This window comes from Candidatus Defluviilinea gracilis (assembly GCF_057138825.1).
This window is the reverse complement of record NZ_DBNHEF010000072.1, coordinates 1-56010: the sequence shown is the minus strand read 5'-3', so window position 1 is coordinate 56010 and position 56010 is coordinate 1. Positions and strand designations below refer to the sequence as shown.

Here is a 56010-nt window from a genome sequence, read left to right as displayed (position 1 = left end):
CAACGCTTCGATTGGGTGTTTCAGTTGCTGACTGCCCAGCACCTTTATCTCCTCCGACGCGCTGGGGTAACCCATGCGGATGCGGAGCAGAAAACGGTCGAGTTGCGCCTCGGGGAGCGGAAATGTCCCTTCGTATTCGATGGGGTTTTGCGTAGCAAGCACCATGAAGGGTTTTGGAAGCGCATGCGTCACTCCATCCACGGTGACCTGCTTTTCCTCCATGGCTTCGAGTAGCGCGGCTTGGGTCTTTGGCGTGGCGCGATTGACCTCATCTGCCAGAATGATCTGCCCAACAATCGGACCCGCGCGGAACTCGAACTTTTGCTTTTGCTGGTTGTAGATCGAAACGCCTGTCACATCGCTGGGAAGCATATCCGGCGTGAACTGGATACGGTTGAACGTGCAGTCGAGCGATTTGGCGAGACTGCGCGCCAGCATGGTCTTCCCCACTCCCGGCACATCTTCTATCAACAAATGCCCCTGGCAAAGCAAGCCGATCACAACCAACTCCAACGCCTGCGATTTTCCCACGATCACTTGCTCCAAATTTTGAACGATATGCTCGCTGAATTGTTTGAGGTCTTCCATGAAGAAGCGCCCTTTCCTGTTATTGGGTTGCTTTACCGCCCCGATTGTACGGGTATTCGATGGCATGGGCAAGTGAAATTCACCCCTCTGTGGAGGGGTGTTGGTTTAATTAACCGCGAAGTTTCATGGGACTTTCCTGGCGTCCTTCGCGCGCTTTGCGGCTACTTTCTTGAGGGCGAGATTTCGCCATGAACTTTCGTGTATAATCTGCGTCGCCCGTCCCCGTAGCTCAATGGACAGAGTAACAGACTTCGAATCTGGTGGTTGCGCGTTCGACCCGCGCCGGGGACGCCATCTTTAATTTTTTAGACGCAGAAAAACGCCGACCTACGCTAATATAAAAACCAGGACTTACGCAGTTGGCGGGCAGTTGGACTGCCGCCGCCGCAGTGCAACTACGGCGCAACAGGTTCAACTGCGTAAGCCCTAAAAACTCTGCGTTCGTCGGCGCAAATCAGCGTCCTAAACATCCCAGTTCATGCGCGATCTTCCCTCCGAAGCAAAATTGATTCAGATGCTCCTTAACCGCCTCGAGCGGATCTCAGTCGATTCGGTGTGGGCGCATCGCGCCAGCGGATTGCGCGGAAGCCTGCTCGGCATGCTGGAGCAATTCGAAGAGGGAAAGCCCCCAGAGCCAGCCGAGTTCAAGTCTGTGATGCGAATCGCCTTTCAAATCCTCCGGGAGGCGGCGAGAGAGATGAGGTAAGTAGACCTTGCCACGCCATGTCTGGTGTGCGGAGCGTCCTTCGACTACGCTCATCCTTCGACTACGCTCAGGACAAAATAAACATCACAGAAAAGCAGGAACATGCCAGACCTTTACACGCTCAACCCAAGCCAGATTATTATGTACGTCACCGAACATTGCTCCGATTGTGTCCGCGTGAAGAAATATTTTGAAGCGAAAGGTATCCCCTATGTTCGCGTGGGGCTTGAAGGGGACGCGAAAGCCGCCGAATTTGTGACCCAGATCAACCGTGGATTCCGAAGCGTGCCGACCATCGTGTTTCCCGACGGCTCGGTGCTCGTCGAACCGAGTTGGGAGGAGTTAAACAAGAAATTCATGAATTGACATGATACATAGGGGACTATTCTCAGCAGGTCAACAGCGATACAATGAGGGCGAGGAGTAAAAATGAAACGAGTCACGACTTTCATTCTAATTGCGTTCCTGCTGGCATCGTGCAATGGCTGGATCATCCAACCCCTGCCGGGCAACCCGCCTACGCCATTTCTGCCGTTCACACAGACGCCCTCGGTGTTCAGCCCCACGCCGTTAATTATCGGTGTGGCAAGCCTTACGCCCGCGCCTTCGGTTGCCACGCTCACCCCAAGCACAACACCCTTCCCCACATTGACCGGCTCAGCCGCGCCTGCTACTTTGACATCCACAAACACTTCTACGCCGCTCCCCACGACGCTTGGGTTGGCGATCAAGCCGCTTCGCTGTAATACCAGCGCCGACTTTTCGCATGGCATGGGAGAAGTGACCAACGCTTTCATCCTACTGAAAAACACCGGCGGTATTGAGTTGACAAATATCAAGACGACCCTCAACGTGCTCGACCCCGGCTTGCAGATCCACCCTGACCAGTCGATCATGACTGCTGTGCTTCCGGTTGGGTATCAGGTTACGATAAAACTCACCGCAGATACCACCACCAATTCTCCCACGCCGATTCAAGTCAAAGTGACAAGCGATCAGGGCGAGTTTCCGATCGAAGGACTTCCTTCGTGCACCGACATTGGATTTGGCGCCCCCGACCCCACGGGACTCAACACCCCGATTCCTTCAACCCCATAATCGAGGCAAATCCGCAGAGCGCTCAAATTTCCGAGCATATTCTCAATAAAGTCCACTATAATCAACCCATGGCAAACGAAAACTTAAACACACTCCGCAATAAGATCGCCATCCTCATAGACGGCGATAACGCGCAATCCTCCCTGCTCACGCAAATGCTCGTGGAGGCGGGTCGTCACGGACAAGTCACCGTCCGCCGCATCTACGGCGACTGGACGACGAACAGCATGAATTCGTGGAAAGACACGCTGAACTTCCACGCTTTCCAGCCTATCCAACAATTCCGCTACACCGTCGGCAAGAACGCCACCGACAGCGCGATGATCATCGACGCGATGGACATCATGCACTCCGAAGTCGTGGATGGATTCTGCCTCGTTTCCTCCGATTCGGATTACACGCGGCTGGCAACCCGCATCCGCGAGACGGGCATCTTCGTGATGGGCATCGGCGAAAAGAAAACGCCCAAGGCGTTCGTCAACGCCTGCGATCTGTTTGTCTACACTGAGAACTTGCAAGCGGAAAAGAAAGCCGCGCAACAGAAGCAGGCGCACGCGAAGAAAACGACGAAAAGCAAAGACGGCAAAGAAGAAACAGACCCGATGCCGATGCTCAGTCAAGCCTTCGAAATGGCGGCGGGACAAGACGGCTGGGCTCCCCTCGCAGGGATGGGCAACGCGCTCTACCAACTCGACCCCGGCTTCGACCCGCGCACGTACGGTCACAAACAACTCTCGAAGATGATCGCCAGCCTCAAGGACCGCTTCGAAATGCGCACGAAAGACATGGAAGGTCAGCAGATTTTTTATGTGAAGATGAAGGAATAAGGATTGACATTCGTGAAAACTAGTCCTCTCCTCAAACGAATCTCGCGCATAATGATATGGCTGAGTGTCGGCATCTTGGTTCTGAGCGCTCTGGGCGCAACCTATCAGGCTGTCTCGACAAAATCTGACCAACGAAATTACCTTGCCTTAGGACAACTCGTGGATATTGGAGGCTACAAACTTCATATCTATTGCCTTGGCGAGACCGTAGAGGGTAGCCCTACGGTGATTCTCGAACAGGGTCTTGGCGGAACATCTGCGGCGTGGGCGCGAGTGCAACCAGAAATTGCCAAATCAACGCGCGTGTGCGCATACGATCGCGCGGGTATGGGCTGGAGCGACCCTGGTAGCGAGCCGCGCGATGCTCAACATATTGCGACTGAATTACATACCCTTTTGCATAATGCCAATATTCCTGGACCATACGTATTGGTAGGCTGGTCATTTGGAGGGCTGTATGTCCGTATGTATGCAGGAAAATATCCAACTGATGTTGCCGGCATTGTTTTGCTTGACAGTTCGCATCCTGATCAGTGGACGAGCACGGCGGCAGGTAAGTCCCAGTTTGAATCGAACGCGGGTATCTACAAAATCGCGCCTTGGCTAGCCCGGATAGGTGTAATGCGAGTGATGGGACAGTTTCAACCAGATCCAGGTTTGCCCTCTCCCCAGAACGAGTCGATCAAGGCATTCTTCGCAGCGACAAAGGATTGGGACGCTCAAAGCGCGGAGTTTTTGGCATCGCCTGCCACCAATGATGAAGTGCGCAACCTGGGATCGTTGAACGACATACCTTTATTCGTGTTGACCGCTACGGAACATGGCGCTTCAGCAGAGCAGGAGCAACTGTGGCAAAGTTGGCAGAAAGAACTGGCCTTGCTTTCGACGAACAACGTTCAACAAATCGTAACAGGGGCAAACCACGTCGCTTTCTGGCTTGATCCGGAGACATCGAAAATCAGTGTTGAGAAGATTCTTCGTATCGTGGAAGCGGCACAAACCGGAGAGAGGCTTCAGCCATAGAGTGGTTTCCAGCATTCGTCATCCTTGTCGCTATGGTCGGAAGGATAAACATCTGTAGCCGCGCCCAACACAGCGTCCTAAGAAACCGGCCCGTCACAAGAGCGGTTTCAAGAGTCCTCGAGGAGGCTCATCCAGACAAAGTCAACGAGACGGGCGGGGAAGAACCTCAAAATCACGAAGGCGGTGAAATGCAAAGCAGGCGTGACGCAAGGCGTTGAAACTGTCGAAAAAGTCCCATTTCAAAAACTGTTGATTTGAAAGTGAGAAAAACATCGAAAACAGGACTTACGCAGTTGGCGGGCAGTTGGACTGCCGCCGCCGCAGTGCAACTACGGCGCAACAGGTTCAACTGCGTAAGCCCTAGAAAAGCATCTTGTTTTTATGCCCGGAGCAACATGTTAGCCATTTTTTGATCTGTTGCGGGGGATTTTTTCGACAGTCTCGTTCTGCGGCAAGCCCCATCAGATCGAATCTTATTTCGGAGAAATTACAAAGATGAAAATAGCCATAGCAGGTTCAACAGGAGTTCTCGGACGCGCCGTCATACCCTTGCTTTTACAACAGGGACATGAAGCGCGTGCCTTGGCGCGTTCAGCGGAAAAAGCCAAAAATGTACTCCCTCAACGTGTTGAGATAGTGGAGTGCGATTTGTTATCGCCCCGCATCAGCGAAACGATAGCATCAACTATTCGAGGCTGCGAAGCAATATTGCATCTAGCCACATCCATACCTCAAAACTTTACCCTACCTAACGCATGGGACGCTAATACCCGCTTGCGCACAGAGGTAGTAAGATTGTTACTTAAGGCATCTGCTGAAGTCGGAATAAAAAAATATATTCAACAAAGCATCACAATGGCTTATCCTGATTGCGGCGAAAACTGGATTTCTGAAGATATCTCCCTTGATACCTCGCCAGAACGCGCATCGCCTTGCGCTCCTGTCATCGCAATGGAAGAAATGATACGAAATATCCCGACTCGCCATTTGCATTGGAGCATCCTTCGCGGAGGTTCGTTCGTCGGTCATGGCACTTTTCAAGACAAGGTTATTGAAAACATACGCGCAGGTAAAGAAATTATTCCTTGTGATGGAAGAAACTTTATCTCGCTAATTCATGTTGCAGATATGGCAACCGCAACGGTTGCGGCGCTCAATCACGCCCCTGCTGGCTCGATTTTCAATATTGTTGACGAACCCTTGCGGCAACATGAGTATAGCGATCGTTTGGCTATTTCAATCGGAGCAGACAAACCTCAGCGAGATACGAATTCAGCCTGTCCTCCCTCATGGCGTTGCAGCAATCAACTTGCAAAATCAATTCTAGACTGGCAGCCTACTCATAACATCATTCCAAGATAAGGTGATTGCAAGGTCAAAGCCGCACAACAAAGCGCGCGCTGACGAAAGGCTGGCACGAAGATCGCCGTCCGCGGGCTGATGAGGTTGAGAGCGATGATAAAATTGAACAGTTCTCGAAGATGATCTCCAGCCCGAAAGACCGCTTCGAAATGCGCACGAAAGATATGGAAGGCCAGCAGATTTTTTATGTGAGGATGAAGGAATAGGAATTTTAACCTTCGGCAGCGCAACGCTTGGCTTTTATTAATGCATCTAACGCCATACGCGCCAGATCAATCCGCGGAAATAAAGAATTTGTTCCTAAAGGCATTTTCAAGCTCAGGCGGCGAATCTGAAGGTATTCTCGTCGGAAATTTGGCACACGCTTTTTCAGCCGTTTAATTTTTGAAAGCGATGTCTGCGCCTTCATGAAGGGAATCAATACGCATGCCAAATTTAGAAACGACTTCAGGAGAACCGCCGCTCGGCTATGCGGAAGCGTTGTATTGGAAAATCGCCGAAAAGACCAGCCGCATTCTTATCATAAATTTATTGTCAATCCCGCTCGCCTTTGTCTTCGGAATTGTTTTCTTTACAATCGCGCGCGTCTTCGGTAAATCAACCGGATTCTTTTTTGGGAGCGCTGCGACAACCCTTCTCTTCGCCCTGCTGCTGACGATCATAATACACGAGCTGATACACGGCATGACAATGCAAATCTTTGGTGCGCGCCCGAAATATGGGATCAACTGGAAAGGATTGATGCTCTACGCGACCGCTCCGGGGTATGCATTCCAACGCAACCAATACCTTGTTATCGTTCTGGCGCCCCTCGCGGCTATAAGCCTCGCAGCATGCCTGGGTATTCTTATACAAGCCGGCTCGCCCAGCGTCTGGTTATGGGCAATTTGTGCGACGATCAACGGCGGCGCAGCGATTGGCGATTTATGGATAACCGCCATAGCGCTTCGCTATCCTAAACATGCTTATATTGTTGACGAGCAAGACGGCATGCGAATTTTCCTTCCACGAGGCGAGAATAAAACATAAATAGAAATGCGCGCCGAATAAATGATCCAAGCGAGAAGAGGATAATACGAACGCATCATTTCTTCAATTCCTCGTACACATCCACGATCTGTTTCGCAATTTTCTCCCATGCGTAATCTTGCGCGTACGCGGCGGCTTGGGCGCTCATCTTTGCGTGCAACTCGGCATCGTTCAACAGCCACGATAATTTTTCGCACAGCGTTTCGGGTTCTTCTGCGGGAATCGTGAATCCTGTCTCGCCATCGCGCACGAGATAGGCAAGCCCGCCCACTTCGGAGGCGATGACAGGCGCGCCGCACGCCATCGCCTCGAGCGCCACCATGCCGAACGACTCGTAATGCGACGGCATCACCACCACCTCCGCCGCCGAATAATAATACGGTAGTTTATCCTGATCGCGCACGCCCAGGAACACCACCGACTGGTCCAAGCCAAGAACCTCGCACAAATTTTTTAAGCGCGCCATTTCAGCATTCATCATCTCTGGGCTTGCCGCGGGATCGCCGCCGATGATGGCAAGATGCACCGGGCGCGACTCTTTCATTTGCAAACAAGACATCGCCTCGAGCAGAGTGTCCACGCCTTTGAGCGGCTCGATGCGCCCCACGAACAGGATCATCCGATCTTCAGGCTTCAAGCCAATGTACGACCGCGCCTCATCGGCGGGGATGGGATAGAAGTGGCTGACATCCACGCCGGGCGGGATGACTACAAGTTTCTTCGCGTCTGCCTTGTACAGGAAGCGGAGTTGCGTTAACTCGGCGATTGTGGCGACGATCACCCGGTCAACTCGACGGAGGACCTGCTTCTCACCCTCGATTCGGTACGCCCCTTCGCGCTCCTCGTCCGTGCGCGCGATGCGGTTCTTCATCTCGCCGAGGGTGTGGAACATGTGGACGATGGGCGAACCAGCCCACCCGTCGGAAAGAGACGCGGCGGCAATCCCAGACATCCAGTAATGGCTGTGGATGATGTCGTAGTGAATCTTTTTATCACATGCGAAGGCTCTGATTCCATCCACAAATTGCGGGATGTAATTTGCAAGTTCCTGTTTCGGCATGGGGTGTTCGGGTCCCGCAGGGATGTGGACGACGCGGTTGCCGTAGCCGAGTTCGTGCAAGACGTGCGGCACGTGATCGTCTTGCGAGCGAGTAAAGACATCTACATGGATATCCATTTTGCCGAGTTGGCGCGTGAGCTCGCGGACGTAGACGTTCATCCCGCCCGTGTCTTTGCCGCCCAGCGTGGCAAGCGGACAGGTGTGATAGGAAAGCATTGCGATGCGAAGCATGGGTTTATTTTCTCACGACACAGACGATGCGTGGGGTTGAAAACTTGCGGGTTTATTTGGTTTCCTTTATAATCCCGCCGCTGTAACGCAAAATTAATTTTGCGTTACATTCGCCACCGTAGCTCAGTTGGCAGAGCGAGCGATTCGTAATCGCTAGGTCACGAGTTCGACTCTCGTCGGTGGCTCAATAAAGACCTCCGAGTTCTTGAAGAACTCGGAGGTCTTGTTTTATTCGAAGACGTTTTGTCAACTAGCATAAGACCTTATTAGCAAAATTGGAAGGATGTAATTTCCATAAAGGGGATATGCTCTGCGGTGAGCTGAACTCGCCCCGTTGACGACATACAAGAACCCTTCAATGGAATAGATGAAAGGTTGTTGCTTACGAGATAAAATTGTTCATTCGTTCCAAAATAGAAATTGAAGTAGAAGTTTCCAACCTTCTCTTTGTATTCCTTGATAACACCATGAACACAAACTGTTTGACCCTCCATTGAAGGCGTGACCTTTGACCACAATAAACAAGAAGGGGTTGAAGTTGGAGTAGGTGTGTTGGTTGAAGTTGGGGTAGGTGTGTTGGTTGAAGAGGGAGAAAAGAAACTCACAGCCGCGCTCCACGTGTTTGCGATAATCATGTACGCCGCGAACAGTACGAGGAGAATGAGCGCGCCTTCAAGCCTGGAGGGGAGCCTTACTTTGTTTTGCGAGAGATACCCGATATAGACCACTATCAGGATAGCAAGGAGACCAACGCTCTCTAGGAAGTTCATCGCTCTACCACCTTACCCAATGCCTCATCTAAAAAGAGTTTGGGCTTTGATCCGCGCGTCACTGCATGGAAAAACTCAGAAAGCGATTGCACGCTCAAACAACCAACTGCATTCTGTTGCAGATCAAGCACCAGTTGCATTGCCCGCTCGCGCTTTTCGGGTTCTCCGCGATCAAACGCGTACACCAGCACATTGGTGTCAAGAAGAACGACGGTCATATCGCTTCATTCGGTCTTCATAAAGATCTTCGCGCATCCAGTCACGCTTTTTTCGAGGGACAGGATGTTTTTTGTCCTGATCGCGCATCATTTTGTAAAGACGCTGCATCGCATCGTTGTCGTAAGCCAAACGATAACCAGCGCGTTTCAACTCATTGTCGAGGGCGCGGCGAATGATCTCAGCTTCGCTGACGCCTCTTGTTTCGGCAACTCGTTTTAGCCGTTCTTCTTGACTCTTTTGGATGTAGATCTGCTTGCGAACCATCTTTTTCATTTGGTGCTCCTGTGACTATACATCACATTATACATCACGAAAACAGACTTCGTACCGCATCATGGAATACCTTCGTATGGTAATTTACATCCTCTTCGGTGATTTCGGGCGAGATCAATGCCATGTTGTGAAAGGGAGTCAGCAAGATGCCGCGGTTGAGGGCGAAGAGGTGCATGTAGCGGTCCAGTTCGGGGTCAATGGCGGCGTGAGCCTCTCCCCCGTTGCGGGGAGGCTTGGGGCGGAACCAGTATTCGGAGCGGTTGCCGAGACGTTTGACGATCCATGGCAGTTCGAATTCTTCGATGACCGATTCAACGCCTGCGGTGAATTTCTCTTGCAGGGCAATTGCTTTTGCATAAAAATCTTCTGTTAAAACATTTTGTAACGTCGCTTTCATCGCGGCAATTGATAAAGCATTGCCTGCCAATGTCCCGCCAATTCCGCCGACATCCGCGTCGTCTGTGTTGAGGCGCGCGGAGAATTGTTTACTCACTTCTTCAGTGAAGCCGTAGACTGCGGCGGGCACTCCTCCAGCGAGAGGTTTGCCTAGGGTGAGGAAGTCAGGTTGAAGGGCGAATGAAGCGGTGTATCCGCCTGGACTCGTACAGATGGTGTGAGTCTCGTCAATGATGAGATACGTCCCGTATTTTTTTGTGATCGCGCGCAGGGCATCGTGATAGCCCGCGTCGGGATGGATGATGCCGATGTTGGTCATCACAGGTTCGGCAAGGACGGCGGCAACGTCGCGGGCAGAGAGGGCGGTTTCGAGCGCGGCGATGTCGTTGAACTCGATGACCTTCGTCGTTTCGCGCGGGTCCACTTGCGGACCCATGTTGTTGGGGCGCGAAATCGGCGTGCCTTCTTCGTCGAGCGTGATGAAGGTTTCGTCCACCGAGCCGTGATAGCAATAATTGAAGACGAGAATTTTCGGGCGACCCGTGATGAGACGCGCCATGCGGAGGGCGAATCGATTCGCGTCGGTGGCGGTGAGGGCGAATTGCCAATAGGGAAGTTTGAATCTTCTTTGAAGTTCTTCGCCAACCCAGATCACATCTTCATACGGAAGCATGAGCGTGATGCCATTTTGAATTTGCTCGGTGACGGCATTGACTGTCGCGTCGGGCGAGTGACCCGTCATCGCGCCCGTGTCGCCGAGACAGAAGTCAATGTATTCGTTGCCGTCCACGTCTGTGAAACGCGCGCCCTTTGCCGATTTGACGAAAACAGGAAACGATCCCGCCCAGCGGATCATCCACAACATCGGCACGCCACCATGCAATGACTTGCGCGCGCGTTGGTAGAGTTCGTGTGATTTGGGGTGTTTCTGATGGAAGAGCTGTTCTTCGGTTTGGAGGAGTTGGGCGAGGCGGGAGCGGTTGAGGCTTGGGGGCATGATGCTATTCATCTGTGTTAGGGTAAATCTAATTCTGACAATGTTTTTTCCACCTCATCCAAAAATTCAGACAGTTTGACTGCTCTCTGTCCTTCTTTGCTAAAGTCGTGCTCGTCGGGCGCTGTTGTAATGTGCCTGTGCCATCGCCCGTCCACTTCATCACGCGCATATAACCTGATCCCGTTGTGAATTAAAGCCAGGCTTGTGGTTTGGTAGGGATCGTTGCGATAGACCTGCACGAACAAATCCGCCGAAATGGATAGACGCGCTTTTATCAGGTTTCGCGTTTGTTCTAGGATTTCCAGATCCACAAAATACTTGCGGTGTTTATATTCCCTCAGCAAATCAGACGCGATGCCAGAGACATTCATGCTTTTCCACTCAAGGATTTGAGTTTTTTGATTTCAGCCTGCATGTCTTCGATGGCAGTTACGGCCAATTCCCAATCAAAGTAATCCTGCTCGGCTTTGGAATCCAATTTAGCCGCCAGCGCCTTCTTTCGGAACGCGTCGAACGATACGGCATATTTTTCATGGAACTGCCGCGTCATGCTTTGATATTTGATGAGGTTTTTCTGCGCTTTTTCAAGCAACAATTCCGCCATCGCCTGTTCAGGTTTGCGGTTTGGAAAAAGTCGTTTGGCGCTGGTTTCGAGTGTATGGAGGGTCATGCCTGCCTCATTAATATCTAACCTTCAAATCGTCAAGCGTGTATTCGGATGGCTCGTCTTCCATGCCGCGCATGGCGGAGGCGAGCGAAAATCGCGACCATTCCAGTTCCTCCTGGCGCTCCGCTTTGGAGAGAAGGAACTCGAGAAAATCAACCACCGTTTCCTGATAGGAAGCGGGGAGTTTTTCAATATAGTTTTGGATCGTTTGATTCATTACCATGAGTCACATCCCATCAAGTGTGGTCACATGATTATGTCAACGAAACTTCTGCGCGTTTCCCCGTCGCTTCGTTGACGACGATCAATTCGCCCGCGTCTTCGCGCCCCACTTGTTCGTTGGCGTTGAGCAATTCGATGCCATAAATCGTGCCGTCGGGGGCAATGTCAACAACCAGCTCATCGCTCAGGCGAATTGCTTCCACCTCCGCGACTTTTTCTTGAAAACGGATGTAAGCAATGTTGTAACGAGGGTCATAAGTAAATTTCATCGCAAGACTCCTAGAAAAAACGGGTGATCACGGTAATGATGAGCCAATCTTCGACATTCTCTTCAACAGCAAAAACTTCAACTTGTTTTGTCGAGTATGCGCGGCCTCGCCATTGATCGTTGAAGGGAAAATTTCGACGAAAACCAACACGTCCGAACTTTGCGGGAAATCGCTCGCCCAGTTCGACCGTCGCGCGGGCTTCTTCCTCAGTTGCGCCGCGTTCCGCCAGCCTTTCAAGTGCGTGATGATGAAAGCGGACGTTCATTGCTGAAGGCATTATACATCACTCAAGGATGAACTTCTTTTCCGTAGTGGATTCGCCCGTTTTCCTGTGTACGAGTTTCCGTGTCTACTTAATCACATCCTTCAACGCTTCCCCAAATATCTTCAACCCATCGTTGACCTGCTCGCTCGTCACATTCAACGGCGGGATCCAGCGGAGGGTGTTGTCGTACGTTCCGCACGAGAGGAGCAACATTCCTTTTTCTTCGGCGGCGTGGATGACATCTTTCACCATCTGCTTTTCTTTGGCGCGGTTGCCGTTCGCGGTAAATTCCGTGCCGATCATCAGTCCCTTGCCGCGCACATCGCCGATCTGCGGATATTCCTCCTGCAGTTTGCGGAGTCCCGTCATCAATTGGATTCCTTTATCTGCGGCGTTCTCCAGCATCATTTCATCACGCATCGCGCGGATGGTGGCGACTCCCGCCGCGCAGGCGATGGCGTTTCCGCCGTACGTGCCGCCTATGGAGCCAGTGTCCACTTTTTTCATGATGTCGGTCCGCGTGAAGACGCCTGAGAGCGGCATACCTGAGGCGATTCCCTTGGCGGCGGTGATGATGTCGGGGACAACGTCGAAGTGTTCGAGCGCGAACCACTTCCCTGTTCTGCCGAATCCCGATTGGACTTCGTCGAAGATGAGCATGATGCCGTGCTTGTCGCAGATCTCGCGCAGTCCTTTCATGAAGGATGTCGGCGGGACAACGTATCCGCCCTCTCCCAAAACGGACTCGATGAGAATCGCGGCAGTCTCTTTCGGCGCGGTCTGCGAGGCGAGCAGATATTCGAGTTGTTCAAGGCAATATTGACTCGCCTGTTCTTCGGTCATGTTCATCGCGTACGCGTACGGAAACGGCGCGACGTACACTCCCGCCATCAGCGGAGCGAAACCCGCGCGGTAAATCGTCTTGGAGGTGGTGAGCGACATCGTGGCGTGTGTGCGTCCATGAAACGAGCCGTTGAAGACGATCACGTTCGGTCTGCCCGTGACGACTTTCGCGATCTTGACCGAGTTCTCCAGCGCCTCCGCGCCTGAGTTGGCGAAGTAAAACGAATCAATCGAGGGTGGAGAAATTTTCCGCAGTTCTTCGATGAGTTCTAGCATCGGCTTGTGGATGACGATGTTCGCCTGCGCGTGGATGAAGTTGCCCGCCTGCTCACGAATCGCTTCGACAACTTTCGGGTGGCAGTGACCCGTGTTCGCCACGCCGATGCCGCAGGTGAAGTCGAGCAGTTTGCGCCCGTCGTCGGTGTAGATGTACGATCCCTCAGCGCGGTCGGCGACGAAGTTGAAGATACGACTCCACGCGGGGGTCATGTGATGGAAGTTGTCTTGATAAAGTTGGCTGGTCATAAATAATCCTTTTCTGGGTATTGGCTATCAGGCTGTTTCGGCGGGTCGCGCAGCATCCTGCCTCAGTTCATGAAAGTCCGCTCAAGCGGACTCTTGGCGCCAGCCCCGAAGGGGCTTCCATGCACTGAGCAGGCGGCTTCAGCCCCGCTCATTGCGAATGGCTAGGTAAGTCCATCAGGCTTATAATTGCATCATTCATTCCATCATACTCGTTTGAACACCGAGGAGCAATCCATGGACCGAGAAAAACTTGCATTCATTAACCCTGCCACAGGAAACCAGTTTGGCGAGGTGACGATGTCCACGCCTGAGGAGGTGAAGCAGGCTGTGGACGAGATGCGCGCGTCCTTTCCTGCATGGAGCGGAAAATCTGTCAAAGAGCGAGTGCGCATCCTGAGAAAATTTCAAAACCTGTTGATCGACCAGCGCAACGAAATCTCCAGTGTGGTGAGTCAGGACACGGGCAAAAGCCGCCAGGATAGTTTAATCGAATTATTCGTCACTGTGGACATGCTCGCACAGAATTGCGCCAACGCCGCGAAGTGGTTGAAGAAACGGCGCGTTTCATCGGGCTTGTATTTTATGAAGAAGTGTATTATTGAACATCGTCCGCACGGCGTGGTGGCGGTGATTTCTCCATGGAATTATCCATTGATGATCTCATTAACGCCAATGCTTTCAGCGTTATTGGCAGGAAACACTGTTGTGCTAAAAACTTCGGAAATAACGCCTGCTGTTGGCGTATTACTCGAAACATTGTTCAAAACAATTCCCGAACTCGCTCTTTACGTGCGCGTGGTGCATGGAGACGGGAGAGTCGGCGCGGCTTTGACCAACAGCAGACCAGATTATATTTTTGTAACAGGCTCTACCGCTACTGGAAAAAAGATCATGCAAGCCGCCGCCGATAGTTTCATTCCAGTCACGCTTGAATTGGGCGGTAAAGATGCGATGATCGTCTTAGAGGATGCAGACCTTGACGCCGCCGCTCACTGGGGAACCTGGGGCGCATACTTTAACGCGGGGCAGGCATGTATGTCTGTGGAGCGCGTGTATGTGGTTGAGTCCAAGTATGATGAGTTTGTGAAACGCTCCGTTCAATACACAAAAGAGATCAATAGCGGATTTACCTTAGACGAAAACAGTCCGTATCAATTTGGTCCCATCACTGACCCGCGCCAAATTCAAATCATTGATGAGCATGTAAAAGACGCCGTTGACAAAGGCGCGCGCGTGCTTTGCGGCGGCAAAGAATCTGGCGCTTTTTACAAACCCATGGTGATGGTGGATGTGAACCATTCCATGAAATTGATGCAAGAGGAAACCTTTGGTCCGATCATGCCGATTATGAAGGTGCGGGATGAAGAGGAAGCCATCCGCCTTGCTAATGACAATTCGCTTGGGCTTGCCGCTTCGGTGTATAGCAGAGATCAAGCGCGCGCAACACGAGTAGCAGAAAAACTTGAAGCCTCTTCTATTATTATCAACGACAGTCTTGCTCAATATGGAATACCCATGCTTCCTTTAGGCGGCGTAAAAGATTCTGGGATTGGCACAACGCACGGGCGCGAGGGATTGTTAGAGTTCACTCGTCCGTACAGTTACGCCATCGGCGGCGCTCCTCCCAAATGGGACGTCGCCACCATCATGCGCAAACTCGGCAACTACGATCTCGGCGTGGCGATCATGGGCGTCGTCTACGGCACGACGTTGAAACAAAAATGGGAAACGCTTTCCCAATTTTTACACAGAGGCAAGAAAGACAAAGTTGCTTCGAGCGTAAAACCTGAACCTGTGGGCACAAAGTAAAAACAAACGAGGATTAGAGAATTAGGAGAATTGAGGATGAGACGTTGATCGTCTCATCCTCAATTACTATTTACCAATTACCAAAACCAATTCTCCAATCCTCCAATTCTCTCTTAACTCTGCGCCACCATCACATGTTTCGTGATCTGATAATCGCCGATCGCTTCCGCAGACAAATCCTTGCCGAAGCCCGATTGCTTGAATCCGCCGTGCGGGGTTTCGGAGGTCAAGGGGAGATGATCGTTGACCCAAACTGTACCAAATTCCAGTTGCGAAGAGAGGCGCATCGCGCGTCCGATGTCGCGGGTGAAGATCGAGGCGGCGAGTCCATACAACACATCGTTGCCCTTGCTCAGCGCATCTGCTTCATCCGAAAATTCCTGCACGGTCACAACGGGTCCGAACACTTCCTGTTGCACGATTTCAGAATCCTGTTGCACGTTTGCGATCACCGTCGGCTCGTAGTAATAGCCGTTATCAAATCCCTTCGGCACGCCGCCGCCCGTGAGAATTTTCGCGCCAGCGGATTTCGCGCGATCCACGAATCCAGACACGCGCTCGCGCTGGACTTTGGAGATCAACGGACCCATCTGGACTCCATCTTCAAACGGAAGCCCCACTTTGACATTCTTCATCGCCTCGACAACCGCTTCTTGCATGACCTTCGACTTGCCTCGCTCGACGTAGAGTCTGGTCGCCGCTGTGCAATCCTGCCCCGTGTTGAGCGTCGCCGCCATCGAAGCCTTCGCCGCGACAAGTTCGGGATCGGAATCATCGAACACGATGAACGGAGCCTTGCCGCCAAGTTCGAGATGCACGCGCTTTAATGTATCCGCCGCGGTCTTCATAATTTTCTTGCCCGTGCCAGTGGAGCCAGTGAGACTCACCATGCGCACATCGGGATGCTCGACGATGGCTTGACCCGCGTCGTTGCCGCCAGAGATGATGTTGACGACGCCATCGGGGATGCCCGCCTCTTTGATAATTTCACCAAGCATCAGCGACGTGAGAGGCGTGCCAGGCGCGGGCTTCAACACGATGGTGCATCCCGCCGCGAGCGCGGGACCGATCTTCCACGCCGCCATCATCACGGGATAATTCCACGGCGCGATCTGCCCGACCACGCCGACAGGTTCGCGCCGATAAATGGACGTGTAGCCCGTCATGAATTCGCCCGCGTGCGAGCCGTGCGTATCACGCGCCGCGCTTGCGAAGAAGCGGAGATTATCTACTGCAAACGGAATATCGCCGCCGAGACTCACGAACTCGTACGGCTTGCCCGTGTTCTCCGATTCGACCTTCGCCAATTTTTCCGCGTTGGCTTCCATCAAGTCGGCGAGTTTCCAAATAATTTTTGAACGCTCACTCGGAGTCTTCTTCGACCAGCGACCATCATAGAACGCGGTCTTCGCGGCTTGCACCGCGCGATCCACATCCTCGCGGCTGGCGTCCACCACCTCTGCGATATTCTTCCCCGTCGCAGGGTCTTCAATCGACATCATCTTCCCACCCTTGGAATCCTCCCACTTGCCGTCAATCCAAAGTTTGTAGTTCATGGTTTCTCCTTGTATTCCCTCATCCCCAACCCTTCTCCCAAAGGGAGAAGGGAGTCCCCTCTCCAACGGGAGAGGGTTAGGGTGAGGGTGATTTACGCACCCAACCGTATCGCCACCAATTGAATATTCGTCATATCTTCCATCGCAAACTTCAAGCCCTCGCGCCCGAGTCCGCTTTGGCGGTTGCCGCCGTAGGGCATGTGATCGGCGCGGAAGTTCGGCGTGTCATTGACGATAACACCGCCGAAGTTCAATCGTTTTACCGCTTTGAGCACTCGGTTCACATCGTTGGTGAAAACGCCGACTTGCAAACCAAACTTTGAATCATTGGCTTGCTTCAACGCCGTTTCAAAATCATCGCTCGAAATGACGGATGCCACAGGACCGAACGTTTCCTCCGCCACAACTTTCATATCCGATTCAACGTTCGTGAGCACCGTCGGATAATATACAGCGCCTTCGCGTTTGCCGCCCGTCAACACCTTCGCGCCCGACCCTTGCGCCTCGTTGACCCAACTTTCGATTCGATCCACTTCCTTTGAGTCGATCATCGGTCCCACATCCACGCGCTCATCGAGCGGATCGCCCACCACCATTGCCTCCGTCGCTTTGACGAACTTTTCCGAGAACGGTTCGAACACTTTCTTCTCGCTGTAAATCCGTTGCACCGAAATACAAACCTGCCCCGAGTTGTAATATGCGCCGACCGCGCAGCGTTTGGCGACGAAATCCAGATCCGCATCGGGCGCGACGACCACAGGTGATGTGTTGCCGAGTTCGAGAGTCACTTTTTTGATTCCAGCCACAGCCAAGATATGCCGACCAATTTCAGGCGATCCCGTGAACGTAATCTTGTCCACGCGCTCGTCGGTAATGAGCCACTCGCCCACCGTCCCGCCGCCGCCGACCACGAGATTGATCGCCCCAGCAGGGACTCCCGCCTCATGCAAAATTTGGCACAACTTCACCGCCGCGAGCGGAGTCGTCGTGGCGGGCTTCAACACCACCGTGTTGCCCGCAGCGAGCGCGGGAGCCACTTTATGCGCGACCAGGTTGAGGGGAAAATTGAACGGACTGATCGCCGCGATCACACCAACGGGACGGCGGGTCCAGAATCCGAAGAATCCTTCGCCGCTTGGAACCGCGTCCAGCGGAATCGTTTCGCCGTGCAATCGTTTTGCTTCCTCAGCAGCGATCGTGAACGTGCTTTGAGCGCGATCCACTTCGGCGCGCGCAAACTTGAGCGCCTTGCCCGCCTCCGCGGCAATGGTCTTTGACAAATCCTCGGATCGTTCGCGGATCAGACTCGCCACGCGCAACAGAATATCGGCGCGTTTGTGCGCGGGCATATCTGCCATCACATCTTCGGCGCGTTCGGCGGCATCTATGGCTTTGTTCAAATCCTCTTTAGTGGCGGTTTGAACCACACCGACCGTTTCGCCGCTGTATTTATTCTTCACCTCCAGCGGAGTCCCGCTCCCGCCCCATTGACCGTCAATCAACAATTTGTATTCCATTTCGTTCTCCATGAAATTGATTTGCGTAAAGCATGGTTATTAGTGTACGCGATGATACTTTCAAAAACTTTGCAAACCTTTTAGAGGCTAGAGACTAATCTCTAATCTCCAGTCTCTGCTCTAACCCTGCGCAACCATCACATGCTTCGTGATCTGATAATCGCCAACCGCCTCCGCCGATAGATCCTTGCCGAAACCCGATTGTTTGAACCCGCCGTGCGGAGTTTCGGAGGTGATCGGCAAATGGTCGTTGACCCAGACCGTGCCAAACTCCAGTTGACTCGTGAGCCGCATGGCGCGACCGACATCTTTGGTGAACACAGACGCCGCCAAGCCGTACAACACATCGTTGCCGAAATGCAACGCCTGTTCTTCGTTGTCAAATTCCTGCACGGTGATGACGGGACCAAACACTTCGCTTTGCACGATCTCCCAATCCTGTTGAACATCCGAGATGACCGTCGGCTCGTAGTAATAACCTTTTTGCAAATCTTTCGGCACGCCGCCGCCTGTGAGGATTTTTGCTCCTTGTGATTTTGCACGATCAACAAATCCACTCACGCGCTCGCGTTGAATGCCAGAGATCAACGGACCCATCACCACGCCATCGTCAAACGGCAGACCGACTTTTGTATTCCTCATCGCTTCGACAACCGCTTCGCGCATATCTTTGGCGCGACCTTTTTCCACGTAGATACGCGTCGCGGCGGTGCAATCTTGCCCTGTATTCGCCGTCGCAGCAAAGGACGCTTTCGCCGCGACGAGTTCGGGATCCGAATCGTCGAACACGATGAACGGCGCTTTGCCTCCCAGTTCAAGATGGACGCGCTTCAACGTATCCGCCGCGGTCTTCATCACTTTTTTGCCTGTGCCTGACGAACCCGTCACGCAGATCATGCGCACGTCGGGATGCTCTGTCAACGCCTGACCCGCGTCGTTGCCGCCAGCGATGATGTTGACCACGCCGTCGGGAATCCCCGCTTCTTTTATTAATTCAGCAAGCATCAACGTGGTGAGCGGAGTCCCAGGCGCGGGCTTCAACACGATCGTGCAACCCGCCGCGAGCGCGGGACCGATCTTCCAGCCCGCCATGTTCAACGGATAATTCCACGGCGTGATCTGCCCGATGACTCCCACAGGCTCGCGCCGATAGATGGACGTGTATCCCGCCATGAACTCGCCCGCGTGCGATCCATGCGTATCGCGCGCGGCGGTGGCGAAAAATCTCAGGTTGTCAACAGTAAACGGAACGTCGCTTGCAAGACTCAAAAATTTATACGGCTTGCCCGTGTTCTCACTTTCGACGCGCGCAAATTCCTCCGAATTGGCTTCGAGCAAGTCCGCCAGTTTCCAGATCGCCTTCGAGCGGTCGCTCGGCGTCTTGCGCGACCAACGCCCATCATAAAACGCGGACTTCGCGGCTTGCACAGCCTTGTCCACATCCGCCCGCGACGCGCCCTGCACCTCCGCGATTCTTTCGCCCGTGGCAGGATTCTCGATCTGCATCTTCTCGCCGCCTTGCGAATCCACCCACTTGCCGTCGATCCAAAGTTTATAGTCCATCTTTTCTCCTCGTGAGAATTTTAGGAACATGGCTTACGTGTAGTTGGCGTTCTCTAACGCCAACTATTCACTCGGCGCGTTAGAGAATGCTCCCTACGCATGGTTCCGCATAGGCTCTGATGATGTTGAAATTATACAGAGACGATTAATCGTTGGCAATTCATTTATTCCGAAATGGACGAGGGAGGGTAAACACGTATACACGTAGACAAGTAAACAAGTTTCCCATGTGTACGTGTTTACCTGTGTACTTGTGTACCTGTCTACCGAATCCCATACGGAAACCCATACTCCGCCATCCGCTCCATAAACGGGATCGGATCGAACGCTTCGGGTCCCAGCACGCCCGCGCCCTTCCAGATTCCTTTTTCGAGTAACTCCATCGCGATGACGGGCGTGAACGCGGTCTGCGCGACGACCGCCTGGCAGTTCCACTTGCTCATGCACTCTTGATTATCGGCGACTTGATAAAGGTAAACTTCTTTTTGCTTTCCATCTTTTGTGCCTTTCACCCACGTCCCTGCGCAGGTTTTGCCGTGCATCTTGTCGCCGAGGTGCGCGGGATCGGGCAGGCACGCGGCGACCACATCGCGCGGTGAGACTTCGACTCCTTTGACTTTGATCTTTTCCTTGTTGTCTAAATTTAACTTGTGAAGGGTCCGCAACACATCAGTGAATTCATCGCCGAGACCGTATTTGAATGTGACACGTTTGACATTCTTGATTCCACGCGGCACAAGCAGGACTTCCTCATGCTCCACGTTGACCACTTCCACTTTGCCGATGCCTTCGGGGAAGTCGAACATTTCGGGTTCGGAGAACGGTGCGGTGGTGAACCAGCCTTTGCCTTCTTCGTACACAACGGGCGGATTCAAACATTCTTCAATCGTCGTCCAAATTGAAAATGTCGGCGCGAATTTGTAGCCTTCCACATACAGGTCGCCGCCGTCGCGCACGCCGATCTCGTCAATCTCGTCGAAGAGATGATCTGCCGCGTAACGCGCGAACACATCTGCCATGCCAGGTTCCACGCCGAAACCGACGAGGGCGAGCAGACCTTTTTTCTCCCAATCCTTCGCTTTATCGAACTGATAATCGCCGAGTTTGACTCCAACCTTATTGAATGGGTCGGTCGGATGCGGCTCGGAGAGGGTCATCGCCATATCCATGTAGTTCGCGCCAACATTGTACGCCGCGTCGAAAATTTGTTTGTTGAATACGGGGTCCACCGCGTTCATAATGAGGTCAACGTTGTATTTCTTCGCCAGCGCTTCGATGCTTTCCTGTTTGCTGGCGTCAATCGCTTCGATCGGGAATCGTTCCGCATCCCCCAATTTCTTTTGCACCTCCTCGGCGCGTTTGATGTTGTAATCGGCAAGCACCATTAACTTCATCCACTCACGTGGTTTTGCAATGGCGGCAATGGCTTCCCCCACTCCCCCAACCCCTACGAGTAAGACTCGCATAAAATCCTTTCGGTTGGCTCCGCGTCCCATCTATGCGCGGGGGCGGACAAGTTTGTGTTGAACTGGCTTTTGTACGTTCCTAAATTGATCTAGCAACTTGCGAGCGCAAAGTGAACTTTGCGGTACGGTATCGGGGGCGGACAAGTTTGTGTTGAACTGGCTTTTGTACGTTCCTAAATTGATCTAGCGACCCGCAAGCGCAAAGTGAACTTTGCGGTACGGTATCGGGGGGCGGACAAGTTTGTGTAGCGGTAGTAATGACTTCAGTCGTTCAGATATGGAAACGACTGAAGTCGATACTACGTTGTCAGGTTTGAATAAAATCGACGAAACCGAATCAGCCGTCCCCGGCGATTGAAGCGGGGGTGGATAAAGATTGGAGGCTGGAGGTTAAGTCTCCAGTCTCCAATCTCTCTTCTTTAAATCTAGTTGCTGCCTTTTACTTCCACCCAAATATCATCGTAGAGCGGCGTGGCGTCGCCGACATCTTCGATGCCGTGTCCGTTCGCCACGACTTCGGCGGGCGGGTTGGTGATCGGCGAATCGGCGTAGGCGCTATACACTTCCGGTTGATTCGCTTTGGCGTATTCCAACGCGGCTTTGTTCGGGTTCGTGTATTGGAAATCGCGCATGGTGAGCCAGAAGATATCGCCTTGCATCATGTAGTTCAGCCAGGCATAAGCCGCATCGGCGTGAGCGGCGTCTTTTAGCATCACAAAGTTATCCTGCCAAAGGATGGGACCTTCGGTCGGGTAAATGTATTGGATGGCTGGATTCTCCTGGTTGGCGATATATGCCTCGCCGGTCCAGACCATGCCGAGGTCCGCGTCGCCGGCGATTAGCGCGGTCTTGGGGCTATCGCTATCGAACACTTTGATATTGGCGACGAGTTCAGCCAGTTTTGCCTTGGCTTCATCGAGTTGAGCGGGGTCGGTGGTGTTGACATCGTACCCAAGCGTGAGGAGGGTGATACCGATGACCGCGCGCGAATCGTCAATGAAGACCATCTTCCCGGCGTACTCCGGTTTCCACAGGTCTGCCCACGATTGGGGCACGTTATCAACCGCGTCGGTATTCACCACGATCGCATCGGTGCCGGCAAGGTAGGGGACGCTATATTTGTTGCCCGGGTCGAAGCTTTTGTCCAACCAGCCCGTGTCGATGTTCTTCAAGTTGGGCAGTTTGGCTTGATCGTACTCTTGCAACAAGCCCTGGCGGATCATCAATGGGACGATGTAGTCGGTCGGCTGGACGAGATCGTACGCCGTGCCGCCCGCAGAGACCTTGGCGTACATTTCTTCGTTGCTGGAATATTCATCGCGGTTCAACTTAATACCGTAGACGAGTTCGAAGCAATCGAGCATGTCTTGCGGGAAGTATTCCGTCCACACGAAGACGTTCAACTCGGTCGAGGTCACTTCTACGCGCGGGCTTGGCTCCGGGCATGTAAAGCCGCTGGAGGTAACCTTTGCGCCGTCTGTTGTTTGAGGCTCCGAAGGTTGTTCGCCTCCGCCGCCGCAGGCTGTGAGGATCAGGCTGATTGCCATGACCAATCCCAGCCACTTCATGGTGCTTTTGTGATTCATTTCTCTCTCCTTCTAAAAAGATTTTGTTACATTGGCAACGCGGAGACTCCGCGAAATACCTGAAGTCGCGCGAACTGAAGTTCGCATGACGAGACTTTCATTTAATGCTGTTTCGCCTCGCGGTTTTGGAGCCATTGCAAAATCAACACCACGGAAAAGACTGTCAGAATCCAAACAGTGGACAGGGCGTTGACCTGCGGCGTGATGATCCTGCGAAGCAGACCGTAGACGTAAATTGGCAATGTTGTTGAGCCCGGCCCGTTGGTGAAGAAGGTGATGACGAAATCGTCGAGCGACAGGGTGAACGCCAGCAACGCGCCGGAAAGAACGCCGGGCAGGATCATGGGGAAGGTGACGCGGCGGAACGTCGTCCATTCGTTGGCGCCGAGGTCCATGGCGGCTTCTTCGTAGGATTTGTCGAAGCCCTGCAAACGCGCCTGCACAACGAGAGTCACGAACGGAACGCTAAAGGCGATGTGGCTGACGATGACGGTACCCAAGCCCATGCTGAGTCTCGAATCGCCCGTCAAACCGAGCGAACCGTTGATGACACCGAACAACTGACTGAAGAGCGTCAGGATGCCGATACCCATCACGATCTCTGGTATGACGATGGGGATGTATAGCGAAAGTTGCGAGAAGGGTTTAAGTTTAAACTCGTAGCGTTGAAGCGCCAACGCCGCCATGGTGCCGATGACCGAGGAAATCAGGGTGGAGACGATGGCAATCGTGAGGGTATTCCCCGCCGCCTCGGCGACATCCTTGTCTTTTGCAAGTTCGCAAAACCAGTGGAACGGTCCGCACGGGCTGGCAATGACCAGACTGCCGTCCATCACGGTTTTGTCGCTAAAGGTCGGAACGAATCCTTCAAACGTGACGTTCGCCCGCGACGCGTTGAACGAGAACAGAATCAGCACAATGATCGGCGCATATAAAAACACATACACCAACATTGCCGTAGAAAAGATAAAGGGGTGACGACGATGGGGGTTCATGCCGCAACGATCTCCTCTCCGAAGCCGAATTTGCGCGTGTAGAAATACGTCACGATCAGGGTCATGATCATCAGGATCAACGAAGCGGCGCTGCCGAAGGTTGGGTCGCGCGCGTCGAGAAATTGACGTTGGATCAGGTTGCCCACCAGAATCACCTGCCTTCCGCCGAGAATATCGGAGACGATGAAGGTGCCCATCACCGGGATGAACACCAAAATGGTGCCAGCCACCACGCCCGGCATCGAGAGCGGAAGCGTGACCCGCGCAAAGGTTTTGAGTCCGTTCGCGCCGAGATCGGCCGCGGCTTCATATAAGGAGTTGTCAATTTTTTCAAGGGAAGTGTAGATCGGCAGGATCATGAACGGCAGAAATTCGTAGACCATGCCCACCAACACAGCGCCCGGCGTGTACAACATTTCCAACGGCGTGAAAGGGATGTTGAACAAGCCCGCCAGCCAGCCCAAACCCAAATTGATCACGCCTTGCGTGCGCAGTAACATCATCCACGCATACACGCGGATGACGAAGTTCGTCCACAGCGGAATCAAGACCATGAACAAAAAGGTGTTCCGACGCAAGGGATGTGCGCGCGCGATAAAATACGCCAGCGGGTAAGCCAAAAGGATCACCAGCGCCGTTGTGTTGAACGCCAGCGACAGCGAACGCCAAAGAATCTGCAGATACAATGGGTCGAAGCATGAAGCCTGTCCATTGTCGCAATCCGTGCTGTAGCCGAGCAGGCGAATGTAATTATCCAGCGAGAACGAATAGATCACATCGCCGTCGGGGCTGCGTTGCCCGAAAGAAACAACCAAAGTAAGCAACAGCGGGATGATCAACAAGCCGATCATCCACAACATGGTTGGGCTTGCCAACAGCGTGCCTTGCGCCGATTTATTCTCACGCAATCGTTTCAACATGGCGCTACTCCTTTTTCAACACGAGAACATTTTCGGGCATCATCACCAGCGTCACGTCCTGCCCGACCGTGTAGAACGAGCCGGGGTCGAGCCGCGAAATGCGATTCTGCTCGAACACTTTCACGCGCTTCCCCATCAAGTCCACATACACGTGCGTGTCGGTGCCGATATACACCGTGTTCGTCACTTTGCCCTTGAACGTATTTTGATTCATCGGCTTCTCCGAGATCAGCACTTTCTCCGGGCGGATCGAAACTGTGATTTCCTCTCCGTTAACCAAACCCGGTGAGACGGGGATGCCGGTCACCTCGGCGTTCAATTCGGGGATAGAAACCACCGCTTCCTCTTTCGACAGCGACTTGATTCGCCCATCGAAGAAGTTCGACTCCCCGATAAAGTCTGCCACGAACTTGTTCGCCGGGCGTTCGTAAATTTCCACCGGTGTCCCCATCTGCTGGACCTTGCCCTTGCTCATCACGGCGATGCGGTCGGACATGGTCATGGCTTCTTCCTGATCGTGAGTCACGTAGACGAAGGTGATGCCCAGTTGCTGTTGCAACGCTTTGAGTTCGAGTTGCATGTCTTTGCGCAGTTTCAAATCCAACGCGCCGAGCGGCTCATCGAGCAGTAACACGTCCGGCACTTTGACCAGCGCGCGCGCCACCGCGATGCGCTGTTGCTGACCGCCGGAGAGTTGTTTGGGCTTGCGGCGTTCCATGCCGGTCAGTTGGACCATCTCCAACACATGCTTGACGCGCTTCTCGATCTCATCCTTTTGCGCGCCTTCCATCTCCAGACCGAAGGCAATGTTCTGGAAAACGGTCAAATGCTGGAAGAGAGCATAGCTTTGGAATACGGTGTTGACCTTTCTTTGGAAAGGCGGCGTGCGCCCCATCGCCTTTCCTTCGATATACACCTCCCCCTCGGTGGGCCACTCGAACCCGGCGATCATTCTCAGCGAGGTGGTCTTGCCGCACCCCGACGACCCGAGCATCGAGAAAAATTCGCCGTTCTTGATCTGCATGGTGACGTGATCAACGGCATTCAGTTCGTTTCCCTCCGGCGTGATGAACTTCTTTACGACATCTTGCAATTCCACTGCAAACTCGGCTGTCATAATACTCTTCTCCTCAGAGCAGGATTTGCTGATTGTACAATAATTTGCAGGACTTACGCAGTTAGCGGGCAGTTACACTGCCGCCGCCGCAGTGCAACTGCGGCGCAACAGGTTCAACTGCGTCAGTCCTAATTTCTTTACTTGCTCTACACAAAACGTCCCGCAGACTTGTCCTGAGTTCATCGAAGGGTTGCCTCGCGCGACGCGGCTCAGTCCGCAGACCCTGCGGGACGGTGCGTGATTTCAGCTATTTCACAACCAGCACAGGCGTTGTGGAATAACGCATCACATGCTCCGCGACGCCGCCTAACAGCATGTTGGCGAAGCCGCCTGCGCCGCGCGAGCCCATCACGATCAAATCTGGCTGTGACTCTTCCGCGGCGCGCAGGATGGCCTCCGCCGCGGGACCCTCCACCACAACGGCAGAGACTGCGATGCCATCCGCCTTGAGTTTTTCAGCCACTTCTTCGACAATCTCTTTCGCGTCTTCCGAGAGGGCTTGCTTATATTCTTCCGTCATGGCGGCGGCGCGTTTGCGCAACACAACAGACGATTGGTAGGCATACATCACTTCCACGCTGGCATTCAAGGTCTTCGCCAGATCGCTGGCGTACTTCACCGTTTTCGCCGCGTGTTCCGAGCCGTCGGTTGGTAATAAGATTTTTTTGATCATGGGGTTCTCCTCTGTTAATCTTCCTCAATCGGAACTTCCACATCGGGCTGGTCCTTCTTCACGAACTTTTTCAGGATCGGATACAAAATAGGACCCGTGGCTATCGCCGCAATGGACAAATATAACGCGCTGATACCCTCCTCCTGAATGGTGCTGACCACAGCCAGCGCAAGGACGCCGACAGGGAAGATGGTAATCAAGAATATCCCAAACCAACCTCCAGGCACGCGATACGGACGCTTCATCTTCGGGTATTTGACGCGGAACGCGATCAACGCGGCAAACTCCAACAGCAACGCCGCCGAATAGACGATCACATCCACAACGACGAGACTGGCGAACGCGCTCAACGTGAAGAACGAATAGATCGTGGCGCACACGATGATTGCCACCCAGGGAGTCTCGAACTTTGGGTGCACTTTCGTAATCGCTTTCGGCAAGTACCCATCTTCCGCCATAACGAAGGGCAGGCGCGAAATGGAAAGCAATAACGCGTTGAACAAACCCACCGCGCTAACCAAGCCGCCGATTGCCAGCCACGCCCCCAACCATTGACCTCCGATCTGCGCCGCAATTTCGGGGAAGTATCCCGCCGTCCAACCGCTCCAATCGGAGGCGACTGCCAGACCCGCAAGCACAGGCAACAGATAGGCGATGGTCACCAGCGGAATTGTCCACGCCAGCGCGCGCGGGTAATTGCGGCGCGGATTGTCAATCTCTTCGCTGACCGTGGACACGCCATCCCAGCCGAGGTAATTCCACATGACTACGAACAAGCCTACGCCGAATGCGCCGAGGAAGGTGGAGTCGGGCGGGATGAACGGCTCCCACACGCGGACAGGATTCTGAAAGAGGCGAAACAGCCCGATGACGGACATGACCGCAAACGGGGCAAGGATGAAGATGCCGAACCAGTTGGAAGAATCCCCGACGCCTTTTGATCCGCGGATATTAATCGCAGTAAACACCCAGATCACGACCAGGGTGACGCCCCAGTGGATCCATTCGTTTTCCAGCGCATGGACGTTGAATTGTTGGACAAGCAACGTGGAAAGGTAATCGGCAAACAGCACAGGGTAGATCGCCATGTCTACAAACGAGGTGACCCAACTCCACCAACCTTCTTGAAATCCCCAGAACGGGCCGAGCGCTTTCTTCACCCACGCGTAATAGCCGCCTTGAACAGGCATGGCGGTTGAAAGTTCCGCCACCATCAGCGCGGTGGGCAGGCTCCAGATCAGCGGCGTAAGCAGGATGAGCAACAACGCCATGCCAGGACCCGAATAGCCGACCAAATCTTCAAGCCCATACGCGCCGCCGCTCACGCTGAAAAACATGATCATCACCAACGGCAGGAGCGTCAGCCGCCGTTGTATGACTCGGATGGGGATGTTGCCAGTAGAAATATCTGCTGTGGTTGTCATGGTGTCTCTCTCCTAACGGCTGGACTTCACCGCGAGCCAATACTCTTCATATAACTGCGCGGCGGTCGGGTTCAGATTTTTAACCAGCGTGGCTCCCAGCAAGGCATCTTGCGGAGGATTCGAAGCAAGGCTGGCAATGTATCCATCGTAAAACGCCGCGTTGTTTTCCCTCAAATAATCGAGGGCGGCGGCGTTGGGAGTGGAATACGGGTATGCTTGAATGATGAGCGCCGCGTTCGCTGGCTCGAGCACGTAATTCATAAAGGCTATGGCGGCATCAGCATGAGGCGCGTCGGCGGGAATCGCCATGTTATCGAACCAGATACCCGCGCCTTCCTCAGGCAGGACATAGACCAGATTCGGGTTTGCGATTTCCGCCAGAGCGGCATTGCCGTTGTACATCACGCCCACCCACGCGTCGCCCGACAGCAAGTAATCCTCGGGAGCGTCCGCGTCGAACGCGACGATGCCTGGCGCGAGCTCGATCAATGTATCGCGGGCGGCGGCAAGCCTTTTTGGATCGGTTTCGTTCTTGTTATATCCCAACGACAACAAGGCGATACCCATCATCTCGCGGGCGTCATCCAAAACAACAATGTGACCAGCCAGTTCGGGCCGCCAGAGATCGCTCCAACTGGTGATCGGCTCCGAAACTTTCGTCGAGTCGTACACAATGCCAGTTGTCCCCCACAAATAGGGCAGGCTGAATTTATCGTTTTTCACCCCAGGTCGGCGGCTGTTGCCACCGCGCGGGTCAAAGTACGGATGCAAAAAGGCAGAGTCAATGTTGGTGTAATTTGGGATGGTTTCCAAATCCAACGCGAGCAGGGCATTTTGATTGATGAGTTGTTCCACCGCATAATCACTGGGAAGGATCAGATCGTACTTGCCAGGCTTATCTTTCAACCCCGCAAGCATTTCCTCGTTGGAGGAATAGGTTTCATAATTCACCTTAACCCCCGTTTGCTTCTCAAAGCCCGCGATCACTTCTTCAGGAACGTATTCTGTGAATCCATACAGATTCAATTCTGTGGAGGTGACTTCGGGAGCCTTGGGCGCGCACGCAACAAGCGCGCCGCCTACAACGACGAACAATAACGATATTGCCAGTAACCGTTTGTGCATTATTCTCTCCTTCCAACTCTGTAATTCACCGTTACGCGGTAAGGTTGTCCTTGCGCAAGAGCGACACAAATGTCGCGTTACGGATGCAACTTCTAAATTATAAACCTTTCACCACAACATCAACCGCGTCTCGCAAGCGATTCAGTCCTTCATCTATTTCACTCTGTTCGATGATGAGCGGCGGTTCGATGCGGATGGTTTGGGCGCTGGTGAGTGTGCCAGCGACTAGCACTCCGCGTTTGAATAATTCTGCCGCGACCTTGTAGCCGAGTTCGGGAGTCTGGAAGTGTTGACCGATGAGCAGTCCCTTGCCTGTGACTTTTTTGTACAACTGCGGAAACTCGTCGGCGAGTTCGGTCACTTTTTCGATGAGATAACTGCCCTTCGTCGCCGCGCCCTCCCAAAGTCGGTCACGAAGCGTGATGTTGATCGTCGCTATCGCCGCGGCGCAGGCGAGCGCGTTCCCGCCTGTCGTCGTCGTGTGCATGAACGGATTCGGATACATCATCGGCTTGAAGATTTCTTCGGTGGTCGTCACCGCGCTGACGGGCATCACGCCGCCGCCGAGGGATTTCGCCGTGGCGAGGATATCGGGGGCGACGTCCCAATGGTCAACGCCCCACAGCCTCCCCGTCCGACCGAGACCCGTTTGCACTTCATCCGCAATGAGCAGGACGTTATGTTTTTTCGTCGCGGCGCGGACGCGGGACCAGAAATCGTCGGGCGGGACGATGGCTCCCGCTTCGCCCTGGATCGGCTCGAATAAAACGCCCGCCACGCCGATGCCGACGTTGGCGCAAATGTCGAGTTGACGTTCGAGCGCGTCCGCATCGCCGAACGGGACGTGATAAATTTGCCCGCCGTAGAGCAAGCCCATCGCCTGACGATAATCCGCTTTGCCCATCATCGAAAGCGAACCCATCGTCTTGCCATGAAACGCCTTGACCGCCACGATGAACGCGGACTTGCCCGTGTAGAGTTTTGCGATCTTGATCGCCGCTTCGATGGCTTCGGTGCCGCTCGCCGCGAACCAGGAATATTTCAAGTCGCCTGGCGTGATGTCTGCCATGAGTTTGCCGAGCGCGCCGCGCAAGGGATCGAGCAATTCCTGCGAAGGCATGGGCGCGCGCTTCACTTGCGCGATGACCGCTTCGACAACTTCGGGATGACACCAACCCAAGTCCAACATGCCGAAGCCGCCGAGCCAGTCAATGTATTTGCGTCCCATCACATCGGTGAACGTGGAGCCTTTGCCCGACCATTCGACCGAAGCCCAATCGCCCGCCTCCGTCACGGACTTGCGATATTCCAGCCAGCCGCGATTGAAATGCTCGGCAAAGTTGTTTTTCGATTCTTCGATGATCCATTTGGCTTGGTCTTGTTGAGGAAAGTTGTCTTGTTTGATGATGTCGAGCCAGGTGTTTGAGTAGTTGAGGGCGTTGGTGTAGTTCATAAGATTCCTTGAGGGTAGAGATTGGAGATTGGAGATTGCGAGAATTAGAGAATTAGAGAATTGGTAATTGGCGGTTCTCCATCAGGGTGATTCTTTTTCGATGGGCGCTTGCTCTTTCAAGGTATTCCAAATTACAGTCAAGACCGATTCAATGTTGTTCATAACGTCGTTATTCCAAAATCGCAGGACGGTAAATCCTTTGGATTTCAGATAGTTTGTTCTTGCTTCGTCGTATTCTTCCTGCTCCAAATGTTGACTTCCATCCAATTCAATAATCAGTTTCCTGCGTGGAGAGCAAAAGTCAACGATGTAGTTGGCGATGGCATGTTGATTCCGAAAATGGACATCGCCCATACGGTGCGCTCGCAAGTGTTTCCAAAGTTTGGCTTCCGCTTCGGTCACGTTGCGATGAAGTTGTTTGGCGCGCCCGAAGATTTTCGGCGTGGTGCGTTTATGCAATTGGACCTCCGACCCCCACCCTGCCCTCCCCCAATTGAAGAACACAATTGGGGGAGGGTATAACACGAGTTGGGATGCGAATATTGTTTTCATGAAAAATTCTCATTCCACTTCGGCGGGATGGGGTCAGTTGCGACCCCCACCCTGCCTCCCCCAAAAGCAAACACCGCTTTTGGGGGAGGGAGAGCAACGGCAGGGAGGTGACAAATGTTTTCATAATAAATTCTGTTCCCCTTCCCCCATTCATGCTCTTTGAATGGGGGAAGGACGGGATGGGGGTCAAGAGCTCGCCACTCCTCTAATCCTCAGAACTTCCTCGTCCACTCCTTCGGCCACCTCTCCACCACCACCTTCTTCTGCGTGAAGAACTCCACCGCGTCCATGCCTTGCCCGTGCATGTCGCCGAAGAACGAATCCTTCCAACCGCTGAACGGGAAGAACGCCATCGGCGCGGCGACACCGATGTTGATGCCGATGTTGCCCGCTTCGGCTTCGTAGCGAAACTTCCGCGCGGCAGAACCCGACGACGTGAACAGGCTCGCCTGATTTCCATATTGTCCGCTGTTGACCAATTCAATCGCCTCGTCCACCGTCTCGACGTGCATGAGACTCAACACGGGTCCGAAAATTTCTGTTTTTGCGATCTCGCTCCCGCGCGGGACATCTGCCAAAATGGTCGGACGCACGAAATTACCTGCTTCATAGCCTGGGATGGAAACCCCGCGTCCATCTACGGGGAGGCTTGCTCCTTCTTTGATGCCGAGTCCAATCAACGACTCGACTCTCGCCTTCGACGCCGCGTTGATGACGGGTCCCATCTGGACACCTGAGTCGAGTCCGTAGCCGACGACGCGCGACGAGGCGGCGTCGCAGATCGCTTCACTAAAAGTTGATCGGGCTGAACCAACTGTCACTGCGAAAGAAACGGCGAGACAGCGTTGTCCCGCGCATCCGAAAGCGGAGTCCGCAATGATCTTCGTCGCCATGTCCATATCCGCATCGGGCAAGACGATGACGGGATTCTTCGCTCCGCCCTGCGCCTGCACGCGTTTGCCATGCGCGGCGGCGGTGGCGTAAATATATTTTGCGACATTGGTCGAGCCGACGAACGTCACCGCGCGAATGGACGGGTGTTCGAGGATCGCATCCACCACATCCTTTGCGCCGTTGACGAGATTGACCACGCCCTTCGGAAAACCAACCTGCTCGATGAGTTTCATAATGAACTGCATCGTCATCGGAACTTTTTCAGACGGCTTGATGATGTACGTGTTGCCCGCCGCGAGCGCATACGGCAGATACCAAAACGGAATCATGCCAGGGAAGTTGAACGGCGCGATCGTGGCGCACACCCCAACGGGCTGACGGATCATCAACTCGTCTATGCCTGTGGCGATGTCTTCGACGAACTCGCCCTTCATCATCATCGGCATCCCGCACGCCACTTCGATATTTTCGTACGCGCGCACCATCTCGGCTTTTGCCTCTTCGAACGTCTTGCCCGCTTCGTTCGTGATGAGCCTGCCGATCTCATCCGCGTTCTCGTGCATCAGATTCCGCAGCTTGAATAAATATTGCACGCGGTCGTTGACGGGCGTCCGTCGCCACGCAGGCAACGCCTCACTTGCCGCCCTCGCCGCTGAGTCCACATCCGCTTTTGTGCCGAGGGGAGTCTTGGCGATGATCTGCCCTGTGGCGGGGTTGATGACGTCGAAGTATTCTTTTGTGCTGGGTTTTGTCCATTGGTTGTTGATGTAGTTGAGGATTTCCATGTTTCACCTAGGTAAAGGATTAGAGATTGCAGACAAGAAATTTGACATCTACATTCTTTTGTAAAACATAAACGCCGTTCCTAAGCCCGTAACAAAGGGCATCAAAAATAGTAGATCGAAAAAATTATTGAGTTTCAAAATATAAACAATACATATAGTTAATATGTGTATTGCTAAAAACCACGAAGTCACTGGAGCATTAAAGGTCTTTCTATCATCAAAAAACAAAGTGAAATAAACCAGAATCAAACCTGCAACAATTGGTGAATACACCAGAATATCATTGCTAAAAGTGACTGTTGGAAATAGAGATACAACAAAGAAAAACCGAAAGTACCTATTAGAAACAAACGCCTGTTTTTTTATAGTAACAAGAATTACTAACAATGCAATTGGCAATATTAAAAGCCTATAGTCATAAAAATCGCCGTAAAGGTACTTATTCCATGTAACTCCCCAAAAAATTAAAAAGATAGCTAAAGGAAATTGAGACAATCTGCCACCACGTAACTCTTGTTGTGGATAAGGACGTGTAGTGGCAGATGGTGTAAAAAAATTAATTACATTGTCTACAAGTCTTCTTGCTGACAGTGAAGCCGTAGTAAAAATTGTAGTCCACGAACTTGGTTCTAAATTTGTTTCATTTTTACGGTTGTTACCAAACCCGTAAACTCCAATTATTATCAGCAAAACAACAGTAATTATTGCGACCCAACTAAGATTCGGCAATAACCATTGACCAAGAGCAATCAATAAAGCAATTAATTCAGGTTTTGACATTTGGTCACGATCTTGGGAATCATTCATGATTTTGCTCCATTGCCTTAATTTATAGCCTTACTCTACCTGCCCATCCGCCACTTCCAACCCCTTCTCCACGATGGCAAGCCCTTCGTCAATTTGTTCCTGCGTGATACACAACGGCGGAACAACGAAGACCATACTTCCCATGTTGTTCGCCATGATGAAGGTGAACAGTCCATTTTGGCGCAGAACTTTTCCCACCTCCGCCATGACGGCGGGCGAGAAACTTTCTTTTGTCTCGCGGTTAGTCACCAACTCAATCGTGGAAAATAAGCCGATGTAACGAACATCGCCAACGGAGACGTGTCTCGCTTTGATATCTTCCAACGCTTCGCCGAGATATTTTCCGAGCAAGGCGGCGTTTTCGATGAGTTTGTCTTCTTCGTAGACTTCAATTGTTGCTAACGCGGTTGCACAAGAAAGTGCATGTGCGCTGTAGGTCAGACCTGCATACAGATATTTGTCGTCGAAGAACTTGGCAATTTTCTCAGAGACAATCACCGCGCCGAGCGGAGCGTATCCGCTGGTGATGCCTTTCGCTGTGGTGATGATGTCAGGGACGACGTTCCAGTTGTCGACGGCGAACCATTTGCCCGTGCGACCCCATCCGCTCATGACTTCGTCGGAGATCAAGAGGATGCTGTACTTATCGCAGATCTCACGCACGCGGGGCCAATAATCATCGGGCGGGATGATGAGTCCGTTCGAGCCGACCACGCCCTCCATGATGATGGCGGCGATCTTGTCGGGACCTTCGTACTTGATCACCTCTTCGAGATGCGAGATACACTCCCGCTTGCACGACTCAGGTTTCTGCCCAAATGGACAGCGATAGCAGAACGGATCAAGGAAGTGGACTCCGCCTGGCATGACGGGTTCGACGGCGAGGCGACGGTAATCGCCAGTCAACGCGATGGAGCCGTGCGTCGCGCCGTGATAGGAACGATACCGCGCCAATATTTTGTGTCGCCCCGTATAAAAACGCGCGATCTTGATGGCGTTCTCGTTTGCTTCCGCGCCGCCGAGCGTGAAGAAGGTTTTCTTCAGATCGCCTGGCGTCACTTCAGATATTTTCTTGCCGAGTAATCCACGCGCTTCCGTGGCGTTGCCTGGATGGACAAACGTCAACTTCGCGGCTTGATCTTGAATCGCTTTGACGACTTTGGGATGTTGATGCCCGATATTCGTGTTCATCAACTGCGACGAAAAATCGAGATAGCGTTTATCGTCCGCGTCCCAGAAGTACACGCCTTCGGCTTTGGTCACAGGGATGGGATTCACTTGTCCCTGCACGGACCAGGAGAAGAAGGTGTATTCCTTGTTGAGGTCAATGATTTCTTTTGAAGAAAGTTTGTTTGGCATATTGATTTCCTTGTTTAAAGTTGAAGGTCAAAGGTCACAGGTCATTGTTGAATTTGACCTTCAACCTTCGACCTTCGACCTGCTAACTTTTGACCTCTTTGACAATCTCTGCATACACATTCAACGTCTCATCGACATCCGCATCCGAATGTTCGTAACACATAAACCACGGCTCGCGCGCATCGTGGTCAGGCATGACTCCGCGTTCGATGGCTTTTTCGACAAGTTCAAGGTAGAGATTGTGGTCACTCTTCGCCCAATCGCGTTGACTTTTCACTTCATCAATGTTCAACGAGAATGAGAACATCGCGGGATAGCCCGTCATCACAACGGGAATATCGTTCTCTTCAAAGATATCTTTCAACCCGTCCATGAGTCGCTGTCCGCGCTGGGCTATGGATTTCAGAATCGGTTTCGATTTCAGAAGACTCAACGTCGCATACGCGCCCGCGATACCTGGTTTGTTATTTGTGTACGTCCCGCCGATCGCCACTCCATGCCCAATGATGGACATGATCTCCTTTTTCCCGCCAAACGCTGCGGCGGGATAGCCATTTCCCAACGCTTTCGCGTATGTCGCTAAATCAGGTTTGATTCCGTAATACTCTTGCGCTCCCCCGTTCGCAATGCGGAAGCCTGTCTTCACTTCATCGAGAATAAAGACACAGCCATACTCTTCAGTCTTCTGGCGGATAAGTTGCAGGAATCCATCCTGCGGATTAATCGCCGCGCAATTTCCCTGACACGGCTCGGTGATGACCGCCGCGATTTGCTCGCCGTAAGATTTCATCACGCGCTCGAAACCCTCGAAGTCATTGAATGGAAGCGTGATGATAAATTCGCGCATGGATTTCGGAATGCCCGATGAACCAGGCACGGGAATCGGACTGCGAGAATTTCCATACGCATCCACAGGCGCGTACGTTGACCACAGCGCGTGATCGTGCATTCCGTGGTAGTTGCCCTCGAATTTCAGAATGATGTCGCGTCCTGTGTACGCTCGCGCGACGCGGATCGCGTGCATCGTCGCTTCGGTACCAGAACACGCGAGGCGAACCATCTCGACTGCGGGAGCCATCTCGGTGATCATCTCCGCAACGGCGACTTCGAGTTCGCTCGTCATGGCGAACAACAATCCATTTTTTATTTCTTCAATTACTTTTTGGTCAACCTCGTCAAACGAATGTCCCAAAATGATCGGACCGAACGCCATGCGATAATCAATATATTTCTTTCCATCCACATCCCACAAATATGCCCCTTTTGCTTTTTCAACATACGGCGTGATCCCCTCCCCCCAAAAACGAAAATTAGAATTCACCCCCAGCGGTAAAACTTCCATCGCGCGTTTCTGTAACGATTGCGTCTTTGCACCGAACATGAATTTTCCTCCGAATAGATTTGTAGTAAAGGCGACCCGTCAGGAACGATGAAGACTATCCACGCCCACGAACGAGTTGACCGCTACTCAACCAATCCTTCATCCTTTACTTTTTCATAACTTCGCCGATGGAATGCGATTGAATCGTTCAACCGATAAACCTTTGTGATCTTAGTGTCCTTCGTGGTAAAGACTAAATCGCCTGCTTCTCATCCAACTCTTGCGAAATACGCTCAGGCACGCGCCATTGATACACATCCTTCAACACCAGCGGCACAATGGACGTGGTCGTCTTGCGCACGCCGCGCACTTTGCGAACCACCTCGGTCACGAAGTGATAAATTTCCGCCGTGTCTTTCGCCACCACTTGAATACTGATGTCGTTTTGCCCGATCGCGCACGCCACGTACGTCACATTTTCGAACTCCGCCATTTTCTTCGCCACTTCCAGGATCAGATCCGATTCGACTTCAAGCCACACGTCCGCCTTGATGGTCAAGCCAAACGCCTCAGGTCGAATCACCGCGCTGATGCGGATCACATCGTCGTCGATCATCCGCTCGATGCGGTAGCGGATCGCCCGCTCCGAAATGTCGCCGATACGCCGCGCCAACTCCGACGCAGACATACGCCCGTCTTCCAAGAGCAGATTGACGATCTTCACGTCTATTTTGTCGAATTCATACATGGCTAATATTTTTCGCTTCCGAAAAGGGCTGGAATTCGCCGAATTATGCCCGATGGGTCGAAAGGCGTCAAGTACAAATTAAAACCTGACAGGTTTTCGATCGGCTCGCTTCGTCAAGATTCTTCGGATTCGTTTGCGCCACAACCGCCTCGAGTCACAAAAAACCTGTCAGGTTTAGAAAAGGATGGGGTGACTGAATCAGGCATCCCCTGCGGAGGACGCGCCCGCTTCATCCGACGGGTGAGGCTGATTCGGCTTGTCAACTTTTTTCTCAGCCCCAGCAGAATCCGCTTCGATAATCTGAAAATGTACTAAATTTCACATTGACGCAAACTTACGCGGAAGATATAATGCTTTTTCGCAACGATTTGATAACAGGAGCAAAAAATGACAACACCAGACCTCGCGCCCACCGCGGCGCTTGAACCCAAAACAAAACTCAGCGGAAAAATTTTGAAGACCACACTCGCAGGCGCGCTCGTGGATGTTGGACAAAACATCCCAGGCGTTCTTCACATTTCACAATTGAGCAAAGACTCGGTGAACAAAGTGGACGATGTCGTGAAGGAAGGACAAGCGGTTGACGTGTGGGTGCGCCGCGTGAAAAAAGATCGCATCGAATTGACGATGATCGAACCGCTCGCGTACGATTGGAAAGACCTCGAGCCCGAGATGACCGTGAAAGGTAAAGTGATTCGACTCGAAACCTACGGCGCGTTCGTCGAGATCGGCGCGGAACGTCCCGCGATGATCCACGTGAGCGAGTTGACGCATGGTTACGTAAAGTCACCGAGCGAAGTGGTCAAAGAGGGCGATGAAGTTGAAGCGAAGATCCTGAATGTGGACCGCAAGAAGAAGCAGATCAAACTCAGCATCAAAGCGCTCGAGCCCGTGATCGAAGAATTCAAGCCTGCAAAAGAAGAGAAAAAGGGACATGGCAAGCGTCATGCGAAAAAAGAAATGATGGAAGCCGTTGAACCCGAGGAGCCGAAAGAACCCGAATTGACGGGGATGCAGGTCGCCTGGCAGGAAGCGATGAGCAGGGCGAATGCGGAAAAAGCCTTCAGGGTGAAGCGGGCGAAGTCTGGCATTTCGGACGAACGGGAAGAAATTCTCAACCGCACGCTTGAGAAGCGCCTCCCCACTGGCGGATAGAACACAAACAGCCAAGTCATCACTTGGCTGTTTTTTATTGTTTTACCGTGAATATCTGTTAGCGCTCCTTGCGTTCTTAGCGGTTAAGATTTTTCCTCTTCAAGTTCCCGCTGAAAAAATTCTTTGTTGGCAGAATATATCATCTGTCCCCTAAAAGATTTGAGTATCTAAAGTAGTTCAATGAACATAATCGCAAATTGTATCGGTATAAATTTCTAATGTTATATTTATATGTTTCAACAAATATACAGTATAGTTAATCGTAAAGGAGAAACTGTAATGACGACTTTAAAAGAAATTGAAGGGATTGGCGCATCGTATGCCGCAAAATTAAATAAAGCGGGCGTGCGAGGAATCAGTGGATTATTACAAATGGGCGGCACTCGCAAGGGTCGCTTGGAACTTGCCAAAGCCACAGGCTTTAGCACGAAGACGATCCTTGAATGGGTCAACCGCGCCGATCTATTTCGCGTCAAAGGTATTGGCTCGCAATTTTCCGATCTGCTCGAAGCGGTCGGCGTTGATACCGTTGTCGAACTGGGCAAGCGAAAACCCGAATCGTTGGTAGCCGCATTTGAAAAAGCAAACTCGGGTAAGAAGCGATTGGTTCGTCAATTGCCCAGCCTTAGCCAAGTGAAGACTTGGGTAAAAAGCGCAAAATCTTTGAAGCGCACAGTAGAATACTAAAAATAAAAACTTCCGATAATCTATCGGAAGTTTTTATTTAATTCAATTCTTTCAAAAATTTCTCTTTATTCGCCGAACGCGCTGTTTTACCGCTGGATGTTTTCAGAATCCACTTCGGGTCAACCACTTTGACATAGCGCAATGCAATGGCGGAATTTTTCGTCACATGCAAACGAATCGCGTCTGCCACTTTTTGCTGTTCGGCAGGGTCTTCCGAATCCACTTCGGCGATGATTACAACATCTTCGGTGCCTTGTTCCTCATCGAATATGCCAAACGCCACCGAACGCCCCGCATGAACTCCCGCCACTTCATAGGTCAAAGATTCCAAATCCTGCGGATACACATTCTTCCCGCCAACGATGATCATATCTTTTTTACGACCTGAGACAAATACTTCACCGTCGCTGATAAATCCGTAATCGCCTGTGAGATACCAGCCCTCATGAAAAGCTTGTTGCGTCGCATCTTCGCGGTGGTAGTAACCCGTCAACATGCTGTTGCTTTGCAAGGCAACCTCGCCGATGACGCGCTCGGGCAATTCGCTTCGATTCTCGTCCAACACTTTGATTTTGACATTTTCCAACGGACGCCCCGACGACATCATTTTCATAGTTGGATGTTCATGCGCATTGGCGTCAGTCGTTAATTTGGCTACGCGCTCCGACATGAACGCTTTTCGCTCGATCTCAAGGACGGCTGGTTCGCCCCCCAGCGGGCTTTGCGTCACCGCAAAGACATTTTCCGCCATCGCGTACGAAGTCTGCAACGCCTCGCGCTTCAAGCCATAACTTTTGAACTTTTCGTAAAATGCCTGATGACTCTCCCAGCGGACTGGCTCTGAACAATTGGTGACCACACGCCATGACGATAAATCAACGCCTTCAAGGTGACGTTCGCGGATCTTTTGCGCGCAGAAGTTGTACGCAAAGTTTGGAAGCCACGAAAGCGTGCCGCGATATTTCGTCACAGACTGCATCAGCTTGTACGGTGCGCGCACCCAGTCGAATGGAGATTGCAGAACGAGATGAATCCCTGAGAGGATGGGCATGATGAAGCCCGCAATCAATCCCATGTCGTGATATAGCGGAAGCCATGAGACAACCACATCATTCTCGTTCAAACTCAACGCCTTGCCATAAGCGTCCAATTGATTGAAGACCGCCTGATGCGAAAGCGCGACTCCTTTTTGCAAACCTGTTGTCCCTGAGGAATGTTGCAGGATAACAATATCTTCGGGTTTGCGCTGGAAACCAGCCAGCGAGTCGAACTCCAAATCAATTTGTTTATCAACTTTATCGGTGACGATCACTTCACGGACCGAATCCCCCTCTTGTAACGCGCCGCGCACCTCCGCTTCAAATTCGGGATACGTGATAATCGCGGTGGGTTGAGTGACCGAGATCAGCGCAGACAAGTCCGCGCGATAACGTTCGGGAGAAAGTTTCTCCGTGAGAAACGGCATGATGGAGGGAATCGCGCCGTGCAGGATCGTTCCCCAAAAAGCATAGACCAAGTCCTCGCCGTGTTGGAGAATCAAAACAACCACTTCGCCGGGCTGAATCTTTGCAAGGGTCAACGCGCGCGCGTAGGAATTCGCGCCGCAGAGGAGTTGATCCACGGTAAGCGAGAGATCGTCGGCGTTGGAAAATTGCAGGGTGAGGGCGACCCGGTCCGAAGTCCGCGAATGAAGCGTTTTGAGCCGCTCGGGGAAGGTCGTCATTTCTTGCGAGAGTCGATGAGCGCGGCGAGTTGAGTCAGCGTGTCGAATGTATCCGCGTTCAGTTCGGTGTCCTCGATGCGGACGCCGAAGGTGTCTTCCACATACAAAGCGACATCCATCAGGCTGAACGAATCGATCAAGCCGCTGGAGATCAACGGCTCGTCGGCGGTGATGGTTCGGTTGGGTTGTTTCAAGATTTGAGAGGCAAGATACGAGCCGATTTGTTGGATCATTGTTTCAGGCATAGCGTTTCCTTTTTGAGTTTATTTGCATACGAGCGACTGCGCCAGCGGATCCACTTGCTCGATCAGCAGGCGCTCCCCCTCCGCAGAGAGGTGCAATGCGGTGTCTGAAAAATATTCGGGCGGAATTGTATTCCATAAATCGAGATAATTCCATTGCGAGCGAATCGCTTCCGCCTGCATGGCTTCGCGGTATTGGTCGTACGCCCAGCGAGGATAGCCCTTGTTGTACCGCAGATCGCTGTTCTCTCCGCTTGCAATAAACATGGGTTCGTTGACAATCAGGATGGGAATGGAGCCAGCGATCTCCCGCCCTGCCGCAAAGGCTTCGAACACCATCAGTTTTTGCAGATCGGCGGTCGGTTCCATTTGCCGATATAAAACATGAGACTCAACATCGGGCGAATTTTCCTCAAGGGTTTCAGGCGCATATTGAAGATCAAGATCCGTTCCATCGGCAGACCAGACAAACCCGAGCATTTGTAATTTGAACCAACGATTCAAATTCGACCGCTGTCCAATCAAAGTCCGTCCGTAAAAGGATGGGTTCATTTGCGCGAGGGCATCTTTTTCAGGAAAGGCGAGATCGTACTCGTCCATCATCCGCAATGCGTCCTCGCGGTTCGCTTCCATGAACGCACTGATGCGGCGCGGGATCAGTGAATTGAGGGTGGTGAACCAAACGATCAGGTCGGGATCATAGTCAACCGACTCCTCCAAAATGATCAGGTCTTTGATCACTGAGGGGTGCGGATACCCCAGATTGTAAAATTTGATCGTCTTGCCTTTGCATTGGTCGTTTAAGATATTCCACTGTGCGGAAATCGATTCTTGCGGGGGAAGCATTTCGCCCCAAATCGAGGAGTCGCCGATCAACAACACGCGGTACTCATCTTCCGGTTTTGGACGCGCAACCTCATGAGAAGCCAGCATGGCGCCCGCATCGTCGATCATAACGGTGTATAAACTCGAGCCATCGTCAAAAGGAAAGCGGATGCGACCGGGAAATATCACATTGTACAAGGACAGGCGCGAAACAGGCGGTTGTATCACCGCATACGCGACATTGACGAGCGCAAATAACAACAAGGCTTTCACAACCAAACGAAGCGGGCGAACATGCGCCTTCATAAACCGCCCGCCAATTTCAACATTGCGCTCCAGGCCGATTCGGGAGTTGGGAGCGCGAAAAACAGCCAGCCAAGCGATACGAAGTTAAACGTGAGGAAAGTTCCGACAAATTGAACGCCTCTCTGCAAAGAGACAGGCAACGCCTGCTGGGAGTATCGCGCGCGCGCAAACTCGCTCCAACGGTTTTGGATGAACAACCCGCATCCATGCCACAACCCCCATAGGATATAGTTCATCGTCACGCCGTGCCACAGACCGATCAATACCATCGTCGTCACTTGTGAAAACAGGATCAGCATCCACGGCGAAACGGGCTTGGAGGCTGAACGCAGAGCGCGGGCGAGGGGGTTGAAAAAATACGACCGAAACCATTGCGTCAATGTGATATGCCAGGAGTTCCAAAACTGGGCGAGATTCGGCTTGAGGTACGGCGAATCGAAATTTTCAGGCAGGCGTATGCCCAGCAGGCGTCCAAGCCCAATGGCAATGTCGGTATACCCGCTAAAATCGAAATAGATTCGCAAAGAGTAGGCGTACAGCAGAGTCCACAACCAGCCCACCGACTGGGCATCGCGCGCAAAGGATTCGTTCAAGGCGATCCATGCCAGCGCGTCGGCGATGACAAATTTCTTAAACAAGCCGATAAAAATCCGCTGACCGGCGTCCAACCATCCGTCGGCGTCTAAACGAAGCGGGGCATTTAATCCAGAAACGAATCGCTCAAGTCGATCAATTGGACCCGCCGTGATCGCGGGAAAGAAAATCACATAGTTCGCGTACTCTGCCAAGGTAACAGACGGCAAGCGCCCCGCGAGGCGGTCGAGGATCGTATGCATGAGGCGAAACGCGACGTAGGAAAATCCCAGCCACGCCAATGCCGATTGCCCGCCCGCTTCTTTTCCGCGAAGGGTTGCCATCATGTCAAACAACCCCATCGTCGCCGACGGCGTTTTGATCAGCAAGAACAACCCGATCAACCCAGCGACCGCAAACATCAACACAAAACGGCTGAGTTTTTCAAGCCGCGCCAGAATCAAGGAAAGACCAAAGGCGAATAGAAAGGCAAGCGCGATCCATTGAACCCTCGGGGTTTCCACGGGAAAGAACCATTCGAATTGAAAAAAACGATTCAGGTCAACAAACACGATCACCCCCAATAAGACCGTCACTGCCGCGCGATTCTCCTTCCAACCGCGAGATTCGGGTTTGGATGTGATAAGCCACGACAAGATCGTCATGAGCGCCGTCAGTGTCGGCAACCAAAACATCAGGTTGACCGGCTCTTGATCCGGCTGGAGCCAATACAACGCCAGCGCGCTGACCGCCAACAACGCCAAGTTGCGTCCCTTGCCCAGCCAGCCAACAACAACTGCGATGCAGGCAAGCGCCGCAATTTCAAACAAAGACATTTAAAATCCCTGGTAGATCCAGGTGGGGGAAGTGTCTGCTGTAAAGATCGTCAGCGCGATGAGGATCAGGCAAAGGATCAGAGCCAGCATATTTTCACGCGAAAATAAAATGTTGAAGATTCGCTTCATCGTTATGCCTTTCTAAGAAACGCTTCCATGAACTCGTTCAACTCGCCGTCGAGCACAGCCTGCGTGTTGCCTGATTCATGATCGGTGCGATGATCTTTCACCATTTGATACGGATGCAACACATACGAGCGGATCTGACTCCCCCACTCGGCTTTTGTGTATTCGCCGCGCAGGACTGCCCGCTCTTCCTCCCGTTCAGCCTGCCTCAGTTCCAGCAAGCGGGCTCGCAAGATGCGCATGGCGAATTCGCGGTTCTGCGTCTGCGAGCGTTCGTTCTGACAAGTGACCACGATGCCCGTCGGGATGTGAGTCAGCCGCACCGCCGTCGCGTTCTTTTGCACGTTCTGCCCGCCCGCGCCAGAGGAACGGAAGACGTCCATTTTGATCTCGCTTGGGTCAATTTGGATTTCCGCTTCATCCATGGCAACCTGCGGCAAAATTTCTACAAGCGCAAATGACGTGTGCCGGCGGTGCGCCGAATCGAACGGCGAGAGGCGCACGAGGCGATGCACGCCTTTTTCCGAGCGCAGATACCCAAAGGCGTACTCGCCGTCCACTTCGATGGTGACGCTTTTGATGCCCGCTTCCTCGCCCGAAGTTGAATCGAGAATTTCCGTTTGGAAGCCGCGGTCCTCCGCCCAGCGCAGGTACATGCGTTGAAGCATCGCCGCCCAATCTTGTGAGTCCGTTCCGCCCGCGCCGGCGTGGATGGCAAGGATCGCCGAGTCGCGGTCGTATTTGCCGGAGAGCATGGCAGTAAAGGAACGCTTTTCAAGTTCGGTTTCGAGCGCGGAGATTTCAATTTCCAATTCGCCGCGCAGACTTTCATCGTCCAATTGCGCGAGTTCAAGCGCGTCATGCAGTCGGCGCGAAAAGGCGCGCCATGATTCCACTTCGGTTTTCAGGGCGTTATGCTGTTTCATCAACCCCTGCGCGCGCGAGGGATTGTTCCACAGATCGGGCGCTTCTATTTCTTTGTCGAGTTGGGAAAGTTGCGCTTCTTTAGACGCAAGGTCAAAGACGCACCAGTAATTGCTGGGTTAGGTCTTGCAGGGGCTTGAGTCGGTTGACGAGGTCTTGCATGGTTACTCCAAAAAAACAGGGATTAGAGATTAGAGATTGAGACAGTCTCCAGTCTCTAGTCTCGGAATGATTAATCACTTGCGCCCATAATCCCGTTTACAAAAGCATCCGGGTCGAAGGGCGCGAGGTCTTCGGGCTTTTCGCCGAGGCCTGCGAATAAGATCGGCAAACCTAACTCGCGTTGAATGGCGAAAGCAAATCCGCCGCGGGCAGACGAATCCAATTTGGTTAAGATCACGCCCGTCACACCGACCACCTCTTTGAACGCCTTTGCTTGTTGCAAGGCATTTTGCCCGGTCGTTGAATCAAGAACGAGCCACACGGCATGAGGCGCGCCGGGCAGAGCCTTGCCGATCACGCGATTCACTTTCTTTAGTTCTTCCATCAAGTTGAAACGCGTGTGCAAGCGACCGGCGGTATCGATAAAAACGATATCGATTTTACGCGCGATGCCCGCCTGCACGGTGTTAAACGCGACCGCGCCCGAATCGGACTCAGGGGCGCCTGATACCACATCGACGCCGATTCGTTCGCCCCAGACTTGCAACTGGTCCACCGCCGCGGCGCGGAACGTATCCGCCGCGCCGAAAAGAATGGAATTTCCTTCCGCCTGATACCGCTGTCCCAGTTTGGCGATCGTGGTTGTTTTTCCCGCGCCGTTAACGCCAACAACCATAACCACAGTCGGGGATGATTTCCAAGCAAGAGGCGGCGGGGCTTGGAGGCGAGAGCGGAGTTCTGCGCGGAGGGCGGAGGAAAGCTCGTCGGAGCGAGTCAAGCCCCCATCCCGAACGAAGCGGCGAAGCGTATCCAGAATATCGCCGGCAATTTCGATCCCCAAATCTGCTTGAATCAGGGATGCTTCCAATTCGTCCCACGATTCGCTGGTAATTTCCGTTGCGCCAACGAGGGCGGCGATTCGTCCAAATGTTGCTTTGCTTGTTTTTGCAAGCCCCGTCTTCCATTTTGCAAACAGGTCGGTCATGACGGGCGATTATAACATGCGGGTTTGTGTTATACTCTTTTCGCTTGATGTAAAACAATTGAAGAAAAGGCAACGCATGTTCAACGAACCCATTCACATTACAGACGAAACGTACGAAAAAACTGTCCTGCAATCTTCGCTCCCGGTGATCGTCGATTTTTGGGCGCCCTGGTGCGGACCGTGCAAAATGGTCGCGCCGATCCTCGACAAATTCGCAAAAGAATTCGAGGGAAAATTGCTGGTCGCAAAAATCAACACGGATGAAAACCCACATTGGATGATGGAGTATGGTATTCAGGGGATTCCGACCATGCTGTTTGTGGCAAATGGAAAGATTGTCCATCGTCAGGTTGGAGCGCTTCCCGAACGCATGTTGCGCGACACAGTCACCCAATTCTTAGAGACCGTATCCGCTTCGTAAAACACGAGGAGTCGCAATGAAGAAGGTCATTCCCGCGCTCGTTGTTCTTTTGGTTGTCGGCGCCTGCCTGCCAACGGTTCCAACGCCGATTTCACCAACCGCCACCGCAGTGATCGGATCTTCAAACACCCCCACGCTTGCGCCTTCCAACACGGCTCCTCCGTCTGAAACGCCTGTCGTCTTCAACCCATCAGTTACGGCCGTTTCGGCTTCCTCCACACCTGAATCGACCGCCACCTCTTCGCCTTTGCCAAACCTGACGTCTACGCTGGCAACTTCGACTGACGCGCCTGCCACGCTGGCGCAGTCTACGGCTACCGGGGCGCAGCCTACTTCAACTCCAACGTTGGGCGCGCCAAGCGGGCCGTCGCTTACGCCCACACTTGGTATTCTGAAATACGGAACGCTTCCTCCTGAAGTTCCATTTAATAGGATAACCCTGGTCAATCGTTCTAAAAGGCAGGCATATATCTCTTTGCAGGTTACTATGCCCGATGGTCGGTATTCGATCATTGAATATCCTGTTTACGGTCAGGTGAAGATCAAAGCGCCGCTAGGGTATTATGTTTATGTGGCATGGGTTGGCGGGAACAAAATGACCGGCACATTCCGTCTGACATCGACGGACGGTTTAGCGATCTATCTGTTCAAAGATAAAGTTGTCATCAAGTAATAAACCATGAAAAAGGATTTTGAATTCGCACATGAAGCAAAAATTGATTCTATTTGTATCGATTCTGGCGCTTCTGCTTTCCGCTTGCGGCGGCGGGCAGGAAGCGCCAACCCTGAACGCCGGTGACGTTGCCGGCACCGCGCAAGCGGCGGCATTCACCATGATCGCCCAAACACAAGCCGCCATCCCAACAGAAACATCCCTCCCACCCACAGCAACGTTCACGTCCACCCCCCTCCCCACAGAGACTTCATCCCCAACCCCGACGATCGATCCGTTGCTTCCAACGGCGACCTTTACGCTTGCCCCCCTGTCGTCCGCGCCTACGCAGGATAATTGCAATAAGATTCTCTCGGAATGGTCTGTGCCTACTATTAAAATTCTTGTGGAAAACGAGACAAAACCGAAAGGCACGATCACCCTCTCCTTATACGTGACCACAGCCCAGAACGAATGCGGATTCATCCCCGCATACGGAGGCACGTTCTCGGGACCAGAGGGATATTACAGCGCCGGCGCTTACGTAGACGGTAAAAAGGATTTCAAAACCTTCGGCGGATTCCTACTCACCGGCGGCAGTTGGACGATCGTCGTCCGAAACGATACAATCGTTGCCAAGGGTGGTTGTTACCCGAATTGCTGATCAAGACAACCAATATAAGCAGGATTTACACAGTTGGCGGACAGTTGTACTGCCGCCGCCGCGGCACACCTACGGCGCAACAGGTTCAACTGTGTAAGTCCCAAGTAAGAAAGGTATGATGAAAAAGTTAACTGTTCTTCTCTCTGTTCTGGCTATTTCCGCCTTGATGGCCGGGTGCGGCGGCGGCGAGCCAGCCGTCCCGACCCTGAGCGTCGGGGACGTGCAATCCACCGCGGTGTCGGCGGCGTTTACGATCGTGGCTGAGACGCAAGCGGCAATCCCTACCAACACGCCCCTGCCCCCCACTGAGACCCCCACATCAACGCCCGCGGCCACGAATACCTCCGTCCCTTTGCCCACGCTGGAATCGACGCTGACCAATACGCCCGCCAGCACGAGCGGCGATCCCTGCGCGACCCGCGTTCTTGGCAAACCGCTTGGCAAGGAAACTACGATCAAGATCGAAAACTTGACAAAATCGCGGGTGGCTGTTTCTTTGTATTTGAACGAGACCGCGAGCCATAACGAATGCGGCTATCGGTATTACGAGTTATCAAAAAACGGGTCTACGGTAATCACCGACCTGGTTACTGGATGCTACAATCTCTGGGCATGGAATCTCGACGGGAAAGCTTTCAATTCCTCCGGCTCCGGGTGTATCAATAATCCAGATAAATGGACTTTTCAAATATCCGAAGAGACGATCAAGTTTATCGGCCCATAATCATGTGAACCAAAATGAAACGCCCTGAAATTTTCAGGGCGTTTTTTTATTCCTTCGTCATGCGCTACCTGCCTGGCAGTTTTACAACGGGACGCAAAGGAACGCTGAAAAAAGAAAAATCTGCGTTGTCAGCGTGAATCAGCGTACCGATTTTGACAGTGCAAGGTAATCAATCGATTGATTTAAAAAAGCGCAATAGGACGCTCTTGCGCGCAAACAGCCTGAACAGTGAAATCATTCTCGCGGTACGGGCTAATTGCGTAAGGCAGGCTATTTACTCACCGTCGCAACCCGCGCATTCGTCAATTTGATCAAATCAACGACAGGCAATTTGATATTGAGTCCTCTTTGTCCGCCCGACACATGGATTTGCTCAAAATTCTTCGCCGACGAATCGAGAACAACCTGAAAGCCTTTGTTGAGCAGGGCGAGCGGCGAGATGCCTCCCGCCTGCAAACCTGTAACCTGCTCCGCTTCTTTTTCAGTTGGCAGGCGAACTTTTTTCTCACCAAGCGCAACAGCAAGCAATTTCAAATCCACAACCGTATCTCCAGAAACCAAGACCAACAAGGGTTTTTTGGGCTTATCTCGCAACACAACGATCGTCTTGAAAATGGACGCGGGATCCGCGTTGAGCAGACGCGCAGTCTCTTGCGCGCCGTGTTTCTCCGGCGAAAGTTCATAGGCGGTATATGGAATCGCGCGCGAATCAAGCAAGCGGGTAACATTATTGACGATCGGCATTTCAAACTCTCCCAGCGAAATCAGCGTTTTCACCTGCCCTGGCGGGCGGCGCAAGGGTCTCGTCCAAAAAACATTGTGTCAGGCAATCAGGCAACTCTCATAGAACCTGAATTGTAACGGGGAAAAGAATTTTTTTCAGTAGTACAATACCACGCATGAAATCGGCGCAACACGCGGTCCCGCTCGAGAAACTCATGGAGCAACTCCCTGAATCCTACGCTCCCTCCGAAAAGGAATTGATCCAACGCGCCTACCGCATAGCAGAAGAGGCGCACCGCGACCAAAAACGGCACTCCGGTGAACCGTATCTCAACCATTGCCTGGCAGTGGCAAGCATTCTCGCAGATCTCAAAGTGCCCTCGGAGGTGATTGCGGCGGCATTGCTTCACGACACAGTGGAAGATACCCCCCTCACCCTCGGCGACATTCGCAGAGATTTTGGGGATACCATCGCCGCCCTCGTCGATGGGGTGACCAAGCTGACCAAACTTCCGCGAGTCTCGCGCGGCGACCAACATGCGGAAAAACCCGAATCAGCCGACGACGAGTCGGATGCGGACGCCATTCCCTCCAACGGGCGCGCGCGCAAACAAGACCTGGCATCTGAAACCTTACGGAAAACATTCCTTGCCATGGGCGACGATGTCCGTGTGGTGCTGATCAAACTGGCAGACCGCCTCCACAACATGCGGACGCTCGGCTTCATGCCTGAAGCCAAACAAAAGCGAATCGCCAAAGAAACCCTCGAGATCTTCGCCCCGCTCACCAGCCGCCTCGGCATCTGGCAGATCAAATGGGAGTTGGAAGACCTTGGCTTCCGCTACCTCAACCCGGACAAATACAAGGAGATCGCCGAGGAACTGCAAGAAAAACGACCCGAGCGGGAAAAACAAATCGTAGACATCAAAGAAGCCCTCACCCGTTTACTTGAAGCAAACAATATCAAAGCCGAGGTCAGCGGACGCCCCAAACACATTTATTCCATCTTCAAAAAAATGGCGAAAAAGGGAAAATCGTTCGATCTGGTTCGGGATGTGCGCGCCATGCGGCTCCTCGTTCAGGATATCCCCTCGTGCTATGCCGCGCTCGGGGTGATCCACACCACATGGAGACCCATCCCCGGCGAATTCGACGATTACATTGCCGCGCCGAAAGAAAACTTCTACCAATCGCTTCACACCGCCGTCATCTACGAAGATGGCCGCCCATTGGAAATTCAGATCCGCACGCAGGAGATGCACGAAAACGCGGAGTATGGCATCGCCGCCCATTGGAAATACAAAGAAGGCGCCAAGCGCGATAAAAGCTACGAACAGCGCATCAACTGGCTCCGCAATATGATGGAATGGAAGACCGACGTGCACGACGCGACAGAATTCGTCGAAAGCATGAAATCGGATGTATTTCAGGATCGCGTATACGTGTTCACCCCGCGCGGAGATATTTACGATCTTGCCGCCGGTTCCACCCCTATTGATTTTGCCTACCACGTCCACACCGATATCGGTCACCGCTGTCGCGGCGCGCGGGTCAACGGGAAACTCGTCCCCCTGCAACAAGAGCTGAAAACGGGCGACCAGGTCGAAATTTTGACAGCGAAGCGGGGAGGTCCAAGCCGCGATTGGTTGAATCCGAATCTGGGGTTGGTCAAAACACAGCGCGCGCGGTCCAAAGTCAAAGCCTGGTTCAAAAAGCAGGAGGATGAACAAAACCTCGCCCAGGGGCGCGCCGGACTGGAACGCGAATTAAGCCGCCTCGGAATTTCCGAATTGAATTTCGAAAAGATGGCGCGCGAACTTGCCTACAAAACTCCCGATGAAATGTTCATCGCCCTTGGCAATGGAGATCTTTCCCTCAGCAAGATCATCAAACAATTGGAAGGGACGGAAGAAACTGCGGATATTCTGCAAGCCACCGCCGCGTCAGAAACCAAAACATCCCCAGACGCGATCCAGGTTGTCGGGCTGAAGGGTCTGCTCTGGCAAATGGCAAAATGTTGCTCGCCCATGCCCGGAGACCAGATCATCGGATACATCACACGCGGACGCGGCGCGACAATTCACCGGCAGGATTGCCCGAATATTTTGCACAGAGAAGATACCGAGCGGCTGATCCAAGTGGATTGGGGAACCGTTCAACAGACCTTCGCAGTGCCGGTTACCGTGAAAGCCTATGATCGCGACGGTTTGCTCGGCGATATTTCAACCCTGCTTCAAAGCGAGAGCGTGAACATCAAGGACGTGTCGGTCAGTTACAACCGAAGCGTAGCCGACCTGCGCCTGGTGGTCGATGTGCGCGACCTGGAGCAGTTAAGCCGCGTGCTCACGCGCATTGAAAGCGTGCCGAATGTGTTGGAGGCGCAGAGAACAAAGCCGGGGTAAATTACACGGTACAAGCGACGAGTTACGCAGTATAATGTCGCCGCCTCCCATGAATCTGCTCAGCGTCCGTGAAGCGCGCGAGCGCATACTTTCCCATTTTCAACCTGGCACAACCGAAGCCCTGCCGGCGGTAGAGTCTTTGAATCGCATCCTCGCGCAAGACGTAATCGCGTTGGACGACCTGCCGTCGTTCGACAACTCCTCGATGGACGGTTTTGCCATCCGCGCGATCGATGTGGCGGATGCAAAACCCGTTTCACCTCGGACCTTGCGCGTGGTCGCAGACATCCCCGCCGGCTCGCCGCCGACAGTTTTCCTCGCCCCCGGCGAAGCGGCTCGTATCATGACCGGCGCCGTAGTGCCTCAGGGCGCCGACGCGGTAATCCCCGTGGAAGATACCGATTTTCAAGATCGCGCCGCCGGCGCGCCCCCTCCGCCGGAGGTGACGGTGTTCGCAAGCGTGAACCAATATGAAAATATACGCCGGCGCGGCGCGGATATTCGCGCGGGAGAAATCGCCCTGCAGCAAGGACGAACATTAAGACCTCAAGATGTCGCGCTCCTGGCATCTTTGGGATACTCCACTGTGGAAGTATTCCGCAAGCCCCGCGTGGCGCTCTTCTCCTCCGGCGATGAGTTGCTCGACGCAAGCCAGCCCCTCGAACCGGGCAAGATCCGCGACTCAAACTCGCACATGCTGGCTGGGCTGATCGAGTCGGCCGGCGCGGAGGTGGAAAGACTTGGCACAGCAAAAGACACCTACGACTCTGTCAGAGCGGCGCTCGACAAAACATCCGCGCTGAACGTGGATTTGATCCTCTCTTCGGCGGGCGTGAGCGTGGGCGCGTTCGATTATGTAAAAAGCGTGATCGAGTCGAACGGCAAAATGGATTTCTGGCGCGTGAACATGCGCCCCGGCAAGCCGCTTGCTTTCGGCGAATACAACGGCATTCCATTCATCGGCTTGCCGGGTAACCCCGTGTCGGCGTTTGTGGGGTTCGAGGTATTTGTCCGCGCGGCGCTGGGGCGGCTGGCAGGGCAGACGGAGAGCAACAGGCTCACCATCCGCGCGCGATGCGAAGAGGAGATCAATTCCGATGGACGGGAGAGTTATCTGCGCGCCAGCCTGCGCGATGAAAACGGATCGCTCATCGCGCGCTTGACCGGGCATCAGGGTTCGGGCAATCTCCTTTCGTTGGCGCAGGCTGATGCTTTACTAATTATTCCCGCTGGTGTAAAATGCGTGCCTGCTGGTCAGGAAGTTGAGGCTTGGTTGTTATGAGGATTCATGAATAAGCGACTTGCGCAAATTTCACTGGCGATCACCATCATCGGGTTGCTCGTCGCGTCGTACATGACAGTGTATAAATTTACAAGCAAGGAACTTCAAGCCGCCATGTGCGTTGGCTCGGAAGGATGCTCGGTGGTGAACGCCAGTCCTTACTCTGAAGTGCGCGGCGTTCCTGTGGCAATCATCGGGGTGGTTGGGTACCTCGCTTTGCTGGCTACGCAACTCCTTGAGCGCCGACCCGGGATGGTGCAAGACAATGGCGCGATGATTTTCTTCGGGATTTCAGTGACCGGGTTTTTATTTACCGTGTATCTCGTCTTTGTCGAGGTCGCGCTGATCAAAGCCTACTGTCCGTTCTGCATCACATCACAAGTGGCAATGACTCTGCTGTTTGTCATCTCAGTCATTCGCCTTATCAAACAACCCTAATTCAGGAGGATTGAATGCCCCGCATCAAATGTCATTACACCGATTGTGTCTTTCTTGATGAAGGTTATTGCTCAGCCGCCGCGGTAGAGTTCGACCCCGATACCGGTTGCGCCACCTACACCCCCAGCGATGAAGCCGCCGCCAAAGAGGATTGGGACGAGGAAGAAGCGGAGGAATGGGAGGAAGAGGAAGATGATGACGATGACGAATCTTGGGACGAAGAGGAAGATGAGTTCTAACGCATCGTTCCCCAAGTGAAATCTGGTCGCCCAAACTAAGGCAGACGACGCGTCGTCTGCCTTTATGTTTTTAACTCGTACAACAACACGCCCGCCGCCACCGCCAAATTTAACGAACTAACTTTTCCCCGCATCGGCAAGGATACTGTCACATCGCAAGCCTGGACCTGCTCCGCGGACAGACCCTTTTGCTCGCTCCCCAACACAAGCGCCCACGGGGTTTGCGGAACAAGAGACTTATAATCCACATCCGCATGGGCAGACGCGCCGATCAATTGGCGCCCTGCCGTTTGCGCCCAGGCGCGAAATTCTTCGAATGAAGTTTGAGCAATGCGCTTCCAAAAGATCGCGCCCATGCTGGAGCGGATTAAGGTTGGGTGATATAACTCGACGCCGCCATCCAAAAGAAATAAGGCATCGACGCCTAGCGCGTCCATCGTGCGGAGGATCGTCCCGACATTGCCCGGGTCTTGCGGCGAAACCAGCGCGACAACAGGACTGGATGGCGCGAGGCTTGACGCAAGAGTTTGTCTCTGGCGAACCACCGCGACAATGCCTTGCGGATTATCTTTCTCTGCCAGAGAGTTGGCTACCTCTCTTGAAACAGGATGCGCCTTTTCCGAAACACGGGTAATGAGTTCTTTGGCGTACTTGCTCGCAAGCAGATCAGGCGCGTAAAAAATCGACTCCACATCCCACCCCGCATCCAACGCCTGCCCAATATGGTGGATCCCTTCCACGAGAAACAAACCCGTTTCAAGACGACGCTTTTTCTGACGCAATGAACGGGCTCGCTTCACAAGCTCGTTATTCGCGCTGACGATCAAAGGCTTGCTCATGCTTCACTCACCCGCTACCACGGTCAACTTTCCAACCATGCCCGCCATGAGATGTCCCTGGATCCCACAGACAACGCTATACTCGCCCGGCGCGGACGGAGCAGTGAACGTCAACGTGACCGATTGCCCGGCAGGCACTTTCACCTCCCAATAGATATTCTGCTTATCTTCTTCGTCAAACTCATCGCCCGCATCGGCGCCAAATTTTAGGATGGCAAATTCATGCTCCACCACTCCATTGTTCACCGCGTTGATCGTGATCTCCCGCCCCGCCATAATCGTAAAGGAATTGGGCGTGAATTGAAAGTCGGTCAGGGTTACATCGATGGCGGTGGATGACCCGCCGTCTTTACAGGAGGTCAATAGTACACATACGAGCATTACGGTGATGACCGCATACATTTTCATGGTTCTCTCCGGGAAAGCGATCCGTTAATTCAGGGATAATCGTATGAAAACCGGCGTTGGCGTAAACAATAGACTTTATCCCAATAAACAAAAGTGGCTCTTTGTAGACGCTGAAAAACGCTGATTTCGCTGATGCAAGAAAAGAAAATCTGCGGCTTCCGCATGGATCAGCCTCCCGATGTATTTCGGATAGAGTCTATTGTAATTCAGTTCCGCGCCCTTTAGACGATAGAATATGCTCATGAGCCAATTCTTTGCAGACAATTACCTCGGTCCTGCTTTCGATCTCTTCGGCACAGCCCACCTCGGCGCGTTGACATTTCTCCTTTTCTTGAATCTTTTCCTCGTCCGTTTCAAGAACGCCAGCAACGCGACCAAGAGCAAAATCCGCTGGACACTGGCATTGATTCTGCTGGTCAACGAAGTCGCCTGGCACGCGTGGAATTACGTCGTCGGCAGGTGGACGATCCAGACCATGCTTCCGCTTCACCTGTGCAGTCTGCTGGTGTGGGCAGGCGCGCTGATGCTCATCACAAAAAACTACGCCATCTACGAATTCATGTATTTCCTCGGCATCGGCGGCGCGATTCAGGCATTGATCACTCCTGACCTGGGAATGTATGGCTTCCCACACTTCAGGTTTTTTCAAACGTTCATTTCGCATGGATTGATCATCACCTCCGCAATCTACATGACCGCCGTGGAAGGTTTCCGCCCCACATGGAAATCGATCGTCAGGATAGCGATTTGGATGAACCTCTATGTCGTCGCGATCTATTTCATCAACACAGCCATCGGCAGTAATTATCTGATGATCAACGACAAACCCAACACACCCAGCCTGCTCGATCTGCTCCCCGATTGGCCCCTGTATGTTCTTTACATGGAGGGGATCGGCATCATCATGTGCTTGCTTCTCTATCTTCCTTTCGCCCTTAAAGACTGGCGCAATCAGAATCGTATAAACAAGGATAACGCCTCGCGGCTGGAAAGCATTTCAAAATAAGGTAGAATATCAATCCGCCGGGGCGATGGCGGAATCGGCAGACGCAACGGACTTAAAATCCGTCGGTAGTGATATCGTGAGGGTTCGACCCCCTCTCGCCCCATTTTGTACCTTGCGCTTCTCTCAAAATCAGAGAGGAGCGCAAGTTTTATGTACTCGCAAGCCGAAAAAACGCAACAGACTTTTTTACAGCAAGACGGTTATCTGCCTATTCTTGCAGAGACGTTCATCACTGCCAAACGCGCCGAAGGACTGTCAAAAAGCACGCTGAAATACTATCGTGAAAAGATAGATATTTTCCTCGCGTGGACTGAGGCGCAAGCCGTGACACAGGTACAGGATGTTACCGCCGACCTGTTGCGGCGGTTCTTGTTGACCATGAGCGAACGTCATAACGCAGGCGGCGTACATGGCATTTATCGCGGCGTTCGCGCGTTCTTGCGCTTCATCGAAGCGGAGGAAGTATTGTCAGGCTGGCAGAGTCCGACAAAAAAAGTCAAAGCCCCAAAAGTGGAAGCACAACCGATTGAAGGCGCGTCATTGGAGGATATATCCGCGCTACTCGCCACTTGCGAACGAAGCGAATTTATCGGCGCGAGAGATAACGCTTTACTGCTTGTGCTACTGG

62 protein-coding genes and 3 tRNA genes (1 of these 65 only partly in view) are annotated in these 56010 nt (G+C 52.9%); 24 read left to right on the top strand and 41 right to left on the bottom strand.

What is annotated here, in order from left to right; translation table 11 throughout:
* Positions 1-588: the 5' portion of an AAA family ATPase gene (locus AC16KF_RS12570; protein ID WP_484037672.1), read on the bottom strand. Its footprint begins 393 nt before the window's first position; the window shows 588 of its 981 coding nt (coding positions 1-588); the start codon lies at positions 586-588; its stop codon lies off the left edge, out of view.
* Positions 589-806: 218 nt separating this feature from the next.
* Between AC16KF_RS12570 and AC16KF_RS12565 the strand changes: the two genes are divergently transcribed.
* The 7 genes from AC16KF_RS12565 to AC16KF_RS12535 all read left to right on the top strand — a co-directional run bounded on the left by AC16KF_RS12565 (position 807) and on the right by AC16KF_RS12535 (position 5604).
* Positions 807-882: transfer RNA gene (locus AC16KF_RS12565), tRNA-Arg, on the top strand.
* Positions 883-1066: 184 nt separating this feature from the next.
* Positions 1067-1294 carry a hypothetical protein gene (locus AC16KF_RS12560; RefSeq protein ID WP_484037671.1) on the top strand — a complete coding sequence of 76 codons (228 nt, stop codon included), beginning with the start codon at positions 1067-1069 and terminating at the stop codon, positions 1292-1294.
* Between the two features lie 102 nt (positions 1295-1396).
* On the top strand, positions 1397-1660 hold the full coding sequence (locus AC16KF_RS12555; RefSeq protein ID WP_484037670.1) for a glutaredoxin family protein: 264 nt from the start codon (positions 1397-1399) through the stop codon (positions 1658-1660).
* A gap of 63 nt (positions 1661-1723) precedes the next feature.
* Positions 1724-2392 (top strand): hypothetical protein, encoded by a 669-nt coding sequence (locus AC16KF_RS12550; protein ID WP_484037669.1) that lies wholly within the window; start codon positions 1724-1726, stop codon positions 2390-2392.
* Positions 2393-2460: 68 nt separating this feature from the next.
* Positions 2461-3219 (top strand): NYN domain-containing protein, encoded by a 759-nt coding sequence (locus AC16KF_RS12545; RefSeq protein ID WP_484037668.1) that lies wholly within the window; start codon positions 2461-2463, stop codon positions 3217-3219.
* A gap of 12 nt (positions 3220-3231) precedes the next feature.
* On the top strand, positions 3232-4242 hold the full coding sequence (locus AC16KF_RS12540; RefSeq protein ID WP_484037667.1) for an alpha/beta fold hydrolase: 1011 nt from the start codon (positions 3232-3234) through the stop codon (positions 4240-4242).
* A gap of 495 nt (positions 4243-4737) precedes the next feature.
* Complete coding sequence (locus tag AC16KF_RS12535) at positions 4738-5604, top strand: NAD-dependent epimerase/dehydratase family protein (RefSeq protein ID WP_484037666.1); 867 nt, start codon at positions 4738-4740, stop codon at positions 5602-5604.
* A gap of 211 nt (positions 5605-5815) precedes the next feature.
* On the opposite strand, the gene AC16KF_RS12530 is transcribed toward AC16KF_RS12535, so the two are convergent.
* The gene (locus tag AC16KF_RS12530; protein WP_484037665.1) at positions 5816-6013 is read right to left on the bottom strand and encodes a hypothetical protein; all 198 of its coding nucleotides are present in this window, start codon (positions 6011-6013) and stop codon (positions 5816-5818) included.
* Between the two features lie 17 nt (positions 6014-6030).
* Between AC16KF_RS12530 and AC16KF_RS12525 the strand changes: the two genes are divergently transcribed.
* On the top strand, positions 6031-6633 hold the full coding sequence (locus AC16KF_RS12525) for a DUF3267 domain-containing protein (protein WP_484037664.1): 603 nt from the start codon (positions 6031-6033) through the stop codon (positions 6631-6633).
* 55 nt (positions 6634-6688) lie between these two features.
* On the opposite strand, the gene AC16KF_RS12520 is transcribed toward AC16KF_RS12525, so the two are convergent.
* Positions 6689-7924: a glycosyltransferase gene (locus AC16KF_RS12520; protein WP_484037663.1), complete on the bottom strand. Its 1236-nt coding sequence runs from the start codon at positions 7922-7924 to the stop codon at positions 6689-6691.
* A 112-nt stretch (positions 7925-8036) separates the two neighbouring features.
* Between AC16KF_RS12520 and AC16KF_RS12515 the strand changes: the two genes are divergently transcribed.
* Positions 8037-8109: transfer RNA gene (locus tag AC16KF_RS12515), tRNA-Thr, on the top strand.
* Between the two features lie 81 nt (positions 8110-8190).
* Here the strand turns inward: AC16KF_RS12515 and AC16KF_RS12510 are convergent.
* The 10 genes from AC16KF_RS12510 to AC16KF_RS12465 all read right to left on the bottom strand — a co-directional run bounded on the left by AC16KF_RS12510 (position 8191) and on the right by AC16KF_RS12465 (position 13370).
* Entirely contained in the window at positions 8191-8694 is a 504-nt protein-coding gene (locus tag AC16KF_RS12510) for a hypothetical protein (RefSeq protein ID WP_484037662.1), read from the bottom strand.
* Positions 8691-8912 (bottom strand): PIN domain-containing protein, encoded by a 222-nt coding sequence (locus AC16KF_RS12505; RefSeq protein ID WP_484037661.1) that lies wholly within the window; start codon positions 8910-8912, stop codon positions 8691-8693. Before AC16KF_RS12505 ends, AC16KF_RS12510 begins: the two co-directional genes overlap by 4 nt.
* Positions 8893-9186 (bottom strand): ribbon-helix-helix domain-containing protein, encoded by a 294-nt coding sequence (locus AC16KF_RS12500; protein ID WP_484037660.1) that lies wholly within the window; start codon positions 9184-9186, stop codon positions 8893-8895. Before AC16KF_RS12500 ends, AC16KF_RS12505 begins: the two co-directional genes overlap by 20 nt.
* A gap of 34 nt (positions 9187-9220) precedes the next feature.
* The gene (locus tag AC16KF_RS12495) at positions 9221-10579 is read right to left on the bottom strand and encodes an aspartate aminotransferase family protein (protein ID WP_484037659.1); all 1359 of its coding nucleotides are present in this window, start codon (positions 10577-10579) and stop codon (positions 9221-9223) included.
* Between the two features lie 17 nt (positions 10580-10596).
* A complete protein-coding gene (locus AC16KF_RS12490) occupies positions 10597-10950 on the bottom strand; it encodes a hypothetical protein (protein WP_484037658.1) in 354 nt (117 codons plus the stop codon).
* A complete protein-coding gene (locus tag AC16KF_RS12485; protein WP_484037657.1) occupies positions 10947-11249 on the bottom strand; it encodes a hypothetical protein in 303 nt (100 codons plus the stop codon). The genes AC16KF_RS12490 and AC16KF_RS12485 overlap by 4 nt, the downstream gene beginning before the upstream one ends.
* A 10-nt stretch (positions 11250-11259) precedes the next feature.
* A complete protein-coding gene (locus AC16KF_RS12480) occupies positions 11260-11469 on the bottom strand; it encodes a DUF2281 domain-containing protein (protein ID WP_484037656.1) in 210 nt (69 codons plus the stop codon).
* A gap of 31 nt (positions 11470-11500) precedes the next feature.
* A complete protein-coding gene (locus tag AC16KF_RS12475) occupies positions 11501-11737 on the bottom strand; it encodes a DUF2283 domain-containing protein (RefSeq protein WP_484037655.1) in 237 nt (78 codons plus the stop codon).
* 10 nt (positions 11738-11747) lie between these two features.
* A complete protein-coding gene (locus tag AC16KF_RS12470) occupies positions 11748-12014 on the bottom strand; it encodes a hypothetical protein (protein ID WP_484037654.1) in 267 nt (88 codons plus the stop codon).
* A 72-nt stretch (positions 12015-12086) separates the two neighbouring features.
* A complete protein-coding gene (locus tag AC16KF_RS12465; protein ID WP_484037652.1) occupies positions 12087-13370 on the bottom strand; it encodes an aspartate aminotransferase family protein in 1284 nt (427 codons plus the stop codon).
* A 234-nt stretch (positions 13371-13604) separates the two neighbouring features.
* Between AC16KF_RS12465 and AC16KF_RS12460 the strand changes: the two genes are divergently transcribed.
* The gene (locus AC16KF_RS12460; RefSeq protein ID WP_484037651.1) at positions 13605-15179 is read left to right on the top strand and encodes an aldehyde dehydrogenase family protein; all 1575 of its coding nucleotides are present in this window, start codon (positions 13605-13607) and stop codon (positions 15177-15179) included.
* A gap of 113 nt (positions 15180-15292) precedes the next feature.
* Here AC16KF_RS12460 and AC16KF_RS12455 read toward each other — a convergent pair whose 3' ends face one another.
* The 18 genes from AC16KF_RS12455 to AC16KF_RS12370 all read right to left on the bottom strand — a co-directional run bounded on the left by AC16KF_RS12455 (position 15293) and on the right by AC16KF_RS12370 (position 37040).
* Complete coding sequence (locus tag AC16KF_RS12455) at positions 15293-16735, bottom strand: gamma-aminobutyraldehyde dehydrogenase (RefSeq protein WP_484037650.1); 1443 nt, start codon at positions 16733-16735, stop codon at positions 15293-15295.
* Between the two features lie 92 nt (positions 16736-16827).
* Complete coding sequence (locus AC16KF_RS12450) at positions 16828-18252, bottom strand: aldehyde dehydrogenase family protein (RefSeq protein WP_484037649.1); 1425 nt, start codon at positions 18250-18252, stop codon at positions 16828-16830.
* Between the two features lie 120 nt (positions 18253-18372).
* The gene (locus AC16KF_RS12445; RefSeq protein WP_484037648.1) at positions 18373-19815 is read right to left on the bottom strand and encodes a gamma-aminobutyraldehyde dehydrogenase; all 1443 of its coding nucleotides are present in this window, start codon (positions 19813-19815) and stop codon (positions 18373-18375) included.
* Positions 19816-20078: 263 nt separating this feature from the next.
* Entirely contained in the window at positions 20079-21281 is a 1203-nt protein-coding gene (locus AC16KF_RS12440) for a saccharopine dehydrogenase family protein (protein ID WP_484037647.1), read from the bottom strand.
* A gap of 425 nt (positions 21282-21706) precedes the next feature.
* Positions 21707-22867: a polyamine ABC transporter substrate-binding protein gene (locus AC16KF_RS12435; RefSeq protein ID WP_484037646.1), complete on the bottom strand. Its 1161-nt coding sequence runs from the start codon at positions 22865-22867 to the stop codon at positions 21707-21709.
* Positions 22868-22968: 101 nt separating this feature from the next.
* Complete coding sequence (locus tag AC16KF_RS12430; protein WP_484037645.1) at positions 22969-23862, bottom strand: ABC transporter permease; 894 nt, start codon at positions 23860-23862, stop codon at positions 22969-22971.
* A complete protein-coding gene (locus AC16KF_RS12425; protein WP_484037644.1) occupies positions 23859-24782 on the bottom strand; it encodes an ABC transporter permease in 924 nt (307 codons plus the stop codon). The genes AC16KF_RS12430 and AC16KF_RS12425 overlap by 4 nt, the downstream gene beginning before the upstream one ends.
* 4 nt (positions 24783-24786) lie before the next feature.
* Positions 24787-25899 carry an ABC transporter ATP-binding protein gene (locus tag AC16KF_RS12420; RefSeq protein ID WP_484037643.1) on the bottom strand — a complete coding sequence of 371 codons (1113 nt, stop codon included), beginning with the start codon at positions 25897-25899 and terminating at the stop codon, positions 24787-24789.
* A 247-nt stretch (positions 25900-26146) separates the two neighbouring features.
* Positions 26147-26572, bottom strand: a complete 426-nt coding sequence (locus AC16KF_RS12415) for a universal stress protein (protein WP_484037642.1) — start codon at positions 26570-26572, stop codon at positions 26147-26149.
* Between the two features lie 14 nt (positions 26573-26586).
* Positions 26587-27996, bottom strand: coding sequence for an APC family permease (locus AC16KF_RS12410; protein WP_484037641.1), 1410 nt, complete (start codon positions 27994-27996; stop codon positions 26587-26589).
* Between the two features lie 12 nt (positions 27997-28008).
* Positions 28009-29121, bottom strand: a complete 1113-nt coding sequence (locus tag AC16KF_RS12405) for a polyamine ABC transporter substrate-binding protein (RefSeq protein ID WP_484037640.1) — start codon at positions 29119-29121, stop codon at positions 28009-28011.
* 97 nt (positions 29122-29218) lie between these two features.
* Complete coding sequence (locus AC16KF_RS12400) at positions 29219-30574, bottom strand: aminotransferase class III-fold pyridoxal phosphate-dependent enzyme (protein WP_484037639.1); 1356 nt, start codon at positions 30572-30574, stop codon at positions 29219-29221.
* Positions 30575-30655: 81 nt separating this feature from the next.
* Positions 30656-31126 carry an endonuclease domain-containing protein gene (locus tag AC16KF_RS12395; RefSeq protein WP_484037638.1) on the bottom strand — a complete coding sequence of 157 codons (471 nt, stop codon included), beginning with the start codon at positions 31124-31126 and terminating at the stop codon, positions 30656-30658.
* A 212-nt stretch (positions 31127-31338) separates the two neighbouring features.
* On the bottom strand, positions 31339-32805 hold the full coding sequence (locus AC16KF_RS12390) for a CoA-acylating methylmalonate-semialdehyde dehydrogenase (protein ID WP_484037637.1): 1467 nt from the start codon (positions 32803-32805) through the stop codon (positions 31339-31341).
* A gap of 48 nt (positions 32806-32853) precedes the next feature.
* Entirely contained in the window at positions 32854-33612 is a 759-nt protein-coding gene (locus AC16KF_RS12385; RefSeq protein ID WP_484037636.1) for a hypothetical protein, read from the bottom strand.
* Between the two features lie 30 nt (positions 33613-33642).
* Positions 33643-34971, bottom strand: coding sequence for an aminotransferase class III-fold pyridoxal phosphate-dependent enzyme (locus AC16KF_RS12380; RefSeq protein ID WP_484037635.1), 1329 nt, complete (start codon positions 34969-34971; stop codon positions 33643-33645).
* An 82-nt stretch (positions 34972-35053) separates the two neighbouring features.
* Positions 35054-36352: a guanitoxin biosynthesis PLP-dependent transaminase GntE gene (gene gntE, locus AC16KF_RS12375; RefSeq protein ID WP_484037634.1), complete on the bottom strand. Its 1299-nt coding sequence runs from the start codon at positions 36350-36352 to the stop codon at positions 35054-35056.
* Positions 36353-36545: 193 nt separating this feature from the next.
* The gene (locus AC16KF_RS12370; RefSeq protein WP_484037633.1) at positions 36546-37040 is read right to left on the bottom strand and encodes an Lrp/AsnC family transcriptional regulator; all 495 of its coding nucleotides are present in this window, start codon (positions 37038-37040) and stop codon (positions 36546-36548) included.
* A gap of 45 nt (positions 37041-37085) precedes the next feature.
* Here AC16KF_RS12370 and AC16KF_RS12365 point away from each other — a divergent pair, with 45 nt between their 5' ends.
* From AC16KF_RS12365 to AC16KF_RS12355, 3 genes are all read left to right on the top strand, one after another.
* Positions 37086-37355, top strand: coding sequence for a hypothetical protein (locus AC16KF_RS12365; RefSeq protein ID WP_484037632.1), 270 nt, complete (start codon positions 37086-37088; stop codon positions 37353-37355).
* A 72-nt stretch (positions 37356-37427) separates the two neighbouring features.
* Positions 37428-38195, top strand: coding sequence for a S1 RNA-binding domain-containing protein (locus AC16KF_RS12360; RefSeq protein WP_484037631.1), 768 nt, complete (start codon positions 37428-37430; stop codon positions 38193-38195).
* 279 nt (positions 38196-38474) lie between these two features.
* Complete coding sequence (locus AC16KF_RS12355; RefSeq protein WP_484037630.1) at positions 38475-38882, top strand: DUF4332 domain-containing protein; 408 nt, start codon at positions 38475-38477, stop codon at positions 38880-38882.
* A gap of 37 nt (positions 38883-38919) precedes the next feature.
* Here the strand turns inward: AC16KF_RS12355 and AC16KF_RS12350 are convergent, their stop codons facing one another.
* From AC16KF_RS12350 to ftsY, 7 genes are all read right to left on the bottom strand, one after another.
* Entirely contained in the window at positions 38920-40605 is a 1686-nt protein-coding gene (locus AC16KF_RS12350; RefSeq protein ID WP_484037629.1) for an AMP-binding protein, read from the bottom strand.
* Positions 40602-40850 (bottom strand): acyl carrier protein, encoded by a 249-nt coding sequence (locus tag AC16KF_RS12345; RefSeq protein WP_484037628.1) that lies wholly within the window; start codon positions 40848-40850, stop codon positions 40602-40604. Before AC16KF_RS12345 ends, AC16KF_RS12350 begins: the two co-directional genes overlap by 4 nt.
* Before the next feature lie 18 nt (positions 40851-40868).
* Positions 40869-41978: an SGNH/GDSL hydrolase family protein gene (locus AC16KF_RS12340; RefSeq protein ID WP_484037627.1), complete on the bottom strand. Its 1110-nt coding sequence runs from the start codon at positions 41976-41978 to the stop codon at positions 40869-40871.
* Entirely contained in the window at positions 41975-43387 is a 1413-nt protein-coding gene (locus tag AC16KF_RS12335) for an MBOAT family O-acyltransferase (protein ID WP_484037626.1), read from the bottom strand. Before AC16KF_RS12335 ends, AC16KF_RS12340 begins: the two co-directional genes overlap by 4 nt.
* Positions 43388-43516 (bottom strand): hypothetical protein, encoded by a 129-nt coding sequence (locus tag AC16KF_RS12330; protein ID WP_484037625.1) that lies wholly within the window; start codon positions 43514-43516, stop codon positions 43388-43390. It lies immediately after the preceding gene.
* Between the two features lie 2 nt (positions 43517-43518).
* A protein-coding gene (prfB, locus tag AC16KF_RS12325) for a peptide chain release factor 2 (RefSeq protein WP_484037624.1) occupies positions 43519-44599 on the bottom strand; the annotation gives its coding sequence in 2 pieces (ribosomal slippage) (positions 43519-44532 and positions 44534-44599; 1080 coding nt in all).
* A gap of 70 nt (positions 44600-44669) precedes the next feature.
* Entirely contained in the window at positions 44670-45584 is a 915-nt protein-coding gene (ftsY, locus tag AC16KF_RS12320; RefSeq protein ID WP_484037623.1) for a signal recognition particle-docking protein FtsY, read from the bottom strand.
* Between the two features lie 16 nt (positions 45585-45600).
* On the opposite strand from ftsY, the gene trxA reads away from it, so the two are divergent.
* The 4 genes from trxA to AC16KF_RS12300 all read left to right on the top strand — a co-directional run bounded on the left by trxA (position 45601) and on the right by AC16KF_RS12300 (position 48045).
* Complete coding sequence (gene trxA, locus AC16KF_RS12315; RefSeq protein WP_484037622.1) at positions 45601-46005, top strand: thioredoxin; 405 nt, start codon at positions 45601-45603, stop codon at positions 46003-46005.
* Between the two features lie 16 nt (positions 46006-46021).
* The gene (locus AC16KF_RS12310) at positions 46022-46678 is read left to right on the top strand and encodes a hypothetical protein (protein WP_484037621.1); all 657 of its coding nucleotides are present in this window, start codon (positions 46022-46024) and stop codon (positions 46676-46678) included.
* A gap of 31 nt (positions 46679-46709) precedes the next feature.
* Positions 46710-47321: a hypothetical protein gene (locus AC16KF_RS12305; RefSeq protein WP_484037620.1), complete on the top strand. Its 612-nt coding sequence runs from the start codon at positions 46710-46712 to the stop codon at positions 47319-47321.
* A gap of 118 nt (positions 47322-47439) precedes the next feature.
* Positions 47440-48045 carry a hypothetical protein gene (locus tag AC16KF_RS12300; RefSeq protein WP_484037619.1) on the top strand — a complete coding sequence of 202 codons (606 nt, stop codon included), beginning with the start codon at positions 47440-47442 and terminating at the stop codon, positions 48043-48045.
* Between the two features lie 270 nt (positions 48046-48315).
* Here the strand turns inward: AC16KF_RS12300 and AC16KF_RS12295 are convergent, their stop codons facing one another.
* Positions 48316-48843 (bottom strand): YbaK/EbsC family protein, encoded by a 528-nt coding sequence (locus tag AC16KF_RS12295; protein WP_484037618.1) that lies wholly within the window; start codon positions 48841-48843, stop codon positions 48316-48318.
* Positions 48844-48944: 101 nt separating this feature from the next.
* On the opposite strand from AC16KF_RS12295, the gene AC16KF_RS12290 reads away from it, so the two are divergent.
* The 4 genes from AC16KF_RS12290 to AC16KF_RS12275 are packed head-to-tail and all read left to right on the top strand — an operon-like array spanning position 48945 to position 53129.
* Entirely contained in the window at positions 48945-51170 is a 2226-nt protein-coding gene (locus tag AC16KF_RS12290) for a RelA/SpoT family protein (protein ID WP_484037617.1), read from the top strand.
* Positions 51171-51204: 34 nt separating this feature from the next.
* Complete coding sequence (locus AC16KF_RS12285) at positions 51205-52452, top strand: molybdopterin molybdotransferase MoeA (RefSeq protein WP_484037616.1); 1248 nt, start codon at positions 51205-51207, stop codon at positions 52450-52452.
* Between the two features lie 6 nt (positions 52453-52458).
* A complete protein-coding gene (locus tag AC16KF_RS12280) occupies positions 52459-52890 on the top strand; it encodes a vitamin K epoxide reductase family protein (protein ID WP_484037615.1) in 432 nt (143 codons plus the stop codon).
* Positions 52891-52904: 14 nt separating this feature from the next.
* Complete coding sequence (locus AC16KF_RS12275; protein WP_484037614.1) at positions 52905-53129, top strand: hypothetical protein; 225 nt, start codon at positions 52905-52907, stop codon at positions 53127-53129.
* Between the two features lie 62 nt (positions 53130-53191).
* Here AC16KF_RS12275 and AC16KF_RS12270 read toward each other — a convergent pair whose 3' ends face one another.
* Both AC16KF_RS12270 and AC16KF_RS12265 read right to left on the bottom strand, forming a co-directional pair.
* Complete coding sequence (locus AC16KF_RS12270) at positions 53192-53968, bottom strand: TrmH family RNA methyltransferase (protein WP_484037613.1); 777 nt, start codon at positions 53966-53968, stop codon at positions 53192-53194.
* Positions 53969-53971: 3 nt separating this feature from the next.
* Positions 53972-54376: a cupredoxin domain-containing protein gene (locus AC16KF_RS12265; RefSeq protein ID WP_484037612.1), complete on the bottom strand. Its 405-nt coding sequence runs from the start codon at positions 54374-54376 to the stop codon at positions 53972-53974.
* A 241-nt stretch (positions 54377-54617) separates the two neighbouring features.
* Here AC16KF_RS12265 and AC16KF_RS12260 point away from each other — a divergent pair, with 241 nt between their 5' ends.
* From AC16KF_RS12260 to AC16KF_RS12250, 3 genes are all read left to right on the top strand, one after another.
* Complete coding sequence (locus AC16KF_RS12260; protein WP_484037611.1) at positions 54618-55382, top strand: YwaF family protein; 765 nt, start codon at positions 54618-54620, stop codon at positions 55380-55382.
* 19 nt (positions 55383-55401) lie between these two features.
* Positions 55402-55485: transfer RNA gene (locus AC16KF_RS12255), tRNA-Leu, on the top strand.
* A 47-nt stretch (positions 55486-55532) separates the two neighbouring features.
* A partial coding sequence (locus tag AC16KF_RS12250) for a tyrosine-type recombinase/integrase (RefSeq protein WP_484037610.1) occupies positions 55533-56010 on the top strand: 478 nt, incomplete at its 3' end.

Coding starts and splice junctions, on each gene's coding strand:
- AC16KF_RS12370 (WP_484037633.1), bottom strand. CDS start 37,040: ATGTATGAATTCGACAAAATAGACGTGAAGATCGTCAATCTGCTCTTG.
- AC16KF_RS12410 (WP_484037641.1), bottom strand. CDS start 27,996: ATGACAACCACAGCAGATATTTCTACTGGCAACATCCCCATCCGAGTC.
- AC16KF_RS12425 (WP_484037644.1), bottom strand. CDS start 24,782: ATGTTGAAACGATTGCGTGAGAATAAATCGGCGCAAGGCACGCTGTTG.
- AC16KF_RS12265 (WP_484037612.1), bottom strand. CDS start 54,376: ATGAAAATGTATGCGGTCATCACCGTAATGCTCGTATGTGTACTATTG.
- AC16KF_RS12390 (WP_484037637.1), bottom strand. CDS start 32,805: ATGGAAATCCTCAACTACATCAACAACCAATGGACAAAACCCAGCACA.
- AC16KF_RS12470 (WP_484037654.1), bottom strand. CDS start 12,014: ATGCCTTCAGCAATGAACGTCCGCTTTCATCATCACGCACTTGAAAGG.
- AC16KF_RS12280 (WP_484037615.1), top strand. CDS start 52,459: ATGAATAAGCGACTTGCGCAAATTTCACTGGCGATCACCATCATCGGG.
- AC16KF_RS12435 (WP_484037646.1), bottom strand. CDS start 22,867: ATGAATCACAAAAGCACCATGAAGTGGCTGGGATTGGTCATGGCAATC.
- AC16KF_RS12260 (WP_484037611.1), top strand. CDS start 54,618: ATGAGCCAATTCTTTGCAGACAATTACCTCGGTCCTGCTTTCGATCTC.
- AC16KF_RS12310 (WP_484037621.1), top strand. CDS start 46,022: ATGAAGAAGGTCATTCCCGCGCTCGTTGTTCTTTTGGTTGTCGGCGCC.
- AC16KF_RS12465 (WP_484037652.1), bottom strand. CDS start 13,370: ATGACCAGCCAACTTTATCAAGACAACTTCCATCACATGACCCCCGCG.
- AC16KF_RS12525 (WP_484037664.1), top strand. CDS start 6,031: ATGCCAAATTTAGAAACGACTTCAGGAGAACCGCCGCTCGGCTATGCG.
- AC16KF_RS12405 (WP_484037640.1), bottom strand. CDS start 29,121: ATGCACAAACGGTTACTGGCAATATCGTTATTGTTCGTCGTTGTAGGC.
- AC16KF_RS12355 (WP_484037630.1), top strand. CDS start 38,475: ATGACGACTTTAAAAGAAATTGAAGGGATTGGCGCATCGTATGCCGCA.
- AC16KF_RS12440 (WP_484037647.1), bottom strand. CDS start 21,281: ATGCGAGTCTTACTCGTAGGGGTTGGGGGAGTGGGGGAAGCCATTGCC.
- AC16KF_RS12415 (WP_484037642.1), bottom strand. CDS start 26,572: ATGATCAAAAAAATCTTATTACCAACCGACGGCTCGGAACACGCGGCG.
- AC16KF_RS12445 (WP_484037648.1), bottom strand. CDS start 19,815: ATGGACTATAAACTTTGGATCGACGGCAAGTGGGTGGATTCGCAAGGC.
- AC16KF_RS12450 (WP_484037649.1), bottom strand. CDS start 18,252: ATGGAATACAAATTGTTGATTGACGGTCAATGGGGCGGGAGCGGGACT.
- AC16KF_RS12350 (WP_484037629.1), bottom strand. CDS start 40,605: ATGACGACCTTCCCCGAGCGGCTCAAAACGCTTCATTCGCGGACTTCG.
- ftsY (WP_484037623.1), bottom strand. CDS start 45,584: ATGACCGACCTGTTTGCAAAATGGAAGACGGGGCTTGCAAAAACAAGC.
- trxA (WP_484037622.1), top strand. CDS start 45,601: ATGCGGGTTTGTGTTATACTCTTTTCGCTTGATGTAAAACAATTGAAG.
- AC16KF_RS12535 (WP_484037666.1), top strand. CDS start 4,738: ATGAAAATAGCCATAGCAGGTTCAACAGGAGTTCTCGGACGCGCCGTC.
- AC16KF_RS12365 (WP_484037632.1), top strand. CDS start 37,086: ATGCCCGATGGGTCGAAAGGCGTCAAGTACAAATTAAAACCTGACAGG.
- gntE (WP_484037634.1), bottom strand. CDS start 36,352: ATGTTCGGTGCAAAGACGCAATCGTTACAGAAACGCGCGATGGAAGTT.
- AC16KF_RS12510 (WP_484037662.1), bottom strand. CDS start 8,694: ATGAACTTCCTAGAGAGCGTTGGTCTCCTTGCTATCCTGATAGTGGTC.
- AC16KF_RS12460 (WP_484037651.1), top strand. CDS start 13,605: ATGGACCGAGAAAAACTTGCATTCATTAACCCTGCCACAGGAAACCAG.
- AC16KF_RS12495 (WP_484037659.1), bottom strand. CDS start 10,579: ATGCCCCCAAGCCTCAACCGCTCCCGCCTCGCCCAACTCCTCCAAACC.
- AC16KF_RS12545 (WP_484037668.1), top strand. CDS start 2,461: ATGGCAAACGAAAACTTAAACACACTCCGCAATAAGATCGCCATCCTC.
- AC16KF_RS12290 (WP_484037617.1), top strand. CDS start 48,945: ATGAAATCGGCGCAACACGCGGTCCCGCTCGAGAAACTCATGGAGCAA.
- AC16KF_RS12335 (WP_484037626.1), bottom strand. CDS start 43,387: ATGTCTTTGTTTGAAATTGCGGCGCTTGCCTGCATCGCAGTTGTTGTT.
- AC16KF_RS12400 (WP_484037639.1), bottom strand. CDS start 30,574: ATGAACTACACCAACGCCCTCAACTACTCAAACACCTGGCTCGACATC.
- AC16KF_RS12560 (WP_484037671.1), top strand. CDS start 1,067: ATGCGCGATCTTCCCTCCGAAGCAAAATTGATTCAGATGCTCCTTAAC.
- AC16KF_RS12385 (WP_484037636.1), bottom strand. CDS start 33,612: ATGAATGATTCCCAAGATCGTGACCAAATGTCAAAACCTGAATTAATT.
- AC16KF_RS12270 (WP_484037613.1), bottom strand. CDS start 53,968: ATGAGCAAGCCTTTGATCGTCAGCGCGAATAACGAGCTTGTGAAGCGA.
- AC16KF_RS12430 (WP_484037645.1), bottom strand. CDS start 23,862: ATGAACCCCCATCGTCGTCACCCCTTTATCTTTTCTACGGCAATGTTG.
- AC16KF_RS12480 (WP_484037656.1), bottom strand. CDS start 11,469: ATGGTAATGAATCAAACGATCCAAAACTATATTGAAAAACTCCCCGCT.
- AC16KF_RS12455 (WP_484037650.1), bottom strand. CDS start 16,735: ATGAACTACAAACTTTGGATTGACGGCAAGTGGGAGGATTCCAAGGGT.
- AC16KF_RS12300 (WP_484037619.1), top strand. CDS start 47,440: ATGAAAAAGTTAACTGTTCTTCTCTCTGTTCTGGCTATTTCCGCCTTG.
- AC16KF_RS12285 (WP_484037616.1), top strand. CDS start 51,205: ATGTCGCCGCCTCCCATGAATCTGCTCAGCGTCCGTGAAGCGCGCGAG.
- AC16KF_RS12555 (WP_484037670.1), top strand. CDS start 1,397: ATGCCAGACCTTTACACGCTCAACCCAAGCCAGATTATTATGTACGTC.
- AC16KF_RS12475 (WP_484037655.1), bottom strand. CDS start 11,737: ATGAAATTTACTTATGACCCTCGTTACAACATTGCTTACATCCGTTTT.
- AC16KF_RS12380 (WP_484037635.1), bottom strand. CDS start 34,971: ATGCCAAACAAACTTTCTTCAAAAGAAATCATTGACCTCAACAAGGAA.
- AC16KF_RS12420 (WP_484037643.1), bottom strand. CDS start 25,899: ATGACAGCCGAGTTTGCAGTGGAATTGCAAGATGTCGTAAAGAAGTTC.
- AC16KF_RS12345 (WP_484037628.1), bottom strand. CDS start 40,850: ATGCCTGAAACAATGATCCAACAAATCGGCTCGTATCTTGCCTCTCAA.
- AC16KF_RS12275 (WP_484037614.1), top strand. CDS start 52,905: ATGCCCCGCATCAAATGTCATTACACCGATTGTGTCTTTCTTGATGAA.
- AC16KF_RS12530 (WP_484037665.1), bottom strand. CDS start 6,013: ATGAAGGCGCAGACATCGCTTTCAAAAATTAAACGGCTGAAAAAGCGT.
- AC16KF_RS12360 (WP_484037631.1), top strand. CDS start 37,428: ATGACAACACCAGACCTCGCGCCCACCGCGGCGCTTGAACCCAAAACA.
- AC16KF_RS12520 (WP_484037663.1), bottom strand. CDS start 7,924: ATGCTTCGCATCGCAATGCTTTCCTATCACACCTGTCCGCTTGCCACG.
- AC16KF_RS12550 (WP_484037669.1), top strand. CDS start 1,724: ATGAAACGAGTCACGACTTTCATTCTAATTGCGTTCCTGCTGGCATCG.
- AC16KF_RS12305 (WP_484037620.1), top strand. CDS start 46,710: ATGAAGCAAAAATTGATTCTATTTGTATCGATTCTGGCGCTTCTGCTT.
- AC16KF_RS12505 (WP_484037661.1), bottom strand. CDS start 8,912: ATGACCGTCGTTCTTCTTGACACCAATGTGCTGGTGTACGCGTTTGAT.
- AC16KF_RS12395 (WP_484037638.1), bottom strand. CDS start 31,126: ATGAAAACAATATTCGCATCCCAACTCGTGTTATACCCTCCCCCAATT.
- AC16KF_RS12490 (WP_484037658.1), bottom strand. CDS start 10,950: ATGAATGTCTCTGGCATCGCGTCTGATTTGCTGAGGGAATATAAACAC.
- AC16KF_RS12485 (WP_484037657.1), bottom strand. CDS start 11,249: ATGACCCTCCATACACTCGAAACCAGCGCCAAACGACTTTTTCCAAAC.
- AC16KF_RS12330 (WP_484037625.1), bottom strand. CDS start 43,516: ATGAAGCGAATCTTCAACATTTTATTTTCGCGTGAAAATATGCTGGCT.
- AC16KF_RS12340 (WP_484037627.1), bottom strand. CDS start 41,978: ATGAAGGCGCATGTTCGCCCGCTTCGTTTGGTTGTGAAAGCCTTGTTG.
- AC16KF_RS12500 (WP_484037660.1), bottom strand. CDS start 9,186: ATGAAAAAGATGGTTCGCAAGCAGATCTACATCCAAAAGAGTCAAGAA.